Consider the following 57,671-nt stretch of genomic DNA (forward strand, 5'->3'; position numbering starts at 1 on the left):
CCGGCACTCGCGGAGCTGCTGCACGGCCCGTTCACCGCGATCGGTCTGCCCGAAGGGGCCGTCCCGAGCGTCTCGGTGATCGTCGGCATGCTGCTGGCCTCGGCCGTGCAGATGGTGATCGGCGAACTCGTGCCCAAGAACTGGGCGATCTCCAAGCCGATGCAGGTCGCCCGCTTCGTGGCCGGCCCGCAGCACGCCTTCTCCAGCCTCTTCCGCCCGGTGATCGCCGGCCTGAACGCGGTCGCTAACCGCATGGTGCGCGCCCTCGGTGTCGAACCCACCGCGGAGCTGGCCTCGGCCCGCACCCCCGGCGAACTCGTCTCCCTGGCCCGGCACTCGGCACAGGCCGGCGCGCTGGAACAGGACACCGCGGATCTCTTCGTACGGACGCTGTCGCTGGGCGAGCTGACCGCGCAGCACGTCATGACCCCGCGCGTGCGGGTCAGCGCGCTCCAGTCGTCGGCCACAGCCGAGGACGTCGTCAACCTGACCCGGGCCACGGGCCTGTCACGCTTCCCCGTCTACCGGGAACGGATCGACGAGATCGTCGGCATGGTCCACCTCAAGGACGCCCTCGCGGTGCCCGCGGCAGACCGGCTGCGCACCCCGGTCGGCCGGATCGCCCAGTCCCCCCTCCTGGTCCCCGAGACGCTCCCCGTGCAGCCGTTGCTCGAACTGCTGCGCAGCCAGCAGCCCATCGCCGTCGTCGTCGACGAGTACGGCGGCACGGCGGGCGTGGTCACCCTGGAGGACATCGTCGAGGAACTCGTCGGCGAGGTCCGCGACGAGCACGACGGCCAGGACGTCCCCGAACTCGCCGCCGCCGCGCCCGAGGACGGCCGCCCGGCCTGGGACGCCGACGGCAGCTGCCGTGTCGACATCCTCCAGCGCATAGGCCTCGACGTGCCCGAGGGCCCGTACGAGACGGTCGCCGGCCTCGTCGCCGACCTGCTGGGCCGCATCCCGGTCCCCGGCGACAAGGCCGAACTACCGGGCTGGCTCCTCTCGGTCCGCCAGGTCGGCCACTACCGGGCCGAGCGGGTACGACTGGTCAAGACAGTGAACATCGCCCTGGAGGCGGCCCGATGAGCGTGCTCCAACTCCTCTTCGCCCTCCTCCTCGTCCTCGCCAACGGCTTCTTCGTGGGCGCCGAGTTCGCCCTCGTCTCCGTCCGCCGCAGCCAGATCGAACCGCTCGGCACGGCGCGGGCCCGCCAGGTGCTGTACGGCCTGGAGCGGCTGCCGCAGATGATGGCCGCGGCCCAGTTCGGCATCACCGTCTGCTCGCTGACCCTGGGCGCGGTCGCCGAACCGACCGTGGCGCATCTGCTGGAACCCGTCTTCGAGTGGATCCATCTGCCCGAGGGCGTGATCCACCCCCTGGGGTACGTCATCGCGCTCGCGGCCGTGGTCTTCCTCCACCTGGTCGTCGGCGAGATGCTCCCGAAGAACCTGGCGATGGCGGCGCCCGAGAAGACCGCGCTGTGGCTGAGCCCCGGCCTGGTCGCCTTCGCCCGCCTGTGCAGGCCGGTCACGGTGGGCCTCGGCGCCTGCGCGCGACTCGTCCTGAAACTCTTCCGCGTCGAGCCCAGGGACGAGGTGGAGGCGGTCTTCACCAGCGAACAGCTCAACCGCCTGGTGGAGGACGCCGGCCAGGCCGGCCTGCTCGACCCCGGTGAGCAGGAACGCCTGGAGGACGCGCTGGAACTGGGCTCCCGCCCCGTCACCGATGTCCTCCTCGACCGCGAGTCCCTGGTGACGGTGGGCCCGTCGGTCACCCCGGGCCAGGTCGTCGCCCTCACCGCCCGCACCGGCTACTCCCGCTTCCCGGTGGTGGCGGACAACGGCGCCTTCATGGGCTACCTGCACGTGAAGGACGTACTGGACGCGGAGGACTCGGAACGGGCGGTGCCGCAGCACGTCTGGCGCTCCATGACGACGCTGCGGTCCGAGCTGCCGCTCGACGACGCGTTGACGGTGATGCGCCGGGCGGCGACACACCTGGCCCAGGTCGCGGACGCGTCGGGCCGGGTGATCGGCCTCGTGGCGATGGAGGACGTACTGGAGCTGCTGGTGGGCGAGGTACGGGACCCGGCCCACCGCCAGACACCCCCGGCACCGAAGGTGACGGAGCCCAGGGCGGAGGCCCAGAAGGAGGCGCTGGCAAGCTGAGCGCTCCGCGGGATCGGCGGTTCATTTTGCCGCGGCCCGGTGGGGGCTGGTCGCGCAGTTCCCCGCGCCACTGAAGGGGCGCGCCTGCTCGACGCCTGCCCCTCAGCACCAGTACCGGGCGCCCAACTCAAGGCGCCCGGTACTGGTCGGGTCAGAGGGCCGACGGGTCCTGTGGCCCCCGTCCCGACAGAACCTCCCCGTACGCCTGCATGAGATCCGGCAGCCGCAGCGTCGACAAGTCGTCCCGGGTCAGCGTCCCGGGATACACCGACAGCCGCAGATCCCGATACGCACAGCTCTTCTCGTACAACGTCCGCAGGAACCGCCCGTTGCCCAGCTCGTCGATCCACCCCTGGTCCACCACATGCCCGGCGATCGAGCGCAGCTCGTCCAGCGCCTCCTCGTCCCACACGTCACCGTTCTCCGCCGCCAGCACCTCGCCGATGGAGGTGAGTTCGAGGGGTCGGTACGAGGGAAAGTCGACGCGCGTCGTGAACCGGGACGAGAGTCCGGGGTTCGCGGCCAGAAGCCGGTCCATGCCCTCCGGATAGCCGGCCAGGATCACCACCAGGTGGTCCCGGTTGTCCTCGGCCCGCTTCAGCAGCACCTGCAACGCCTCGTCGCCGTACGCATCGCCCTTGCCGTACCCGGAGTTGGAGAGCGAGTACGCCTCGTCGACGAAGAGGACGCCGCCGATCGCGGAGTCGATCAGCTCGTTGGCCTTCACGGCTGTCTGGCCGAGATACTCGCCGACCAGGTCCGCCCGCTGCGCCTCGACCAGATGGTCGCCGCCGAGCAGCCCGAGCGCGTAGAACACCCGGCCCAGGATCCGCGCCACCGTCGTCTTGCCGGTGCCCGACGGGCCCGAGAAGACGAAGTGCCGCTTCGGCGGCTGGACCGGCAGGCCCTGCCCCGCCCGCAGTCGCGCCATGTTCAACTGGGCCGACAACGCCTTCACCTGGCGTTTCACCGGCTCCAGGCCCACCATGCGCTCCAGCTCGGACAGCGCCTCTTCCAGTAGCCCGGGGTCGGTCGGGCCGGTCGGCAGCGGCTGAACCGGAAGGGCGGCCTTCTCGCGCACGGAGTCGGTCTCGGAGGGCAACGGGACGCTGGGCGGCGGGAGTTCGGGCTCCGACAGCTTCAGGTCCCGGCCCTCGCCGCCGAACAGGGGGTCGATACCGTCCGGGCTCTCCAGCAGTTCCTGTCCGATCCCGCTGAGCGTGATCGCCGCGAGGTCGGCCGCCTCGTCGTACCCGTCGCCCTCGGAGATCGCGGCGAGCCGCGCAGAGGTGTCCATGAACGCGGGGTCCACGCGGTGCACCGCCCGGTAGAGGGGGAGCGCCGCCGCAGATCTGCCGGTGCCCTCGTGGGCCCGCGCCAGCCAGTACCGCAGCTCCTTGCGCTGCGGCTGCTCGCTGCGACAGCGCATCAGCGCGGCCGACAGCAGCGGCTCGGCCTGCCCGAACATCTCCAGGCGGACCCGGGCCATACCGCCGAACAGGCCGGCCTCGATGCCCAGCATCGCGTCGTTGATCAACGGGTCGGTGTGCCGGACCAGTTGCTCCCAGTCCTTGACGAGATAGGCGCGGCACGCGTGCAGGAAACGGACCTGCGGATCGGTGTCCACCGGCGGCAGACCGGCCAACGCCCGGTCCAGCTCCGGCACATGGCGACCGTCCAGCCAGTGCGAGGCGTGCGCGAGCAGCAGATCGCGCGGACTTTCGAGTACCGGCTGCACCCACCAGCCCAGCCAGTACCAGGAGTTGAGGGTCCGGCGATGGCGGGAGCGCTGCTCCCCGAAGCGCTCCCGGTGCCGGAACATCCGTAGCAGCGCGGTCGTCGTGTCGACGCGCAGCGCGTGCAGTCCGAGCCAGCCGTCGGCCATCCCGGGATCCATCCGCACCGCGGTGCGGAACTCCTCCTCCGCCTGCGGATAGGCGCCCATCGTGTAGGCGTCCACACCTCGCAGCCAGGCGAGGTCGGCCGGGGCCTCGGGGCCCTGCGTGCCGAAGTCCATCACGTCCCCCACAAACCGTGCCCCCGATTGCCTCTCCGACGGGCCGGTGCCCGTCGGCAGCTTGGTCGAACCACTGTGCCGCGGACGGGAGTTGCAACGGTGCGCAGAGCAGCCGTCCGAGTCGCACCGAGGGCATCGTACCTGCGCCGCACGTGCCCGCAGCAGGGTGCCGCACAGGACGTTTGACGAGGTGGGAGCAGATGGGGCGCACGCGGCGCGGTCACCCAGGGTGAACAAATCGCGCCTGTCGGCGGCCGAAAAAGGGGTGCGGGCAGAACGAAGCCCCCGATCACGGGGGAACAACCGGGGGCTTCGCGACTGCGGGCGGCCGTCGAATGGCCGCACATTCAGAACGTAAGTCCTGTACGGCCCGACGGTCAAGCCGAGTTGGGGCACTCAGACAAGTTGCGCGACAAGGGCCTTCACGAGTTCACCACACTGCGGATGGCCCGTCACGGTGAGTGAGATCCTGGTCCGATCCAACGGTCCCGGCAGGCCCCGGCAGCACCTCGTACCCCTCGTCGCACTGCCGTACCAGGAGGTCGGCGAACGGACGCGAGGGGTCCGCGGCGAAGTGCTGACGTTCCGCGCCGACCCACCCGGCCCAGAACTCGCTCTGTTCCGCCCCGTCCCGCAGCCGCCCGCGCGTCCATGCCTCCTCGTCGGCCAGCTCCATCCACAGCAGCCGCGCCAGGAACGGCCGTACCGCGCGCCGCCCGGCACCCACCCCCTCCATCAGCACCACGGGTGCGGCCGGCAGGGTCCGGGGCGGTCCGAAGTGCCGGGACGTCCAGTCGTAGGGGGCGTAGGAGGCGCTCTCGCCGTGCCGCAGCGGTTCGATCACCTGGCTGACCAGGCGCCGCGTCCACTCGAACAGCTCGTCGTGGGTGGCGATGTCGTCGAGGTGCAGCACGGGTGCCCCGCCGAGAGCCGCGGCCAGCCGTCCGGTGAACGTGGTCTTCCCGGAGCCCGCGTGTCCGTCGACCGCGATCAGCCGGACGGGGCCACAGGAGGGCTGCAGGCGGCGCAGGGTGCGTGCGAGGTCGTGGATGACGGTTCCCGGAGGGCGATGGGATTCGGACATATTGCCGGGGGTCATTCTAGGGACCGGCGGGACGGGCCGCCGTCCGCTTCCCAGGTCACGCCAATGGTCGAGACCAATATTCCCGGGCGCGGCACGCCCCGAAGTGCTGGCATGCGCCGGTCACCGGCGGCCATAGTGGGCGCACAGTCGTGCACCGTCCCGCCCGTCCGGAACACCTGGGGGTCACCCGCCCATGAGCACAGCCGAACAGCCGTCCCGCAGAACCGTCCTCGCCGCGGCTGTCGCCGCCGCCGTCGCGGGCAGCGCCGGCCCAGCCGCCGCCGACACCCCGGACGCGACCGCCCGCGAGGCCGAGGCCGACCCCGCCCGCCCCGTCGACAACCGCGCCTGGACCTCGCACGCGGACTGGTGCGCGGGCACGGCCAAGGGCACCCGTACCGTCGCCGGCGTGCGATCCGGGGTCGTGATCGGCACTCCGGCCGCCACGGTCGACTACACCGATCCGCACACCGGTACGACCGCGGCCTGGGAGTACGCGACCTGGACGTCCCCGGTGCACCGGCTCGCGGTCCCCTCCACCGAGGTCATCGCCTCCTGGAACGCGCGTACCCCGGCCGGCACCTGGCTCCAGGTGGAGCTGACCGGCACGTACTCGGACGGTACCGCCACACCCTGGTACGTGATGGGCCGCTGGGCCTCCGGCGACCAGGACATCAAGCGGACCTCCGTCGACGACCAGACCGACGACAGGAGCACGGTCTGGACCGACACCTTCGCCATCGACGACCCGGCCACAGGCCTGCGCCTGGTCTCGTACCGGCTGCGGCTGACCCTCTACCGCAAGCCCGGCACCACGGCCACGCCCACGGTCTGGCGGCTCGGCGCGATGGGCTCCGACGTACCGGACCGCTTCACCGTCCCCGCCTCGACACCCGGCCCGGCAAGAGAGCTGATCGTCCCGCGCTACTCGCAGGAGATCCATGTCGGCCAGTACCCCGAGTACGACAACGGCGGCGAGGCCTGGTGCAGCCCCACCTCCTCGCAGATGATCATCGAGTACTGGGGGCGGAGGCCCACGGCGGAGCAACTGGCCTGGGTCAACCCGGACTTCGCCGACCCGCAGGTGTGCCACGCGGCCCGTTACACCTTCGACTTCCAGTACGGCGGCTGCGGCAACTGGCCCTTCAACGCGGCCTACGCGGCGACCTACAAGGACCTCCAGGGCGTCGTCACCCGGCTCGGCTCGCTCACCGACCTGGAGACGCTGATCGCGGCGGGCATCCCGGCCATAACGTCCCAGTCGTTCCTCAAGACCGAGCTGACGGGGGCGGGTTACGGCACCTCGGGCCATCTGATGACCGTGATCGGCTTCACCGCCGCCGGCGACGTGATCGCCAACGACCCCTTCTCGGCGACCAACGAGGCCGTGCGTCGCGTCTATCCGCGGCGCGAGTGGGAGAACATCTGGCTGCGGACCAAGCGGTACAACGCCACCGGCAAGGTCGTCTCCGGAACCGGTGGCGTCTGCTACCTGTACTTCCCGGCGCGGCCGACCGCCGCCCAACTCGCGGCGCTCGCCGCGGTGGGCGTGCGCTGAGCCGAGGAGAGCGCGTGACGGTGTGAAACGGCCCCCGGGAGACCGGGGGCCGTCCGATTTCCGGCCAGATGTGACCAACATCTCCGTCACGAAAGCCCCGATGAATGGCAAGGTGGACAGAACGGTGGGGGGAGTCCATCGCACATCGAGACTTCAGCGAGATGCCATGACCGCGAGCACTGCCGCAGCCCCCGCCCGCACCCGTACCGGGGGTCCCCAGGAGGACGGCCCGAAGATCTTCGAGCACGTCATGGGCTGGACCCTCGTGGTGGTGCTCGCCATGCTCGTCGCCCAACTCGGCCTGATCTGAGCCGGTGCGATCCGCCCCGAACCGGGTGCCCGCAGCGTCGATCAGAGTCGAACGTGCAGGTGGCTCGGGTCTGCCATACTTCGGATGTCCCGCCCGCAGTTGGAGACCAGGGCCCCGAATTGAACAGTAGTCGTCAGCCTGCCGCCGAACGCCCGCGGGCACGTGGCACCGACCGCTCTCTGGCGCGTCGCGCGGAACTCATCGCCATCGGACGGAAGCTGTTCGCCGACCGGTCGTACGACGCACTGTCGATGGACGACATCGCACGTCAGGCGCAGGTCGCCAAAGGACTGATCTACTACTACTTCCAGTCCAAGCGCGGCTACTACCTCGCCATCGTCGAGGACTCGGTCGCCGACCTGGTCACTTTCGCGTCCAGCGGTCTCAGCCACGCACCCGTGGACCGCGTGCACCGCACCATCGACGGCTATCTGCGCTTCGCCGAGCACAACCAGGCCGCCTACCGCACGATCGTCAGCGGCGGCGTCGGCTTCGACGCCGAGGTGCACGCCATCAGGGACGGGGTGCGCGAGGCGATCGTGGCGACCATCGCCGAGGGTGCGTACGGCAGACAGGACATCGCCCCGCTCGCCCGCATGGGCCTCTTCGGCTGGGTGTGCGGCGTGGAGGGCGCCACCCTCGACTGGGTCGACCGCCCCGACCTCTCCCGCGACACCATGCGCGAACTGCTCGTGAAGATGCTGGGCGGCGCGCTGCGCGCCATCGAGGAACTCGACCCGACCTATGTGACGCCGGAGCCGGCCCGCCGGGACAACTGACCGGAAGGAGGGCGGCGGCTCGTGGCCCCGCCCTCCAACTGCCCTCCGGGTGCGCCTACTTGATCGCCCTGATCAGCTCACCGTTCGAGGTGTCACCGCTCAGCTCCCAGAAGAACGTGCCGCCCAGGCCCTGCTGGTTCTTGTACGCCATCTTCGTCCCGATGGTCGCCGGGGTGTCGTAACTCCACCAGTCGCTCCCGCACTTGGCGTACGCCGTCCCGCCGACGGTGCCGGTCGCGGGGCACTTGGACTTCAGCACCTTGTAGTCCTCGAAGCCCGCCTCGTACGTCCCCGTCGCCGGACCGGTCGCCGTGCCGCCGGGCGCCGACTGGGTGACACCGGTCCAGCCGCGCCCGTAGAAGCCGAGGCCGAGCAGCAGCTTGGAGGCCGGGATGCCGAGGCCCTTGAGCTTCGCGATGGTCGCCGAGGTGTGGTAACCGGCTTGCGGGATACCGGAGTACGAATTCAGTGCCGAGTGCGGCGCGGTCGGCCCGGTCGCGGCCCAGGCACCGAAGTAGTCGTACGTCATCGGGTTGTACCAGTCGACGTAGGGTGCCGCGCCCGCGTAGTCCGCCGCGTCGATCTTGCCGCCGGGGGTGGCGTCGGCCGTGATCGCCGCGGTGACCAGGTTGCGGGAACCGAACTTCGCCCGCATCGCCGCCATCACGTTCTTGAAGGCCGCCCTGCCGCTGGTGTCACAGGTGTTGCCGCAGGCGTTCGGGTACTCCCAGTCGATGTCGATGCCGTCGAAGACATCGGCCCACCGCGAGTTCTCGACCAGGTCGTAGCAGGACCGGGCGAACGCCGCAGGGTTCTGCGCGGCCTCGCCGAAACCGCTCGACCAGGTCCAACCGCCGAACGACCAGAGGACCTTGAGGTTAGGGTGCTTCCGCTTCAGCTCGCGCAGCTGGTTGAAGTTGCCGCGCAGCGGCTGGCTCGCGGTGTCGGCGACGCCGTCCACGGACTCGGCGGCGGTGTACACCCGGTCGGTCGCCGCGGTGGCGTCACCCATCGCGCACTTGCCGCCGGTGACGTTGCCGAAGGCGTAGTTGATGTGGGTCAGCCGGGCGGCCGAACCGGAGGTCTCGATGTTCTTGACGTAGTACTTGCGGTCGTACGTGCCCCAGTCGGTGAAGTAGCCGACGACCTTGGAGCCGGCGGCTTTCGGGACGGGTTTCGAGGCGGCCTTCGAAGCTGTCTGCGCGGCGGTCGCGGTGCCCGCGCCGGTCAGCAGTCCGGCGCCGAGAACGGCACAACACGCGGCGGACACAAGCGCCTTGAAGCGGACGCGGGGGAGATGAGGTCGGTGCATCGGGCAGTCTCCTCGGAAGGGAGGGGAGCGTGGGGGAGGGGTGTCGGGATCTGCGGGCACAGTAAGTGGACTAGACCACTACGGTCAATGGTTCGGACCAATTCCCGGTCGAGGTCGATGCCCTGGAGTGTGATCGAATAAACGCTCGTTAACTGATGACGCCATGCCGCCGTTCGGGCATACTCGCAGCTCCACCGCCGTTCGCCGGCCGCTTCCGCGACCCGGAAGAGCCAGCATCGGCTGTGACCAGCGAGACCGGCGAATGCCGCCCGAACCAGGCGCGTATGCCGTTGTGCCCAACAGGGAGGAGAGCGTCGACATGCCCGACCACGCCCCGCAGCCGGTGGACCGTCAACTGCCCACGGACGAGGCCCGGGACCTGATCTCGCTCGTCCGGGACATCGCCCAGCGCGAGATCGTCCCGCAGGCAGCCGAGGAGGAGGAAGCGGGACGCTTCCCGCGCGAACTCTTCGCCCTCCTCTCGGAGTCGGGGCTGCTGGGCCTCCCGTACTCCTCCGACCACGGCGGCGGCGACCAGCCGTACGAGGTCTACCTCCAGGTGCTCGAAGAGCTCGCCGCGGCCCGCCTCACCGTCGGCCTCGGCGTCAGCGTGCACACCCTCTCCTGCCACGCCCTCGCGAGCTACGGCACCAAGGAGCAGCAGGCCGAACACCTGCCCGCGATGCTCGGCGGCGGCCTCCTCGGCGCGTACTGCCTCTCCGAGCCCGCGTCCGGCTCCGACGCCGCCTCCCTGAGCACGAAGGCCGTTCGCGACGGCGACGACTGGGTGCTCACCGGCACCAAGTCCTGGATCACGCACGGCGGCATCGCCGACTTCTATACGGTCATGGCGCGCACGGGGGAGGAGGGCCCGCGCGGCATCACCGCGTTCCTGGCCCCCGGCGACGCGGCGGGGCTGAACGCCGCCGCGCCGGAACGGAAGATGGGCATGAAGGGCTCACCCACCGCGCAGATCAACTTCGACGGCGTCCGGCTCGAGGCCCGCCGGCGCATCGGAGACGAGGGGCAGGGCTTCGCGATCGCCCTGTCCGCACTCGACTCCGGGCGCCTGGGCATCGCGGCCTGCGCGATCGGCCTGGCCCAGGCGGCACTGGACGAGGCGGTGGCGTACGCGACCGGGCGCCGGCAGTTCGGGCGGCCCATCTCCGACTTCCAGGGGCTGCGCTTCCTGCTCGCCGACATGGCCACGCAGATCGAGGCGGGCCGCGCGCTGTACCTCGCGGCGGCACGGCTGCGCGACGCGGGCCGTCCGTTCGCCAAGCAGGCCGCCATGGCCAAACTCCTGTGCACCGACGCGGCGATGAAGGTCACCACGGACGCGGTCCAGGTGCTCGGCGGCTACGGCTACACCGCGGACTTCCCGGTCGAGCGCTATATGCGCGAGGCCAAGGTCCTGCAGATCGTCGAGGGCACCAACCAGATCCAGCGGATGGTCATCGCCCGTCACCTGGCGGGACCGGAGACGCGTTGAACGGGTCGACCACGATCCCGAGCCCGACCGGCGGCGCAGCGAGCCGGTCCCACTCCGGGTCGTAGCGCCCCGGCAGGGTGCGGCCGCGGTCGGACCAAGTGCGCAGCAGCGCACGGTAGATGGGCGGGTCGGGCGGGGGCGGTGGGGCCGGTGGGTTCGGCCGACTCTGCGGATGCCCCTGGGGAACCGATTCTGCCGGGCCGGATGCGGAGAACTGGCGCGGATGTGCCGACGCCGCGTACGTGGGGGTCGTCATGCCAGGGCAACGCGGTGACGGTCGATCAGGTCACCGCGCCCCGGATTCGGCCCTGCGTTCGCGACGGACCCCGCCCGTGCGTCGCACCGGTCCTGAGCGCGGCTCCAGAAGGGCATGCGCGCGCACTGGACCCGCACCACGGCAGCCTGCGAGCCATGGTGCAGGGGCAGTCAGGAGGTTCGAGCGGATGCGCTCAAGCGGCGTGGCGCCGCAGCTCGGGGACCCGCATCGGGCGTGAGCCCGGGCCGCCGACGTGCGAGAAGGGCTGGGTCCGCCAGTCGAGCCCCTGAGGGAGCGTCAACAGCAGGGCGGTGTGCTGCTCCTGGGGCTCCGCGGACTCGTCCGCGGACCGGGCCTCGGCGGCCGCGCGGCCCGTACCCGCGCAGACGGTGAGCCCGAACGGGTTCCACGGTGAGGCGCACAGCGCGTGCTCCGGCAGAACCTCCTCGTCCGCCAGCAGCGCGATGGGCTGCGCGCAGTCCGGGCAGATCACCCGGAACATCTCGAAGGTGTCGTAATCGTCGAGCTCCTCGCCGTCGAGTGCGTCGGGCTCGACGCCCTCCGGCTCGGGCTCGATGACCAACTGGGGCCGCTTGGACGCGATACGACCAGGGCGCTTGAGACTCTGCATGGATTACTCCCCCTCGGGCTGGGCCGACAAGGCGCTGCGGCCTCGACCACAGCAAGCACTTCCCGCCCCGTCTCGGCGGTAATCACGAGACCATCACAGAGCATGTTCGAGAGCTGTGGCGTTCGTCACATGCCGTTCGCAGGTGCCCGTGGCGATGCTTTTGTCCCCCGTGCGGCGCACGGGGCGCTCCTCTTCACATCACGAACAGGGCATGACCTGCACCGCTCAGGTATCCGAGGAGATCAAGCGCACTGTAGGTTCTGCGCCATGGAGGAGCTGGACCGACAGATCGTGCAGCTGCTCGTCAAGGACGGGCGGATGAGTTACACCGACCTGGGCAAGGCCACGGGCCTGTCCACGTCTGCCGTGCACCAGCGGGTACGCCGGCTGGAACAGCGTGGCGTGATCCGCGGCTACGCCGCGGTCGTCGACCCGGAGTCCGTGGGGCTGCCCCTGACGGCCTTCATCTCGGTGAAACCCTTCGACCCCAGCGCCCCCGACGACATCGCGGAACGCCTGGCGGACGTCCCGGAGATCGAGGCGTGCCACAGCGTGGCGGGCGAGGAGAACTACATCCTCAAGGTGCGCGTCGCCACTCCCCACGAACTGGAGGAGCTGCTCGCCAGGGTGCGTACCCTCGCGGGCGTCTCGACGCGCACGACGGTGGTCCTGTCGACGCCGTACGAGGCGAGGGCGCCGAAGATCTGACGCGGCCGGCGTGACGGCGGGCGGCGGGACAACACGCCCCAGGTGCGGAGCCGGTGAGGTCACGCGGGAAACTGTCCCCATGAGTGAACGCCCGGCACCGCCCGACACCGTCCTCCTTCGCGGCGGAGAAGTCCACAGCCCCGCCGACCCCTTCGCGACCGCGATGGTCGTCGAGCGCGGACACATCGCCTGGGTCGGCTCGGAAGGCGCCGCGGACGCCTTCGTGGGCGCGGCGGACGAGGTGATCGACCTCGACGGCGCCCTCGTCACCCCGGCGTTCACCGACGCACACGTGCACACCACCGCCACGGGACTCGCCCTCACCGGCCTCGACCTGTCCGACGCCCCCTCCCTGGACGCGGCCCTCACCCTCGTGCGCGCGTTCGCCGCGGCCCGCCCCGCCGACCGCGTCCTCCTCGGGCACGGGTGGGACGCCGCCCGCTGGCCCGGCGGCCGCCCGCCGACCCGCGCCGAGCTGGACGAGGCCACCGGCGGACGCCCGCTGTACCTCAGCCGCATCGACGTCCACTCGGCGGTCGTGACGACGGCGCTGCTCGACCTGGTCCGGGGCGACACCGGTCGCCCCGACGCCCCGCTGACCGGCGCCGCCCACCACACGGTCCGGGCCGCCGCCCTGGGCGCGGTCACCCCGGCCCAGCGCACCGAGGCCCAGCGAACCGCCCTCGCGCACGCCGCCTCGCTCGGTATCGGCTCCGTCCACGAGTGCGCGGGGCCGGAGATCTCCTCAGAGGACGACTTCACCGGCCTGCTGCGCCTCGCCGCCGAGGAGCCGGGACCGCGCGTCGTCGGCTACTGGGCCGAACAGGATGTCGACAAGGCCCGCGCCCTGGGCGCGATCGGCGCCGCCGGTGACCTGTTCGTCGACGGCGCCCTCGGCTCGCACACGGCCTGCCTGCACGAGCCGTACCGCGACGAGGCCGGCCACACCGGCACCGCGTATCTGGACTCCGCCGCCGTCGCCGCCCATGTCATCGCCTGCACCGAGGCGGGCCTCCAGGCGGGCTTCCACGCCATCGGGGACGCCGCGGTGACCTCCGTGGTCGAGGGAGTGCGCGCAGCCGCCGAGAAGGTCGGCCTGGCCCGTGTACGCGCCGCCCGCCACCGCGTCGAGCACGCCGAGATGCTCACCCCCGAGACCATCGCCGCCTTCGCCGAGCTGGGCCTCACCGCCTCCGTACAGCCCGCCTTCGACGCACTGTGGGGCGGCGAGGACGGCATGTACGCCCAGCGACTGGGCACCGACCGGGCCCGCGCCCTGAACCCCTTCGCGGCCCTTCTGAAGGCCGGCGTGCCGCTCGCCCTGGGCTCGGACAGCCCCGTCACTCCCCTCGACCCCTGGGGCACGGTCCGCGCCGCTGCCTTCCACCGCACCCCGGAGCACCGCATCTCGGTCCGCGCGGCCTTCACCGCCCATACCCGCGGCGGCTGGCGTGCCGTCGGACGCGACGACGCGGGCGTCCTGGTGCCGGGCGCGCCCGCGGACTACGCCCTGTGGCGCGCCGGCGCCCTCGTCGTCCAGGCCCCCGACGACCGGGTCGCCCGCTGGTCCACCGACCCCCGCTCCGGCACCCCGGGCCTGCCCGATCTCACACCCGGCAACGATCTCCCCGTCTGCCTGCGCACGGTGGTGGGCGGACGAACGGTGTTCGTACGGCCGGGCGAGTGATCTCCTGGGGTGGCGCGGTACGGATCGGTGCCCGCCACGCCGTCGCGCGACCTGCGTGTCCTCGGCGCTGACGAGGCGATTCAGGAAAGAACCGCAGGCCAAGCAGCTGTTGACAGCCAACGGCAGGTGGCCGGTAGGTTCGGCCGGGTCCACCACCGGACGGCCGACCGGGGAACCTCCGCACAGTCGCCGCAGCGCCGCTGGGTCAGGGTTGGAGTGCCGCACCGGCACCCCACCACTGGCAGCCAGGCTCAGCGCCCGCGCCACGGCGACGGAACGTTCCACCCGGTCGGCAAGGTGTGACCCGGGTGGGGCCCGGACGTCCAGTAGACAACGGCTTTCGGTCGACCCGCAGCCAGCGGGTCCCAGGTCGGCCCGAAGGGCGCCGGGCCCCGATCCGCAGTGTGGACAGGTGACGAATCGGGCTCCCTTACCCCGCTCTTGCCGAATAGACACCCCCGTAAGACCGTGCCGACACGTCAGCGCAGGCCGCGGCCACTATGGTGGACGTCTGCGTACGGACTCGAAGGGGCAGTAGTGAACGACGGCGACGGGACCCTCGCGGCGGAAGCCCAGGGGAGGCGGTTCGGCCCGCTCGGCACGGCCTTGGTGATCATTCCGACCTACAACGAGGCGGAGAACATCAAGAAGATCGTCGGCCGGGTGCGCGATGCCGTCCCCGACGCCCACGTTCTCGTGGCGGACGACAACAGCCCCGACGGCACCGGCAAGCTCGCCGACGAGCTGGCCGTCGACGACGACCAGGTCCAGGTGCTGCACCGCAAGGGCAAGGAAGGCCTCGGCGCCGCCTATCTCGCGGGCTTCCGCTGGGGCATGGAGAACGGCTACGGCGTCATCATCGAGATGGACGCCGACGGCTCCCACCAGCCCGAGGAACTGCCCCGCCTGCTGACCGCCCTCAAGGGCGCCGACCTGGTCCTGGGCTCCCGCTGGGTGCCCGGCGGCCGGGTGGTCAACTGGCCCAAGTCCCGCGAGTTCATCTCCCGCGGCGGCAGCCTCTACTCCCGCGTCCTGCTCGACGTACCCATCCGGGACGTCACCGGCGGCTATCGCGCCTTCCGGCGCGAGACCCTCGAAGGCCTCGGCCTCGACGAGGTCGCCTCGCAGGGTTACTGCTTCCAGGTCGACCTGGCCCGCCGCGCGATCAGAGCCGGCTACCACGTGGTCGAGGTCCCCATCACCTTCGTCGAGCGCGAGCACGGTGACTCGAAGATGAGCCGCGACATCCTGGTCGAGGCGCTGTGGCGGGTCACGACGTGGGGCGTGGGGGAGCGAGTGAACAAGGCCCGCGGCAAGACCAAGAAGCCGTAGCAGGTCCCTCCGCGGTATGTCTGTGCGACTTCACAGGCTCCGTTGATCATCCGCTTATCCCGTGCTGAGCCCGGCCCAGGCACACTGGTCGTATGACGACTGGCGCTCCGACCCCCACGTACCCCGCCCGGCCGCGGCGTTCCCGGCTGCGCACGTTCCTGCCGCTGGGCATCGCCGCCTGGCTGGTGCTGGAGATCTGGCTGCTGACCGTGGTCGCCGGCGCGGCGAGCGGCTTCACGGTCTTCCTGCTCCTCGTCGCCGGTTTCGTGCTCGGCTCCGTGGTCATCAAGCGGGCCGGCCGCCGGGCTTTTCGCAACCTTACGGAGACGCTGCAACAGCAGCAGGGCGGTGCACGGACGGAGCCCACGGCCCGTCCCGGCGGCAGCGAGGGCAACGGCCTGATGATGCTCGGCGGCCTGCTGCTGATGCTGCCCGGCCTGATCTCGGACGCGGTGGGCCTGCTCCTGCTGGTCCCGCCGCTCCAGAAGGCGATCAGCCGCTCCGCGGAGCGCACCTTCGAACGCAAGCTGAGGGAGGCGACCCCGGGCACCCTGGGCGACGCCTTCCAGCAGGCGAGGATGCACCGCCCGGACGGCAAGGTGGTCCAGGGCGAGGTCATCCGGGAGGACGGCACGGATGCGCGGGACGAGCAGCGTCCGCCGCTGAACAGCTGACGCCCTGTTTCCGCGATGCGAGCGACGGGCCCGCGCCTCCTCGGCGCGGGCCCGTCGCCTCTGGCTCACCGTGCCCGGAAAACGCGAAACCGCAGGCACCGTACGCAGACCTCACGTACGGCACCCGCGGTGTCACGCGTGCTTTGTATGCCGCCGAGCCCCTGAAGGGCTATGCGGACTTGCGGCTGTCCCGCGGATGTACCGCGATGTTCATCGCTCCGGAGCGGAGTACGGCCAGTCGCTCCTCGAGGACCTCTTCGAGTTCCTCGCGGGTGCGCCGCTCCATCAGCATGTCCCAATGCGTACGCGCGGGCTTGGCCTTCTTTTCCTCAGGGCCGTCGCCGTCCACGAGGAGTGCTTGGGCCCCGCAGACCTTGCACTCCCACTCGGGCGGAATCTCCGCCTCCACCGAGAAGGGCATCTCAAAACGATGTCCCTTCTCGCATGCGTACTCCACGGCCTGGCGCGGGGCCAGGTCGATGCCGCGGTCCGTCTCGTAGCTGGTCACCACGAGGCGCGTGCCGCGAAGAGCTCGCTCACTCATGAATCGTGCCTCCCGGGCTTGTCGCCCACAGGACAGGTGTCGCTGTCGTCGTCATCCGGTCAACGTCCGGTCGGCGGTAAAGATTCCCGTCCCGTGTCCCGTTTCGGGTCATGCGTCGCCGTCGTAGCCGCCCCTTGTTGTACCCACCAGTGCCCGCTTTGTCACATCTGCAAGCAGATGTCACCCAGCGTTTCGTCATCTTTGACGCGCAGTAACGGTACGCCTGGCAGGCCAACGGCGTACACTACCGCTCTTTGGCCGCGGATGCTAAATCCTTTCGGGAACGGGATTGCCCGCGTCGCGGATCGCCTGTCCCACCGGAACCCGCGCGAGCAGTGCGAACCCGAGGACGAAGAAGATCACGAGCGAGATGATCGCGTCGCGGTAACTTCCGGTCAGCTGGTAGGTGATTCCGAACAGAAGCGGGCCGAGCCAGCTCATGCCACGGTCGCTCATCTCGTACGCGGAGAAGTATTCGGCCTCTTTGCCGGGCGGCACCAGATGCGAGAACAGTGACCGGGACAGGGCCTGGCTGCCGCCGAGGACCAGACCGATCCCGGCGGCCAGCACGAAGAACCACACCGGTGCGCCGGCCGGCAGGAAGTATCCCGCCGCCAGCGTCACCGTCCACGCCACCAGCGATCCGAGAATCGTCCGCTTGGCCCCATACACCCGGGCCAGCCGGCCCATCCCCAGCGCCCCCGCCACCGCGAGCACCTGCACGAGGAGTACCGCCCCGATGAGGGTGGACTGCCCCAGCCCGAGTTCCTCGGAGCCGTACACCGACGCCTGTGAGATCACGGTCTGGATGCCGTCGTTGTAGACGAGGTAGGCGAGCAGGAAGGAGAGGGTGAGCGGGTGGCGGCGCATGTCACGGACGGTCGCAGCGAGCTGCCGCAGCCCCGGAGCACTGGCGCCTTTCGCGGCGACCTCCTCCGCGGTGGCCCGCCGGTCGCGGAGCCTGCGCAGCGGTACGAGGGTGAAGGCGCCCCACCACAGACCCGCCGAGGCCAGACAGACGCGGACGGCCATGCTCTCCGAGAGGCCGAAGGAGTCGTGGGCCGTGTACAGGACCAGGTTGACGACCAGGACCAGTGAGCCCGCCGCGTAGCCGAACGCCCAGCCGCGCGACGAGACCGCGTCGCGTTCCTCGACCGGAGCGATCTGGGGAAGGTAGGAGTTGTAGAGCATCATCGAGACGGACTGGGCCGCGTTGGCGACGATCAGCAGCAGCCCGCCCAGCAGATAGCGGTCGCCGTCGAGGAAGAACATGCACGCTGTCGCCGTGGCGCCCACATAGGCGGCTGCCGCCAGGAGCGGTTTCTTGCGGCCGGTGCGGTCGGCGGCGGCGCCCACCAGGGGCATGACCAGCACTGCCACGATGACCGACAGGGACACCGAGTACGCGAAGAACGAACCGGCGCGGACCGGTATCCCCAATGGATGCACGAACCCGTCCGCGTCGGCCGCCTCCTCGGCGACCGACGTCAGATAGGGGCCCAGGAACACGGTGAGCACGCTCGTCGAGTAGACGGAGCACGCCCAGTCGTAGAAGTACCAGCCGCGCTGCTCGCGCTTGCGCCCGGCGGCCTCGTCGGCCGCCTCGGTCCGCACGGTGTCGGTGCCCACCCGTGCCCCTCGCTTTCCCCGTGAAGGTGCCGCGCGCGGGGCGTCAGAACCAGGTGCCCCGGTCCTCCAGAACCTTGCGCAACGTGTCGATGTGATCGGTCATGATGCCATCGACTCCCAGGTCCAGGAGCCGATGCATGCGATCGGGATCATTGACCGTCCACACGTGGACGTGCAGCCCGCGCGCGTGGGCAGTGCGCACGAAGAGATGATCGACCACCGGGACGCCCGACTGGGCCTCCGGTACCTGGGCGGCGACCGCGGACCGGCGTACCCCCACGGGCATGCCCCAGGAGCGCAGTCGGAGGTTGAGAACGCCCCGGGTGCCGTACGAGGTCGCCAGACGCGGACCGGCCAGCCGCTGGGCGCGCGCCACACGCGCCTCGGAGAAGGAGCCGACGCAGATCCGGTTCCAGCAGCCGGTGCGCTCGATCAGCTCCAGGAGCGGGAGCAGCGCGGGTTCGGCCTTGACGTCGACGTTCCAGCGGGCTTCGGGGAAGGCTTCGAGCAGCTCTTCGAACAGAGGCACCGGTTCGCTGCCGGCCACGCGCGCGTGCTGTACGTCGGACCACGGGACGGCCGCGATCGGGCCGCTGCCGTCCGTCAGCCGGTCCAGCGTCGAGTCGTGGAAGGCGACGAGTTTTCCGTCCGCCGTGGAGTGCACGTCGGTCTCCAGATAGCGGTAGCCCGCCTCGACCGCCCGCCGGAACTGGAGCATCGTGTTCTCCAGCCCGTCCGCCGCCCCGCCCCGGTGGGCGAAGGGGATCGGGCCGGGATGGTCGAGGTACGGGTGGCGTATCCGCGTGGTCACGGTCGCAGTATCGCGCCTTCCGGTTGACCGGCGGCAACGACCGCGCTGCCGTCCGATGCCGCCGGGACGGCGAACACGCGCAGGAAGAGCTGCGCCAGCGGTCCGATCGCCACCGCGTACAGCACCGTGCCGATCCCCACCGTGCCGCCGAGGGCGAAGCCCGTCGCGACCACCGCCAGCTCGATCGCCGTACGAACGAGTCGGATCGAGCGGCCGGTGAGCCGGTGCAGGCCGGTCATCAGACCGTCGCGCGGTCCCGGGCCGAAGCTCGCCGCGATGTACAGGCCGGTGGCCACGCCGTTGAGGACGATGCCCGCCACCAGGAGCGGGACGCGGGCGGTGAGGGCATGCGCGTCGGGGACCAGGGCGAGAGTGCCGTCCATGGCGAGGCCGACCACGAAGACGTTCGAGACCGTGCCGAGGCCCGGGCGCTGGCGCAGCGGGATCCACAGGAGCAGTACGGCCGCGCCCACGAAGATCGACACGACACCGATCGTCAGCCCGGTCAGTTCGGCCAGCCCCTGGTGCAGCACGCCCCAGGGCTCCAGCCCGAGGCCCGACTCGACGAGCAGGGCCGAGCTGGCGCCGTACAGCGCGAGACCGGCGTACAGCTGGATCAACCGTCGTCCGACACGGTCCGGCGCTGACAACGAACTCACGAGATGCCCCCTGTGGTGGTAGTGGCCTGGCACATGACACCCTGTGGCTTGGGATCGGATCCCATCCATGGCCAATTCAGGGAAGGTGGACTGATCTGCATGGTGCAGTGGACTTCGGCAGTGGGCGCCGCGCAGCTCGCCCGGCTGCTCAACTCCCAGCAGGACCGCCCCGCGGGCCCCGGCACGCGTCGCCCGCCCGCCTACCGCTCGCTCGCCGACGGCGTCCGGCTGCTGGTCCTCGAGGGCCGGGTACCGGTCGCCGCCCGCCTCCCCGCGGAACGCGAACTGGCCCTCTCCCTCTCCGTCAGCCGCACCACGGTCGCCGCCGCCTATGAGGCGCTGCGCGCCGAGGGCTTCCTGGAGTCCCGGCGCGGCGCGGGCAGCTGGACCGCCGTACCCGCCGGTAACCCACTTCCCGCGCGCGGGCTCGAGCCCCTGCCCCCCGAGGCCCTCGGCTCGGTGATCGACCTCGGCACAGCGGCCCTGCCCGCGCCCGAGCCCTGGCTCACCCGCGCCGTCCAGGGCGCCTTGGAAGAACTGCCCCCGTACGCGCACACTCACGGCGACTACCCGGCCGGGCTGCCCGCGCTGCGCGCGATGCTCGCCGAGCGCTACACCGCGCGCGGGATCCCGACGATGCCCGAACAGATCATGGTGACGACCGGTGCGATGGGCGCCATGGACGCCATCTGTCATCTCTTCGCCGGCCGGGGCGAGCGGATCGCCGTGGAGTCGCCCTCGTACGCCAACATCCTTCAGCTCATGCGGGAGGCGGGCGCGCGGCTCGTGCCCGTCGCGATGGCCGAGGGGCTCGCCGGCTGGGATCTGGACCGCTGGCGGCAGGTGCTGCGCGAGGCCGCGCCCCGTCTCGCCTATGTTGTCGCCGACTTCCACAACCCCACGGGCGCGCTCGCCGACGAGGACCAGCGGCGCCAGCTCGTGGACGCGGCCCGGTCGGCGGGTACGGTGCTCGTCGCCGACGAGACGATGACCGAGCTGTGGCTGGAGCCGGATGTCCACATGCCCCGGCCTGTCTGCGGGTTCGATCCTGCCGGGTCCACGGTCATCACCGTGGGGTCCGCCAGCAAGGCCTTCTGGGCCGGGATGCGCATCGGCTGGGTACGGGCGGCCCCGGACATCATCCGCAGCCTCGTCGCCGCGCGTGCCTACGCCGACCTGGGCACGCCTGTGCTCGAACAGTTGGCCATCAACTGGTTGCTGAGCACGGGTGGTTGGGAACAGGCGGTCGCGATGCGGCGCGAACAGGCCCGGGACAACCGGGACGCGCTGGTCACGGCGGTCCGACGGGAGCTGCCGGACTGGGAGTTCGCGGTGCCCCGGGGCGGGCTCACGCTGTGGGTGCGTACGGGGGGTCTGTCGGGGTCGCGGATCGCCGAGGCGGGGGAGCGGGTGGGGGTGCGGGTGCCTTCGGGGCCGCGGTTCGGGGTCGACGGTGCCTTCGAGGGGTATGTGCGGCTGCCGTTCACCGTGGGGGGAGCGGTGGCGGACGAGGCGGCGGTACGGCTGGCCGCGGCGGCGCGGATCGTGGCGAGCGGAGGGTCCGGGGGCGGCGAGTCCCCGCGCACCTTCGTCGCCTGACGGCTCCCCTCGGTCAGGGGCTGTTTCTTGGATCAGGTCGGAGAACAACTGCGGAGCGGCTGATGTCACCGCGGCCCCGCGTCTCCGACCTGATCCGCCGGACAGGTCCTACGCGCCCTCGGCCACCGCGGCCTCTGCGGGGGCGGGCTCCGCGTCCGCCGGAGTCGTTCTCGGCGGCAGCAGTTCCAGGACCGCCTGCCGCTGCGTGTCGCTCGTCGCTTCGTCGTGCGGGTCCGGGGTGGCCGGGACCTGGAGGCGGTGGACCGGGCCAGTGCCCAGACGGGCGTAGCCGCGGCCCGGGGGCATGACTGCGACCGGTGTCGTGTGCGGAGGTACGCCCAGGACCCCTTCCAGTTGGGCGGGGGTCGCCGGGCCGAGTACCACACGCGCGCGCGTGTGCTGTCGTACGGCGTCGGTCAAGGTGTCCGCGCTGTCGAACTGTTCCGCCACCACGACGGTGACGTTCGCCGCCCGGCCGTGCCGCAGAGGGACCTGGAGCAGGGACTGGGGATCGCGGCGGCCGTCGGCGGCGGCCAGGTGGGCGAGGGCTCCGGGGCGGTCGAGGAGGAGCCAGAGCGGGCGCCGGGTGTCGTCGGGGAGCGGCTGACCGGCCTGGCGGGCGCGGTTGGCCGCGATCAGGCGGCGTTCCGTTTCGTGGGCGGCCCATTCGAGGCTCGCCAGCGCTCCGGTCGGGGCGCATTCGACGGCCAGGACGCCGTCCCGGCCGGTCAGGCAGGCGTACTCGCCGGTGCCGCTGCCCTCGACGATCAGGATGTCGCCGTACTGGAGGGCCTGGAGGGCGATCGAGCGCAGGAGCGTCGTGGTGCCGCTGCCCGGTTCGCCCATGACCAGGAGGTGCGGTTCGGTGGAGCGGGGGCCCGTGCGCCAGACGACCGGCGGGACGTCACGCCGCTCCTCGCCGTGGCTGAGGGGGAGCGTGCGCTGCACCTGGCTGGGGTCCGTGAAGCCGAGGACCGTCTCGCCGGGGGAGGTGACGAAGCGCTGGGCGGCGATGTCGGTGGGGAGGGGTGGCAGAACCGTGACCGTGAGCTGGTTGCCCTCCTCGTCCCACCCGAAGTGGTATTCGCGGCCCCGCCCCGACTTGGCGTGCAGCAACTGTTCGATCCGCGCGCGGGAGTCGGCCTCGCCGTCGGTGAAGTACGCCGGGTAGCGCACCACGAGGTGCGAGACGCGGCCGGTGGCATCGAACTCGTACGCGGGGAAGGTCTGCTCGAAGTCGCCGCCGTGGGTGTAGAGGGGAGCGGGGTCCTCGGGGGTCGAGAAGTAGGGAACCAGCGCCTCGTAGAGGGACTGGAGGCGCTGGGTCTGGGACTCGTCGGGGCCCTCGGGCTCCGCGGGGGCGCGGTCCCGGCCGTGCCAGGCCGCTGCCGCCATCACCGAGATGACGGCGAGCAGCGGGCCGTACGGCACGAGGGCCACGACGAGGACCATCGAGGCCACCAGGAACAGCAGCGGCCCGCGCTTGTCCTTGGGCGTGTCGGCCCACTTGCGCCGGCCGGCCGCAGCCAGCCGGCGAAGACCCCGGCTGATCGTGATCAGCGGGTGGAGGACATCGGTCGCGCTGTCGGCCGCGGTCCGGGCCAGCTCCCGGCTCCGGGCGATCTGTGCGCTGCCGTTGCTCAGGATGCGGGGAAGGGGGCGCCGGGCCACTGCTGTCTCCTGTGAGGTGCGTGCGGGAGGGGCGTCAGAACTTGATTCCGCCGAGCAGGCCCGCCAGGCTCTCGCCGCCGGCCTTGATGCTCGGCGCGATGGCGGTGCTGGCGAGGTAGAAGCCGAACAGTGCGGCCACGAAGGCGTGCGAGGCCTTGAGCCCGTCCTTCTTGAAGAAGAGGAAGACGATGATGCCGAGCAGAACGACGCCTGAGATGGAGAGGATCATGGAGATCTCCTGGTGTGGTGGGGACAGTCACCATGAGTTCTTCCAGGATCACAGCATGTATCCATACGATAAAAGGTGCATTCAGGTGAATTTCGGCAGATTTCACTCCGGTGGCGGACCTGTTCGGTGTCAGCGGAGCGGGCTGATCTTTGCCGCTGAGGTGTGCGGGTCATGTGCTTGCTAAGCCAGTACGCTGACGATTCACCCGTACGGTTGTAACGAGAGGTGGTCCGGCTGATGAGTGAAGCCCCCGACCCCGAGGTCGTGGAGCTGGCGACCAAGATCTTCGATCTGGCCCGGCAGGGGCAGACCGAGGCCCTCGTGGCGTACGTCGACGCGGGCGTTCCGGCCGACCTCACCAACGACCGCGGCGACTCCCTGGTGATGCTCGCCGCCTATCACGGCCACGCCGACGCGGTCCGGGCGCTGCTCGCGCGCGGCGCCGACGGAAACCGGGTGAACGACCGGGGTCAGACCCCGCTCGCCGGGGCCGTTTTCAAGGGTGCGCAGGACGTCATCCAGGCTCTCCTGGAGGGTGGCGCCAACCCGGCCGAGGGCATGCCCTCGGCCGTCGACACCGCCCGGATGTTCGGCAAGACGGAACTGCTGGAGCTGTTCGGCGCGCACTGAGCCGTACACACTGACCAGGTACGACAAGGAAAACGGGGGAGGCGGAACGGGGCCGCCGGAAATACGGTCGCGGCAGCTTGAACAGCCGGGTCATCATGACGTCGTGATTCATGGACGCGATGGCTGGGCAGATGTTGCCGCACCGCGCGGGCCGTGAGGCGGTCCGCATGGGCCCACCTACGAGAGGCAGAGGAAGATGGTCTACAGCAAGCAGGAAACGGCGGACGCTCCGACGTGTTGTCACGCGGCCAGGTAGAGCAAGATCCCGGTTGCGTCGACGCTTGATGTGAGGCTGTTTCCCATGTTCGATCCGGTCATAGCGCCCAGCGGTACGCTGCTCGGCCTGCTCCAGAGGGGCCGCGGCGACGGCACGCTGCACGCGCTCACCGCACCACGGGCCGAAGCGCTCGCGGCGCTGAACCACTGCGTGCTCCGCGACCCCCGCCACGACTGGCAGGTGGAGAACCGCTCCCTTTACTACGCCCGTCTCTATGTCGACCTCCATGGCGAGCTGGACGAGATCGAGGCGCACCTCTTCGACGTCGAGGACGTCCTCGACACCGACGAGTCACGCACCGGGCTCGCCCTCGCGGTCCTCGGGCACCTCGCCTCGTACGGCAGTCGGGACGCGCTCGACCTGCTGCGCAGGTACGCGGCCGTCGGTACCAGCTGGGCCTGGGCGCTGGACGAGCTGGCGCTCAGGGACGACGACGCGGGGCTGCGCGCCCTCGCCGCTCCCGTGCTGGCACGCTTCGGCACCGACGCGGAGGGCGAGGCCGAACTCGCCGCCGCCGTGCGGGACGCCTTCGAACCCCGGCCCTGGCGGCTGTGGGCCGACGATCCGCGCGAATCGATCTCCACGCGCGTGCGTGCCGCTCAGGAGACCGGCTGTTTCGACCGCTGGCAACGCCAGATGCGACCGTCCGGGCCGCGCCCGGGCTGGAGCGTGGATGCCGTGTTCGAGTGGGCCCAGCAGGGCATCGACCGCGGTGCCGCGCTCCATGTGCCCGCGGCACGTTGTCTCACGGCTGTGGCAGGCCCGGAGGACCGGCCCCAGATCGTCGAGGCGGCCCGCAGCGGCGACGACGGCGCCCGTTGCACGGCCCTGCGCTATCTCGCGGACGGCAACGATCCCGACGCCCTCGACCTGATCGAGGGCGCGATCACCGACGGCACGACGGCCGTCGTGGAGGCCGCCGTCGACGCCTTCGAACGCATGCGCAGTATCGCCGCCGTCGACCGAGCGCGCGGCTGGGTCCACCGGCCCGACCCCCTGGGCGCCGCCGCCGGACGGATGCTCGCCTGCCTGGGCGGCACCCGGGACAGCGACCTCGTCCTCGCCGCCCTGCGGGAGGCCGTACGGGGCGAAGGGCCCGACGCGTCGACCCTGTGGACCCTGGTGGACGGCACGGGACGGCTCGGCATCGTCTGCGCGGCCCCCGTACTGCGCCATATCTACCGTGAGACCGCCTCGTCCCATCTGCGCGGCAGGGCCGCCCGGGCCCTCGCCGCCACCGACCCCTCCTTCGCCGCCGGCTTCGCCGTCGAATGCCTGTGGGACTGCGAGGAGACCACCCGCGAGGTCGCCGCCCGGCACGCCGAGACCGGTGACGCCAGGGTCGTCGACCAACTGCGCCGACTCGCCGCCGACCCGGCCGAGGAGGCCGAGGTCCAGACAGCCGTACGAAGCCGGATCGGGCCAGACAGCACCGCCGTATGAACGGGGGATGACCCGGGGATCAGGAGTGCGTGGACGCGCGCCGACCCGCGAGGGAGCGGTGCGCAACGCTCATGGGACGTTCCCCGTCCGGAAAGATCGACGTTGACGCGAGCACGTCCGGTACGGCGAGAACACCCCTATGCGTGTCGTCATCGTGACCGAATCCTTTCCCCCCGATGTGAACGGCGTTGCCCACTGCGCGCTCCAGACCGCCCGGCACCTCGTCGATCGCGGTCACGTTCCCCTCGTCGTCGCCCCGGCCACCGCCGCCGGGAACGGGCCCGACGCCTCGGCGCCGTGCCCCGTCGTCCGTGTCCCCTCCCTGCCGCTCCCCGGCTACCCCCAGGTCCGCGTCGCCCTCCCCAGCCGACGCGTCGCCGCCGCGATCACCGAGCACCGCGCGGACATCGTCCACCTGGCCAGCCCCTTCGTCCTCGGCGTACGCGGCATGGCCGCCGCCGCCCGGCTCGGCATCCCCGCCGTGGCCGTCTACCAGACCGATCTGGCCGGATACGCCCGTACATACGTCCACACGGGTGAGGCGGCCGCCTGGCGGCGCATCCGCTCCGTCCACGCCGCCGCCGACCTCACCCTCGCGCCGTCCAGCGCGGCCCTGAACGACCTGGAGGCACACGGTGTGCCCCGGGTACGGCTGTGGCAGCGCGGGGTGGACACCGTCCGTTTCCGGCCCGACCTGCGCGACGAGTCGATCCGGCGGGAACTCGCCCCCAACGGCGAACTGATCGTCGGCTACGTCGGCCGGCTCGCCCCCGAGAAGCAGGTAGAACTCCTCGCCGGGGTCTGCGGACTGGACGGCGTACGGGTCGTCGTCGTGGGCGACGGGCCCAGCGAACCGGGGCTGCGCGAGCACCTGCCCGGCGCGGTCTTCCTGGGCCGCCGTACCGGCGACGAACTCGCCCGGATCTTCGCCTCGCTGGACGTCTTCGCGCACACCGGCCCGTTCGAGACCTTCTGCCAGACCGTGCAGGAGGCCATGGCGAGCGGTGTACCCGTGGTCGCCCCCGCGGCCGGCGGCCCGCTGGACCTGGTCGCCCACGGCCGCACCGGCCTGCTCGTCCCGCCGCGTGACGCCGACGCCGTACGGGACGCGGTGTGGTCCCTGGCCGCCGACCCGGCACTGCGCGCCACGTACGGAGCCGCCGGCCGGGCGACGGTCGAGGGCCGCACCTGGGCGGCCGTCGGCGACCAGCTGATCGGGCATTACGCCGACATCCTCACCGCGCGGACGGCGGTGGCCGCATGAACAGCGAGACACCGCGCCCGGCGAGCGGGCCGCTGCGCATCGTCCGGCTGGCGAACTTCGTCGCACCGGCCTCGGGCGGACTGCGCACCGCGCTGCGCGAACTGGGCGCCGGCTACCGGGCCGCCGGGCACGAGCCCGTGCTGATCGTGCCCGGTGAGCGGGCGGGCGAGCGGGACACCGAACAGGGGCGCGTGATCACCCTGCCCGGCCCGCTGCTGCCCGGCACCGGCGGCTACCGCGTCCTGACGGACAGGCGCCGCGTCGCCGCCCTGCTCGAAGAACTCGCGCCGGACCGGCTGGAGGTGTCCGACCGGACGACCCTGAGGTGGACCGGCAAATGGGCCCGGCGGGCCAGGGTCCCCGCGGTGATGGTCTCCCACGAGACCGCCGACGGTGTCCTGCGCACCTGGGGCCTGTCGGAGAACCTCTCCCGGCGGGCCGCCGACGCCCTCAACGTCCGTACGGCACACACCTACGCGCGCGTGGTGTGCACCACGGAGTTCGCCGAGCGGGAGTTCGTGCGGATCGGCGCACGCAATGTCGTACGGGCCCCACTGGGCGTCGACCTGGTACGGCGGCACCCGTCGCTGCGGGACCCGGAGCTGCGGGCCGTGCACGCGCGCGTGGACGAGGTGCTCCTGGTGATGTGCTCCCGGCTGTCCGTCGAGAAGCGGCCCGGTACGGCTCTGGACGCCCTGGAGGCGCTGTTGCGGCGCGGACGGCGGGCGCGGCTGGTGGTGGCCGGAGACGGCCCGTTGCGGGCCCGGCTGGAGCAGCGGGCGCGGGAGCGCGGCCTGCCGGTCACCTTCCTCGGGCATGTCGCCGACCGGGCACTGCTGGGCGGGCTCCAGGCGTCCGCCGACGTGTGCCTGGCGCCCGGGCCCGCGGAGACGTTCGGGCTCGCCGCACTGGAGGCGATGGCCTGCGGTACGCCCGTGGTCGTCAGCGCGTCCTCCGCGCTGCCCGAGGTGATCGGGTCCGCCGGGGCAGTCGCCGCCGACGACGGGGAGGCCTTCGCGGACGCCATATGGCTGCTGCTGGGGCGGCCCGAGCGCGATTGCCGGGAAACGGCACGCGCGCGTGCCGAGTGTTTCGGCTGGGCGGCCGCGGTCGAGGCGTTCCTCGCCGCGCACGACGCGGCGACCGTGCGGCCCGTCGTACCGGAGGGTGTCGGATGAGACCGCTGCGGTTCGTGGCGCTCGGCGACTCGCTGACCGAGGGCGTGGGCGATCCCGTGGACGGCGGGTGGCGCGGCTGGGCGGCGCTGCTCGCCGGCGGGTTCGGCGGCAGCCCGGTCGAGTTCACCAACCTCGCGGTCAGCGGGGCCCAGACACGCGACGTGCTGGAACGGCAGACGCCGGCCGGTCTCGACCTGGAGCCGGACGTCGTGTCCGTCGTCATCGGGGTCAACGACACCCTGCGCCGCGCCTTCGACATCCACGCGGTGGCCGCCCGGCTGGACGAGGTGTACGCGGCCTTCACTGGCCGGGGCGCCCTCCTGCTCACGGCGTGTCTGCCCGACCCCGGGGCGATGCTGGGGCTGCCGGGCGCGCTGGCCAACCCGCTGGCCCGGCGGCAGCGGGCGGTCAACACGGTCGTCCACGCGCTCTCCGAGCGGTACGGGGCCGTGCATCTGCACGCCGCCGAGGGGGAGTGGCTCAGCGGGCGCGAGATGTGGAGCGCGGACCGGCTGCACCCCGGTGAGCAGGGGCACCGCCAGCTCGCGGTCCGCTTCCACGCGCTGCTCACGGAGGCGGGCGTCGCGGACGGGGCGGGTCCGTCGGCCGCGCCGGAGCAACCCGCGCCCACCCGGGCGGCAAGTCTGCGCTGGCTGGCCACCGCGGGCACGGGCTGGGTGGCGAGGCGGTGCACCGACCTGCTGCCGCAACTCCTCCGGCTCGCCGCCCAGGAGGTCCGCCATCGTGCCCGGGGCACCAGCGCCCGGCTGGACCTGGGGGCGTCCCACGCGGTGGCGGCGGCCCTGGCAGCCCTGTCGGTCGCGGAGCACCGGCCCGGGCCGGACGTGGCGTGAGCGGTCACGGCTTCGACGGACCGGCAATTGGAGGGTGGGAGAAGGAGCGGGGGCGATGGGGGTCCCCCCGCGCGAGCGAAGCCGAGCGTGGGGGAGCGTGCAGCTGCAAGGCGGAGGAGGGAGTGATGGCGGAGCCATCGCGACCGACGACAACGCGGCTTAGGGTCCCCCCCCACGCCCTTAAGGCAGTGGGGGAGTGCGTGCCAGACCCCGCGACGCCGCCCTCCAATTGCCGGTCCGTCTTAGGGCCGCCCAGGCGGTTCAGCGGCGGCGTACGGGCACGAACCTGACCGGGGTGCCCGGCGTCGCCTGGGCGGCGGCCGACAGGTCGGCGGCGCGGACGACGGCGATCACCGGATAACCGCCGGTGGTCGGATGGTCGGCGAGGAAGACCACCGGTCTGCCGTCCGGGGGCACCTGGACCGCGCCCAGGACCATGCCCTCACTGGGGAGTTCGCCGGAGAACGCCCTCTGCAGGGAGGGGCCTTCCGTGCGCAGCCCGATGCGGTTGCTCGCGGAGGACACGCGGTACGCGGACGTGGTGAAGGTCCGGAGCGCCGCCGGTGTGAACCAGTCGTCGCGTGGTCCGACGCTCACGCGCAGGACGAGTTCGGCCGGGGGCGCCGGCTGCGGAACGACGTCCACGCGCGTGTGTGCGCTGACAACGTGTCCCAGGGGCAGCACCGCGCCGTCCGTCAGGGGCGGCGGGCCCAGCCCGGAGAGCAGATCGGTGGAGCGGCTGCCGAGCACCGGTTCGACGGCGACTCCGCCGGAGACGGCCACGTAACCGCGTACCCCTGAGAGGGCCGTCCCGATGTCCAGCAGTGAGCCCGCGGGCACGTGCACCGGAGCGCCCCAGGCCACCGGCCTGCCGTCCACCGTGACTGGGCAGGGGGCGCCGCCGATCGCGACGGTGACCGGGCAACGGGGGCGCAGGGAGCAGCCGTTGAGGGTGGTCTCCAGGACGGCTGCCTCGGGCGGGTTGCCGACCAGCCGGTTGACGAGCGCCGCCGCGGGCGCGTCCAGGGCGCCGGAGCGGGGCACCCCGAGATGGGCGTACCCGGGCCGCCCCAGGTCCTGCACGGTGGTCAGCGCCCCGGCCCGCACGACGGCGAGCGCGCGGTCCGTCATCGGTGCCCCACCGGGACGAAACGGACCAGGGTGCCCGGCGACAGCAGTGCGGCAGGCACGCGCGCGTGGTCCCACAAAACCGCGTCCGTCGTACCGATCAGCTGCCAGCCGCCCGGCGACGAACGCGGGTACACGCCCGTGTACGGGCCCGCCAGCGCCACCGCACCGGTCGGGACGGCCGTCCTCGGGGTCGCGCGGCGCGGTACGTCGTAGCGGGCCGGGAGGCCGGTGAGGTAGCCGAAACCGGGCGCGAAACCGCAGAAGGCGACCCGGAACTCGGTGTCCGCGTGGATGCGCGCCACCGCTTCCTCGGACACGTCCCACAGGGCGGCGACATCGGCGAGGTCCGGGCCGTCGTAGCGGACCGGCAGTTCGACGGTCTCCTGGGCGCGGGGGAGCGTCGGGGGAACTTCGGAGGCGGTCAGTTCGGATGCCAGGCGGACGGGATCGCGCAGACCGTCGAGGAGGACCGTACGGGCCGCGGGGACGATCTCGCGTACGGACAGGGAGCCCTCCGCGCGGCGGCGCAGCAACTCCGCGTGCAGGGCCTGCGCCTCCTCGCCGGAGGAGACCTCGACCAGGAGCGCGTCGTCGCCGACGGGCAGCGCCCTCATACGAAGGCCTCCACGCGGACGCCCGACGACTCCAGTCGTTCCCGGACCCGGCGGGCCAGGTCCACCGCGCCCGGCGTGTCGCCGTGCACGCACAGGGAGCGGGCTCGGACCGCGAGGGGCGCCCCGGAGCGGGACGCGACCACGCCGGTCAGGGCGAGGCCCACGGAGCGCTCCACGACGGCCTCCGGGTCGGTCATCAGGGCTCCCTCCTGGCCGCGCGGCACGAGCGTTCCCTCGTCGGTGTACGCGCGGTCCGCGAACGCCTCCGGGACGGCCCGGAGGCCCGCGCTTTCGGCCAGCTCCAGCAGGCGCGAGCCGGGCAGCCCGAGCACCGGCAGCGTTCTGTCGGCCAGGAGCACGCCCTCGATCACCGCCTCCGCCTGCTCCTTGTCGTGCACGACGCGGTTGTAGAGCGCGCCGTGCGGCTTGACGTACGACACGCGCGTGCCCGCCGCACGTGCGAACACCTCCAGGGCGCCGATCTGGTAGGCCACCTCGGCCGTCAGTTCGTCGGGTGGCACGTCCATCGCGCGCCGCCCGAACCCCGCCAGGTCGTGGTAGGAGACCTGGGCGCCGATCCGTACCCCGCGTTCGGCCGCCAGCTCGCACACGCGCCGCATGGTGGCCGCGTCGCCGGCGTGGAAGCCGCAGGCCACGTTGGCGCTGGTGACGACGGACAGCAGTCGTTCGTCGTCGGTCAGCTGCCAGCGGCCGAAGCCCTCGCCGAGGTCGGCGTTCAGATCGATCGCGGTCATGGGTCCCATTCTGATCGGTCGGGCCACGTGGTCCCGACACTCGGACAGCGCACGCGAAACGGCTGCTCGGTCAGCCCACGCGGTACTGCTCGTCGCGCGTGTCCGTGAGGAACATCTGTCCAGGTGCGTGGGTGAGGGCGAAGGGTGGGCGCGAGGCCATCACCGCTGCCTGCGGGGTGACCCCGCAGGCCCAGAACACCGGGATGTCGTCCGGCCCGGCGTCCACCGCCTCACCGAAGTCGGGTCGGCCGAGGTCCTCGATGCCGAGGCCCGACGGATCACCGCAGTGCACGGGGCTGCCGTGCACTGCCGGGAGCAGACTGCTCTCCCGGATCGCCGCCGCCAGATGCTCCGGGGGCACCGGGCGCATGGACACGACCATCGGACCGTGCAGCCGCCCCGCGGGCCGGCACTGGCGGCCGGTCACGTACATCGGGACGTTGCGGCCCTGCTCGACGTGGCGGATCGGGACGCCCGCCTCGGCCAGCGCCCACTCGAAGGTGAAGCTGCACCCGATGAGGAACGTCACGAGGTCGTCGCGCCAGTGGGCGAGCACGTCCGTCGGCTCGTCCACGAGCTCGCCGTCCCGCCACACCCGGTAGCGAGGCAGGTCGGTGCGCAGGTCCGCTCCGTTCGCGAGGACGGTGGTCCACGAGCCGGCGTCCGTGACGTCCAGGACCGGACAGGGCTTCGGATTGCGCTGGCAGAACAGCAGCATGTCGTACGCCCAGTCCGCGGGGACCGAGATCAGGTTGGCCTGGGTGTGGCCCGCCGCCACCCCGGCCGTGGCGCCGGTCAGACCCGCGCGGAACCGGGTGCGGGCGTATTCGGGGCTCCACGCGTGCGCGTGCTCGTCGGTGAGGGTCACGGGGCGGTCGTGCACGAGGGGGGCTGGCTGCTCGTCCACGAAGGTCGGGGCGAGGCGGTCTTCCGTACGGGTCACTGCAGTTCCTTCCCGCGGGTCTCCGGCAGCCCGAGCAGTGCCAGGGCTGCGATGCCGTATCCGATCGCGCCGAAGACCAGTGCGCCGCCCACACCCCAGCTGTCGGCCAGGAAGCCGACGGTGGTGGGGAAGATGGCGCCGACGGCCCGGCCGGTGTTGTAGGTGAAGCCCTGCCCCGTGCCTCGTACCGCCGTCGGGTACAGCTCGCTCAGATAGGAGCCGAAGCCGCTGAAGATCGCCGACATGCAGAACCCGAGGGGGAAACCGAGTATCAGGAGAAGGGTGTTGGCGCCGTTCGGGATGTTCGCGTAGGCGAGGATGCACAGCGCCGAGAGGACCGCGAACAGCCAGATGTTGCGTTTGCGGCCGAGCCGGTCGGTGAGGTAACCGCCGGTCAGATAGCCGATGAAGGCTCCGGAGATCAGGAACGTGAGGTACGAACCGGTGCCGACGACCGACAGTCCGCGTTCCGTCTTCAGATAGGTGGGCACCCAGGTCGCGAGGGTGTAGTACCCGCCCTGGACACCGGTGGACAGCAGCCCCGCGAAGATCGTGATGCGCAGCAGTCCGGGCGCCTCGGCGGTGCCGGGCCTGAAGATCTCCGCGAACGAACCCTTCTTGGGGTTCTTCTCACGCTCGGCGACCGCCTGGGGCGCGTCCTGCACCGAGCGACGCACCCAGACGACGAGCAGCGCGGGCAGGGCGCCGGTCCAGAACATCACGCGCCAGGCGAGGTCGTCCTCGAGGAACGTGAAGACCGCGGTGTAGACGATCACGGCCAGTCCCCAGCCGACGGCCCAGGAACTCTGGATCGCGCCGAGCGTACGTCCGCGGTGCTTCGGGCTCGCGTACTCGGCCACCAGGATCGCGCCGACGGCCCACTCGCCGCCGAAACCGAGGCCCTGGAGGGCGCGGAACACCAGCAGCGTCTCGTAGTTGGGCGCGAAGCCGCAGGCCACGGTGAACACCGCGTAGGTGATCACCGTGATCATCAGCGCCTTGACCCGGCCGATCCGGTCCGCGAGCACGCCCGCACCGGCGCCGCCGATCGCGGAGACGACCAGGGTGACGGTGGTGAACAGCCCGGTCTGGCCGCTGTTCAGGCCGAAGTACGCGGACAGCGCCACCATGCTCAGCGGCAGCGTGAAGTAGTCGTACGAGTCCAGGGCATAGCCGCCGAACGCGCCGCCGAAGGCGCGGCGACCGCGCGGGCCCAGCGCCCGCAGCCAGGCGAACGCGCCTTCGTCGACGGCGGGTTCAGTCGTTCCGGGGAGGGTTTCGGCGGGCAGTGCCTGCGGTGGAGGGGTCGTGCTCATGGGCACCTCGCAGTTGAGGGACGGAGGGTGCTTCGGGGATGAGCCGTGCCGTGCGGAAGCGGTCGGCACCGCGTGGATCCGGCGGCGCCTGTTCAGCAAGGTAGAGGATCGTTGAACGATCCCTCAATACCCATGTTGTTTCGTTCTTGTATCTACGATTGAATTCCGGGCATGGCAGAGCAGCTGACGGGACTGGCCGACGACCGCGCGCTCCTCGGGCGCACCAGCACCGCCGAGCGGGTGGCCGACATCCTCAGGAGCCGTATCGCCGAGGGGTACTTCCCGCCCGGGACCCGGCTCTCCGAGGACAGCATCGGCGGGGCCCTCGGCGTCTCCCGCAACACCCTGCGCGAGGCGTTCCGGCTGCTCACGCACGAACGCCTGCTGATCCACGAGCTCAACAGGGGTGTTTTCGTACGGGTCCTCACGATCGAGGACGTCGAGGACATCTACCGCACCCGCGCCCTGGTCGAGTGCGCCGTGGTCCGCGGGCTCGGCGAGCCGCCGTACGCCCTGGAGAACCTCGCCGCGGCCGTCGCACAGGGGCAGCAGGCGGTGCGAGACGATGACTGGAAAGGGCTGGGGACGGCCAACATCCACTTCCACCGCGAACTCGTCGCCCTGGCCGGCAGCGCCCGCACCGACGAGCTGATGCGCAGCGTCTTCGCCGAACTGCGCCTCGCCTTCCACCTCGTGGACGACCCGCGACGCCTGCACGAGCCCTATCTCGCGCGCAACGAGCAGATTCTCCAGGCGCTCCAGGCAGGCCACGCCGGCGAGGCCGAGCAGTTGCTGGCCGTCTACCTCGACGATTCGCTGGGGCGCGTGGTCGACGTGTACCGGGGAAGAGTGGGGGAGGCTGAAGCTTTTCAGGGGCGCGAGGAACTGCGCGACAAGCCCCCACCGGCCCGCAGCTGACGCACGACCCCAGTGGCCCGCGCTACCGCCGGAGGCGATCCGCGTCGTTTGGGGAGTTGTCAGACCGAGGACCTAGTCTGTGCACCGTGACTTCGCCTGCATCGACGGACAGCGTTCCGCCCCAGCTCAGCGCGGGGCCGCGCCCCGCTCCGGGCCCGGCCGCCGACGAGGGACTGGCGCGCCGCCTGCGTGCGCTCGCCTGCACCGCCCCGCTCCACGACCTGGACGCGCGCAAGGCGAATCTCGCAGGTGAGTACTCGGTGTACGGCATGGCGGAGGTGGCCCTCTCCGCCATCGACCTGGTCACCCTGAACATGGACTTCGACACGGGCGCCGACCACGACCAGATCGTCGCCCGCCTCATCCCGCGCATCGCCGCCCAGGCCCCGCAGCGACCCGTCACCGAGCACGAGCGCGTGGCCCGCTGGGTCATGGAGAACCTGATCAACGTCGGCAGCGTCGACCGCGGCTTCCGGGCCGTATACGGCACGTTCTCGCCGGACGGCACATATGTACGCCGTGACTACGACTTCAAGCTGATCGAAGAGGTCCCGGGCTACGGCGGAAGCGTCTATCTCCGTACGACGGATGAGGCGGTCAACGTACTCGTCGGCGCCCTCGACACCGACGTCACGAGCGCCCAGATCGCCGCCGAGGTCAAGCTGGAGGTGCTCATCCGCCGGGGCCGGCTGGCCGACGCCCAGCTCGCCGCGGAACAGGCCCGGTACCGGACCGTGCAGTACTCGGAGACCCTGCGCCGGGCACTCGACGCGACCCGGCGGAACGTGCGCGCGGTGGACTGGCTCCAGACCGTCCCGGACATGATCGCCGAGGCGCTCGACCATGTCGCCGACCGGTATCGCCACGAGAACGCGATTCTGACCAACATCCGCAAAGCCCGCGACGAGTCCGAGGACCCGGAGCAGAAGCGCCGTGCCGCCGAGCTCGTCGACATCGTCAAGGACTGCATCCGGCGGCATACGCAGCTCCAGTCCCGGCTGCTGGAGGCGGGGCCGCTGTTCCGCGCGGAACAGGACCGGCAGGCCTTCGCGACGCCGATGACGTCGTCGGGGATTGACCTGTACGGGCATCTGGTCGCCCCTGTGCTGCCGCTGCCCCTTGAGCAGGCGGTGCGGGTCACGGACGCGTTCTTCGCGCGCGGGACCGGGCTTCGTACGCCGGTGTCGGTCCGGGTCGGCGACCTTGTCGACATACTGCTGACGCCGCCGGTGGAGCGGGAGCACCTCGGTGCGGAGATGCCGGAGCCGGACCTCGTCGCCACGCCGGACGACAGCCGGTTCAGCGAGGAGCAGCTGGCGGCGGCGATGGAGTTGCTGGATCTGCCCGCGGACGCGCCACGGCGGCTGTCGGGGCTGTTGGCCGAGGCGCGGCTGCGGGATGCGGAACTTCCGTATCTGGTGGCTCTGTTGGCGGTTCATGCGGCCAGTCCGCCGGTGGGGACGGCATATCGGCAGGGCGAGGAGAAGTTGCTGTTCGCTGTCGATGACGGGACGGAGCTGGACGATCCGGAGTTCGGGGGCGCCGATCTGATCGTGGGGATGGCGTTGCTGGACACGGTGGGGATGGCTGCAGGCAGGTCGGAGGCGGCGTGATGGGGCTGAGGTTGTCGCCTTGCTGCGGGCCCGCTGTGGCTGGTCGCGCAGTTCCCCGCGCCCCTGTAGGGGCGCTTGTCCGCCCGTCCGATTATCAGAACCCCGAGGAGTTTCAGCTGTGAATGAGCACGTCGACTGGAGTGAGCCGGAGGCGGTTGCCGCACCGGCTGCTGCCGCTGCCGTGACTCCTGCCGATGTCGCCGATGCCGCGCGGCTGGTGGCCTTCGGGCTTCAGCCCAAGCTTCAGGCCGCCCGGGACCAGGAGTACGCCGAGTTGCTGCGGCGGTATCGCGAGAACCCGGCCTTCGCCCGGCTCGCCGATGCCGTGGCCGCCGGGCTGGGGCTGGTCGTGCTGGAGGTGTCCCCGCGCGCGGGGATGGCTGTCACCGCCGCCGAGGACTCCGTCTTCGCCGTGCGGATGGGGGACTACGCCCGCCGTACGTCCGCCGACGGGTCGGACCGGTTCCTGCACGGGCTCGCCCACCTCGCCGTTGCCGCCATGGCGTTCCCGCGACCAGAGGACCTCGCCGACGACGGGTACATCGGGCGCGTCACCGTCAACGGGGTCGAGGCCTTCGTACGGCAGGCCTGCCGACGGCTGGAGGAGCGGGCCGAGGCACAGGGCGAGAACACCGACCCGGTCAGCGACGCCCCGGGACTCGAGGCCGCCTGGCGGATCTGGATGAGGCGCAGCGCGACGGGGGCCACCAAGGACGCGCGGAGACCGGCCGGTTCGACGACCGGCATCGTCGGCAAGGCCGTCGCGTTCCTCACCGACTCCGGCTTCCTCCAGCGGACGGGTGACGACAACGGCGGTACGTACCGGACGACGGCCCGTTACCAGCTCCAGGTGCGGGACATGGCCGGAAACGCCGCCATGGCCGAGCTGCTGGAGCTGGGCGTCGTACCGGTCACCGACGGGACACCGACGCTGCTGCCAGCCGAGGACACCGACGACCTGGAGCTGGTGGCCGACGCGGGGCTGCCCTTCCACCACTCCTGACGGCCGCCCTACGCCCTTCACGCCTCACCCGGTCTCACCCAACCCGACTACTTCCTTACGACTACGAGAGTCCGCCATGTACGAGCTGTCCAGGGTCCGCCTCTACTCCATCGGTCCTGCCGGCGCGCGCTATGCCGACACCGTGCTTGACCTGCGGGGTGTCGGCGAGCCGGTGCCCGATCCCGCGCCCACCCAGGCGGAGTTCTTCGCGGACGAGCCCGTCGGACCGCCTCGCCGGCCCGCGCCCGCGGGCGTGCTCTTCCTGGAGAACGGCGGCGGCAAGTCCGTACTCCTGAAGCTGATCTTCTCCGTGATGCTGCCGGGGCACCGCAACACACTCGGGGGCGCCAGCTCCGGTGTGCTGCGGAAGTTCCTGCTCGCCGACGACTGCGGGCACGTGGTCCTTGAGTGGCAGCACGTACTCACCGGCGAGCTGGTGGTGGTCGGCAAGGCGAGCGAGTGGCGGGGGCGGCAGGTCTCCAACGATCCGCGGAAGTTCGCCGAGGCCTGGTACTCGTTCCGGCCCGGCCCGGGGCTGAGCCTCGACAACCTTCCCGTCGCCGAGTCCACCGCCGTACGGCCGTCCGTCGAGGGCGTCTCCGGTGCCCAGGGGCGTCGGCGGACGATGAAGGGCTTCCGGGACGCGATCACCGAGGCGGGCAAGGCGTATCCGCACCTCGAAGTGCACTGGGAGGAGATCCACGACCGCTGGATCGAGCATCTGGGCGAACTGGGCCTCGACCCCGAACTCTTCCGCTACCAGCGGGAGATGAACGCCGACGAGGGTGAGGCCGCGGGCCTCTTCGCGGTCAAGAAGGACTCCGACTTCACCGACCTGCTGCTGCGCGCGGTGACCGACACCCGGGACACGGACGGGCTCGCCGACCTGGTCGGCGGCTTCGGCAACAAGCTGGGGCGACGGTCCGAGCTGATCGCCGAACGGGACTTCACCGCCGGGTCCGTGGACCTGCTCGGGCGGATCGTCGAGGCGGCGGAAGCGCGTTCCCGCGCGCGGGACATCCACTCGGGCGCCGAACGCCGGACGCGCACGCTCGCCCGGCGGCTGTCCGCACGGGGCGTCCGGGAGCGCGTCCGGGCCGGGGACCTCGCCCAGCGGGTCACCGCCGCGGCGTACGCCGTCACCCACTCCGAGGGCGGGCGGGAGCGCAGCGCGCTGATCGCCGCCGAACTCGCCTTCCGGCACGCCTCGCTGGCACTCGCGGCGGCGGAGAAGACGGCAGCCGCGCAGAAGCGCGAACTCGCCGACGCGCGCACCATGCACTCCGCCTGGCAGGCCGCCGAAGTCGTCCTGCGCCACCGCGCGGCCGCCGACCGCTCCGCGCGCGTGGCCGTCGCGATCCGCGAGGCCGAACGCGACGCGGCCCCGGCCCTCGCCGCCCGCGCCAAGGCCGCCGTCGATCTCGTACGGGCCCTGCACTCGGCGGCGGAAGGCGCCGAGGCGCTCGCCAACGAGGAGGAGGAGCGGTCCGCCGCTCTCCAGGAGGTCGGCGAGGCCGCACACCGGGACTCGACAGCCGCCGCCACCGAGGCACAGCGCGCCCGCAGCGAGGTCGGGCATTTGCGGCAGCGGCTCAGCGAGGTCGAGCAGGAGACCACGGAGGCGGTGCGCGCGGGCTGGCTCGACGACACCGCGCCCGACGCGGATCCGGCGCGGGCCGCGCTCGCCGCCAGCGACGCCGAGAAGACGGCCGTGGAGGCCTGGGACACCACCCGTGAGGCGTCCCGGCGGGCTTCCGAGCACGCCAGGGAAGCGGCGTCCGCCGAGTCCCGCGCGGAACTCACGGCGGCTCGCGCGGCGGATGCCGCCACAGCGGCCGAGCGCGCCTACGACGCCGAGCGGCGCACCGCCGAGGCGCTGGCGGAAGAGGAACGGCTCGCCGAGCTGCTGAGCCTGCCGCCCGCCGACGGCGCGCGCCCGCGGGGCCGGGCCGCGCTACCGCACCAGCACGGTGCTGGTGACGGCGAGGGCGACGGCAGGGGGAGCGGTAACGGGGTGGCGGGAGAGCGTGCCGGAGCGGGCGTTTCCCGGCGCTCCGGCGACAAGGGCGCCTCCCGTGCCCTCGCCGACGGCTCCCTCACCCCCGAGGAGCTCGACCGCTTCGCCGACGAGCTCCGAGAGCTGCTCGACGACGGTGTCTCCTCCGCCGAGCGGCAGCTCTTCGAGCTGCGTACCGCTGCCGCCGACGACGCCCGGATCCTCGGCGCGCTCGGTGACGGCGGGCTGCTGCCGCCCGGCCCCGATGTGCTGGCCGCCGTCGAGTTCCTCGGCGAGCACGGCATCCCCGCGCTGCCCGGCTGGCGCTATCTCGCCCAGGCCGTCGACCCCGTCGACCACGCGCGCGTACTGGCCGCCCGGCCCGAGCTGGTCGACGGCGTGATCATCACGGACCCCGACACGCACGCGCGTGCCCGCGAGGCCCTCACCGACGCGGCCCTGCTGCCCCGGTCGGCCGTCGCGGTCGGTACCGCGGCCGCCCTGCTGGCGCCCACCCCGGCTCCCGGACCGGCCGACGGCGACGTGTTCCTCGTACCGCCGAACCCGGCCATGCACGACGAGCATGCCGCCGACGAGGAACGGCAGGCGCTGCGGGGCCGGGCGGGTGAGCGGGAGGAGGAGATCCGTACGCTCGCGGCGCGGCTCGGGAAGGACCGGGAGCTGGCCGCGCGGCTCGCCTCCTGGCGCACCGGCTGTCCGGCCGGACGGCTCGTCGAGCTCGCCGGGGCCGCGCGCGACGCGCGTGCCTTCGCCGAGGAGGCCGAGGCGGAGCTGGCCGAGGCCCGGACCGTACGGGCCGAAGCCGATGAGGTGGCGAGCGAGGCGTCCCGCGTTCGGGACGAACGCCAGGAGGCCGCCCAGCGGGCCCGGCGCGCCGCCGACGCGCTCGCCGGACTCGCCTACCGGCTGCGCGAACGCGCCGGCTGGCAGGTCAAGGTGCGAGAACTCGCCGACGACGCCGTCGAGTCGGAGGCCCGCGCCCAGGTCTGCCTGGAACGCGCCCGGTCCGCCGACGAGGACCGGCGCGCCATCCAGCGCGCCGCCGACGACGCGCGCCGCACGGCCCGCGCCCTGCGCGCCGAGCGCGCGGAGATCGCGGGCGCCCCCGACGACGTACCGGAAGCTGACGAGGACGCCGCGAAGTCGTCGCTGCCCGCCCTCCGCGAGGCCTACCGGGCTGCTTCCCAGCTCTACGAGAAGGTTGGCGTCGGCGCCGACCTGCGGGCCGAGCAGGCGCGCTCCGAGAGCGAGGAGAGCGCCAGTCGCGCGGAACTGGACCGGCTGAGCAACAAGGTGCGTACGCGCGCCGAGCACATGCTCCAGTCGACCGACGGGTCCGACGGACCGTCCCGGCAGGCCGCCTCCGCGCGAGCCGACGAGCTGGTACAGCTCCTGGAGACCCGGGTGTCCACGGCGAGCGAGCAGCTCGGGCGCCTGCGTGGCGAGGCCGAGCGGCACGCTCCCGAGGACGGCGAGGCGCACACCGAACTGGCCGAGGAACTCGTACCGCGCGACGCCGAGCACGCCCAGGCCCTGCTGCGCACCGCCACCACCGAACTCGCCTCCCGCACCGAGGCGTTGACCCAGGCCCGGCAGGCGCACGCCGAACTGCTCGACGCCCACCGGGCCGCCGAGGACGCGGCCTCCGGGTTCGACGAGATCGCCGCGATGCTCCGCGACCTGTTGCGCGAGCACACCTCCGACGAGGAGCAGGACGCTCCCGATCCCTTCCCGGGCAGCCCTGAGGAGGCGCGGCAGTCGGCCGCCGAGGCCCGCCGCTCCCTGCGTGGCTGCGCCGCCGACCTGTCCGCCGCCGAGGGCGCCGTGCGCGAGGCGAGCGACATCCTCGTACGGCACGCCAACTCCACACGGTACGAGGCGGTGCGCACCCCCGCCCGTCAGCAGATCCGCGAGCTGCCCGCGTCGGCGCTGCCCGAGAACGCGCAGAAGTGGGCGGACGCCTTCGCACCCCGACTCCGGGTCCTGACCGACGAGTTGGCGCAGCTGGAGCGGAACCGGGACTCGATCGTGGATCGGCTGCGCGGGCTGGTGGAGTCGGCGCTGGCCACCCTGCGGTCCGCGCAGCGGCTGTCCCGGCTGCCCGAGGGGCTCGGCGAGTGGTCCGGGCAGGAGTTCCTGCGCATCCGGTTCGAGGAGCCCGACCAGGCCACGCTCAGCGAACGACTCGGCGAGGTCATCGACGAGGCGACCCGGGCGGCCGTGAAGAAGAACTCCGACCTGCGCCGGGACGGAATGTCCCTGCTCCTGCGGGGAGTCGGCGCCGCACTGCAGCCCAAGGGCATCGCCGTCGAGATCCTCAAGCCCGACGCCGTACTGCGCGCCGAGCGCGTGCCCGTCGGGCAGATGGGCGACGTGTTCTCGGGCGGTCAGCTGCTCACCGCGGCCATCGCCCTGTACTGCACGATGGCCGCGCTGCGCAGCAACGACCGGGGCCGCGACAAGCACCGGCACGCCGGCACCCTGTTCCTCGACAACCCCATCGGCCGCGCCAACGCGACCTACCTCCTGGAACTCCAGCGCGCCGTGTCTGACGCGCTAGGCGTCCAACTCCTGTACACCACCGGCCTGTTCGACACGACCGCCCTCGCCGAGTTCCCCCTTGTCATCCGCCTCCGCAACGACGCCGACCTGCGCGCGGGTCTGAAGTACATCAGGGTGGAGGAACACCTCCGACCGGGACTGCCGCAGCAGGCGCCGGCCGGAGAGGGGGATTCGGTGCACAGCGAGATCACGGCGACCAGGATGTTCAAGCGCCCGACACAGCCAACTCCCTCAGGGGCAACGCCCTAGGGGCGCGGGGCTGTGACATTTGCGGCTCCGCCGCGGGGCGCGACCAGCCACGACGGCGCCGCAGTTCCCCCACGACCTGTACCCCCTACGCGTCCCCTTTGAGAAGGTCAGCGCACTTCTCCCCGATCATCATCGTCGTAATACACGGATTCACCGTCACCAGCTCCGGCATCACCGACCCGTCGGCAACCCGCAACCCCCCGACCCCCTTCACCCGCAGCCGTGCGTCCAACGGAGCCGACGCGTCGTCGTCCGCGCCCATCTTCACCGTGCAGGCCGGGTGGTAGACGGTGTTGTGGGTCTTGTGGATGTAGTCCAGCAGCTCGTCGTCCGTCCGGACGTCCGGCCCGGGGGCCAGTTCCGCTCCCGCCCAGCCGCTCAGCGCCGGCTGGGCGGCAATGCGACGCGCCAGCTTCAGCCCGTACGTCATCACGCGCGCGTCGTGCTCGTGCGTGAAGTACCGCGGATCGACCATCGGCTTGTCCCGGTAGTCGCGGGTCCGCAGCCGCACCGTGCCGCGCGACTTCGCCCGCGTCACGTTGGGTGTGAGGCAGAACGCGTTCTCCGAGGTCGGATAGCCCCATCGCGCCGTGTTCATGTCGAACGGCACCGAGCCGTAGTGGAACATCAGGTCGGGCCGGTCCAGGCCCGGTTCGGTGTCGTAGAAGATGCCCGCCTCCCACCACTGACTGGACGTCGTGGTCATCGGCTGTTTGGCGTCCCACATGATGACGCCTTCGGGGTGGTCCTGGAGGTTCTCGCCGACGCCCGCCGAGTCCACGACCACCTCGACACCGACCTCGCGCAGCTGCTCGGCCGGACCGATGCCGGACAGCATCAGCAGTTTCGGGGTGTCGATCGCGCCGCACGACACGATGACCTCGCGCCGTGCCCGTACGGTCCTCGTGTGGATGAGATCCGGGTCGAGGTACTCGGCGCCCACGCACCGCCGCCCCTCCAGTACGAGCTGCTTCGCCCGCACCCCCGTCCGTACCTCCAGGTTCGGCCGCGTACCCATGACCGGGTGGAGATAGGCGACCGAGGACGACTGACGGATGTTGTTCTCGTCGGAGTTGATCTGGAACCAGTTGGCCCCGCGGACCACGGTGTTGCCGGTGTTGAAGGGCGTGGTCGGGATGCCCGCCTGTTCGCAGGCCTCCAACAGGGCGGTGCCGCACGGGTCTTCGCTCTTCAGCGTACGGAGCTCCACCGGGCCGGTGCGGCCATGGTGTTCGCCGGGAGCGTCGTTGTTCTCCAGGCGCTGGTAGAGCGGGAAGAGATCGGCCGCGCTCCAGCCCCTGCAGCCCGCCGCCGCCCAGTCGTCGAGATCCTCGGCCGGGGCCCAGAAGGCGATACAGGAGTTGTGGGACGAACAGCCGCCGAGCACCTTCGCGCGGGCGTGCCGCATGAAACTGTTGCCGCTGGACTGCGGCTCGACCGGGTAGTCCCAGTCGTAGCCTGAATCCAACAGGCCCATCCATCGCTCCAGTTTGAGGACGTCGTCGTCGCCGACGTCGCTCGGACCCGCCTCCAGTACGCACACCGTGACGGACGGGTCCTCGGAGAGTCGAGCCGCCACCACGTTGCCCGCGGTGCCACCGCCCACCACCACATAGTCGAACTCATCGGTGCTCAAGAGTGGTTGGTCCATGAGTGGTTGACCTCCTTCAGTCGGCTGCCGGGGCAGCGAGGGGAGCCGCCGGCGCGGCCGAAGCCTCCTCGAAACGGTGTCCGGCGAGCACACCCGTCCGGTGCCGCTGGATGAACCAGTAGTAGGCGAAGCCACCGCCCGCGATGACCGCGACGAACAGGACCGCGCCCCACTGGAGGTACCAGTGGAAGGGGGCGCTCGCGTTGTAGACCGAGGCGCGCGGCCAGATCAGGTTGGTCGTCATGGCGGCGCCCCAGATCACCGCCCCGATGTTGACGAGCAGGCCCCAGCGGCCCAGCGAGAACTTGCCGTCGCCTGCAGGCTTCCACTTCCCGCGCAGCCGCGCCACCAGCATGGGCCCGGTGACGCCCAGATAGGCGAGGTAGATCATGATGATGCCGATGCTGGTGACGACGGTGAAGATCTGCGGCTGGCGGATGTTGACCACCAGGATCGCCAGCGCCAGGACACCGACGATCACCGCCGGCAGCACCGGCGTCTGGAAGCGCGGGCTGACCTTCGCGAGCAGGGAGGACGCGGGGAGGTTGTTGTCGCGAGCCATCGCGAACGCCAGCCGGATCGCCGCCGTGTGGACGGCCAGGGCGCACACGGTGACCGCGATGAGCACGCACCACAGCATCGCCTTGCCGGCCGTCGGTCCGAGCACGTCGAGCACGATGTACTGGAGGCCGTCCGTGGACAGCTGTTCGCCCTTCAGGCTGGAGACGCTCATCAGCGCGAGCAGAAGGATCAGTCCGCCGAGGACGAAGGAGGCGACGATCGCCCGGATGATGGCGCGCGGTGCGTTCCGGGACGGGTCGAGGGACTCCTCACCGAGCGAGGCGGCCGTGTCGAAGCCGTACATGACGTACGCGGACGCCAGCGAAGCCACCAGGAACGCGCCGAGGTAGCCGGCACCGTGGCCCGTGCCCGTGCCGTTCGTCTCCAGGACCACCTGCGGGCCGCGTGTGATGTGCACGGCGAACAGGGCGATCAGGACGACTGTGGCGACGAGTTCGATGAAGACCCCCGCCGTGTTGATCGTGGCCATCAGCTTGACGCCGAAGGCGTTCACCACGGTGGTGAACAGGATCAACACCGTGGCCAGGATCACCGCGTTCGTCGCCACGTCGTACTTGCCGGTACCGTCCCCGACGATCTGGAACACGTCGGAGATCTGCGGCAGCGTGAGCTGGTAGGCGAGCGCCACCGCCGCGATCGACACGATCGAGGCGATCAGCATCATCCAGCCCGCGAGCCAGCCGAGATGCGGATTGCCGATCTTCTTCGACCAGTTGTAGACCGAGCCCGCCACGGGATAGCGGGCGGCCAGCTCGGCGAAACAGAGCGCGACCATGAACTGGCCGACGAACACCATCGGCCACGACCACCAGTAGGCGGGGCCGCCGCTGCCGTAGCCGAAGTAGAACAGCTGGAAGGTACCGGTCAGGATCGAGATGTAGCTGATCCCGGCTGCGAACGTGTGGAAGTTGCCGAGGGTGCGCTTGAGCTCGGGCTTGTAACCGAACTCGGCGAGTTCGGCGTCGTCCGTGTGCCCTGGGTCTTTTGGCTGTTCGGTTGTTGCCATGAGCGGACTCCTGGTGGGCCTGGGGGAGAGGAGGGGAGTGGCTCGTTGCGGGTGCCGGGATCCATGAGGGCGCGCACACTCAAGATGCACAAGAGGGCTCACATACAAGGGGGTTACGAGAACCAGCCCTGCGGCGAAGGATCGGTGTTCCGCCAGATGTGCTTCGCCTCGCGGTACTCGGCGAGCCCCGCGGGCCCCAGTTCGCGGCCGAAGCCGGACTGCTTGAAGCCGCCCCACTCCGCCTGCGGGACGTACGGGTGGTAGTCGTTGATCCACACCGTTCCGATCCGCAGCCGCGCCGCGACCCGCTGCGCCTTGGCCTCGTCCGTAGTGAAGACGCCCCCGGCGAGCCCGTACACGGTGTCGTTGGCGAGCCGTACTGCCTGCGCCTCGTCCGTGAACCGTTCCACGGTGAGGACGGGACCGAACGACTCCTCCTGTACGACGGTCATGGCGGCGGTGCACTCGTCGAGCACCGTCGGCGGATAGTAGAAGCCGTCGTCGAGGCCCTCGGGGCGCGCCCCGCCGCAGCGCAGCACCGCGCCCTCGGCCAGGCCCTGGGCGACATACGCCTCGACCTTGGCGCGATGTGCCTCGGAGATCAGCGGGCCGGTCTGCGCCTGTTCGTCGAACGGGCCGCCGAGTCGGATCAGTTGGGCCCGCCGGACGACCTCGTCGACGAACCGGTCGTGCAGGGAGTCCTCCACCAGGAGTCGGGCCCCGGCCGAACAGACCTGGCCGGAGTGCAGGAACACGGCCGTCAGCGCCATGTCGACGGCGGTATCGAAGTCGGCGTCCGCGAACACGATGTTGGGGTTCTTGCCGCCGAGTTCGAGCGCCACCTTCTTCACGGTCCCGGCCGCCGCGGCCATGAGCCGACGGCCTGTCTGGAGTCCGCCCGTGAAGGAGAGGAGGTCGACGTCCGGGTGGTCGCCGAGCGGTGCGCCCGCCTCCGGACCGGCGCCGAGGACGAGGTTGGCCACCCCCGCCGGCAGTCCGGCCTCAGCCAGGAGCCGCATCAGGTGGATCGCGGTGTGCGGGGTCAGCTCGCTCGGCTTGAGGATGAAGGTGTTGCCGGCCGCGAGTGCCGGGGCGACCTTCCACGCCGTCTGGAGAAGCGGGTAGTTCCACGGGGTGATCAGTGCGCAGACGCCGACCGGCTCGTACACGACCCGGCTGTCCACGCTCGGCGAGCCGGTGTCGATGACCCGCCCGGTCTCGCTCGTCACGAGCCGCCCGAAGTAGCGGAAGCAGTTGACGATGTCGTCGATGTCGTACGCGCTCTCCACCAGTCGTTTTCCGGTGTCGAGGGACTCGGCGCGGGCCAGCTTGTCCTTGTCGCGGGCCATGAGGTCGGCGACGCGCAGCAGGAGGTCACCGCGCTCGCCCGCCGTCGTATGAGGCCAGGGGCCCTCGTCGAAGGCCCGGCGGGCGGCGCCGATCGCCTCCACCGTGTCCTTGCCGCCCGCCTCGTCGACGATTCCGACCAGGGAGCCGTCGGCGGGACAGCGGATCTCGCGGGTGCGCTCGTCGAGCGCGGATCTCCACGTGCCGCCGATGAAGAGTTCGGGCATGTTCTCGTTCCTCCTGGTCAGCGCCGTACCTGCGGCGCCCTTGCGGCTGAGCGCCTCCCCGGCCGACGGCGGATCATGCCGAATGTGATCTTCGACACGCTTGGCGTTACGTCTGCGTGGCCCACCGGAGGAGGTGGCTCCGTCCGGCACCAGCACATCACCCTTCCGGTACGGCCGCGATGCCATCGAGGACCGTGTCCGTCCGCAGGCTCCGAAGTCCTGCTCGTTCAACGAGGGGAACAGTTCCGTGGATTCACCGTGGTGGCGTAGTGCCGGCGCGCATGTTCCCAGGAGACGGAGGGTCAGCTTCCCGAAGCCGACGCTGCCGTCGGCAATCGACTCCCCGGGCGCCCTCGCCGAACTCGGGGTTGATGGCCACGGACGGTCGGGCCGTACGCCCGCCTGCGAACCCCGGTCGCCTGGGGGATCTGGGAGCGGGCTCGGAGGGCGACCGGTCTGCCGTCGATCTCGTACACGTTCTCGCGGCTGATCGGTGCCGTCCGGGACAGGCCGGCGTCTACGCGTGACGGTGCTGCGGACCGCGCAGAACCGCACCGCCTCGAAGACGGGTTCTGCCCTGCGAAAGGTCTCCGGGTCGACGCAGTGGCCTCGCCCCGCGTGAACGCGACGGCCCCCGTGGCCGCGGTTCGCCCTGTCGGTCGGCCGCGGCCCTCGATGCCGGCCCCCGACCCCTCGGGGGCGAGTGAGGGCAGGTGCAGCCCGCGGGTCCGTTGGCTGCCCCCGGACTGCCCCTCTACCCGAACGCGTCCCGTTGTCAGGGGCGCGTGGCCTCAGGGATGCGACAACTGCCCGGTCCCGCCGCCCTGTCCGCGTATCTGCTCCGGCGTCCGGGCGGCGGTGCGGGCCTGTCGTCGGGCCTTGCGGCGCTCCCGTCGCAGGGCCCGTGCAGTGCTGCTCGGAATCGACACCACGCCGTTGCGCTGGTTCCAGACCTGGCGTGTCACCCACACGTCGAGCGCGGCCCAGGTGGCCACCACGGTGCTCCCGACGCTGCTGAGCACCATCGGGAAGGCCAGCCAGGAACCGGCCAGCGTGGACAGGAAAGCCACCATCGCCTGGATCAACGTGACGGCGATGACAAGCACCGCCCGCACGGCCGCCGTACGCACCGGATCGGGCAGCCTGCGTCGACGCGCGGGCTCCTCCACCCACAGCTGCCGGTAGGAGGGCTGTGGCTCCGCCCTCGCTGAGTCGGGGAGTTGGGCGGCCGAGGCGGAGGCGGAGGACGGCTCGCTACCGCCCACGCTCTTGCCACTGCCTATGTCCTGACCGGTGCTGATGCCCTTGGCGCCCCCGTGCACCGCGGCCCCTTCCCTCTTCCCCGGACCCACCGGAACGCCGCACTCGTCCGGAAAGCCGTCCTCCGGCGCACCGAAACCGTGTACCGCCGCCAAGGGTGCCGCAACGTCGTTCTCGAGCGCTTCGTGTCGCTCCGCCGTGCCCATCAACGTGTCACTCCCCACCGCCCAGCAGACCGCTCGTCCCGGTGTCGTTGGACACCGACTCCCCAGTGGTTGCCCGGCTTACGCTGTTTTACGCCGCCTGGACGCGGGATGCGGACCCTGCTCACGATTCCGCCGCCCATTTCCTATGTACAAAGACGAACGACGTGTCTCGAAGATTCCCATCAAACGAAAGAATCAAGCCAAACGGCCAAGTTGGCCGACGGGTGCCGTCCCGAGGTCGATGCCGGATTCGAGGAGGCAATCTCCCGTAATGATCGGACAACTCGCCATGTCTTGCCCGGGGCACGGCAGTTCAGCCTCCGGACAGGTCTTCGAGTTATCTGCGGGTCAGTAGTAGGCTCACGCCGATTATTGACGCACATGTGTACCCCTGCGCAGGCGGGGGCGAGCTGGGGGAGGCCATGCGCTTTCGCGGGAAGTCCATCCGCCGGAAGATCGTGGCGCTGCTTCTCGTGCCGCTGGTGTCCCTGACCGCGATCTGGGGCTTCGCCACGGTCCTCACGGGTCGCGAGGCGGCCGAGCTCTTCAACGTGTCGTCCATCGTGGAGAAGGTCAGCTACCCCACCGAGGACGCTGTGCGCGTGCTCCAGCAGGAGCGTCGCCAGACTCTCGTCTATCTCGCCGACCCTCGTGCGTCCGACGCGCTCGCAGCCCTTCGGCGCAGCCGCACCGCCACCGACGACGTCGTCGACAAGATTCGTACCAACGCCGACAAATCCGATGTGCGCAACTCGATCAGCGAGAGCGACGGCGAGCGCCTCACCGCCGTCCTGGAGGCCTTCGACGGCATCGACCCGCTGCGCCGAAGCGTTGAGGAGGGCACCGTCACCCGGTCCCAGGCCCTCAACCTCTACAACAACCTGGTCGACCCCTGTTACGTCCTGCTCGCCAACCTCCACATCATCGACAACCTGGAGATGGACAAGCAGGCCCGCGCTCTCGTCAACATCGCTCGCGCCCGTGAACTGCTCTCCCGCGAGGACGCACTGCTCGGCTCGGCCCTGGTCGTCGGCACGCTCTCCCGTGACGAATCCCGTGACATCTCCGACCTCGTGGCGCAGCGCACCGTCATGTACGACGTCAGCCTGCCGCTGCTGCCGCTCGCGGACCGCGTACGGTATGAGCGATTCTGGAAGAACGCCTCGACCGCGCCGCTCCGGGTGGCCGAACAGGCCGCCATCGGCGCCGAGTCGGGCCGACCGCGAGGGGTCACGGCGAAGAGCTGGGACACCACCGCCGGCGACGTTCTCGATGAACTCCGCAAGCTCAATGACCAGTCGGGCGACCGCTATCAGGACCGGGTCCGTCCGGTCGTGATGGGCGTCATCGTCAAGGCCGTCGTCGCCGGCGTCCTCGGACTGGTCGCCCTGCTGTTCTCGCTCTTCCTGTCCGTACGCATCGGCCGAGCCCTCATCCGAGACCTGCGCCAACTCCGACTGGAGGCCCACGAGGCATCCGGCGTGCGGCTGCCCAGCGTGATGCGCCGTCTGTCGGCCGGCGAACAGGTCGATGTGGAGACCGAGGTTCCGCGACTGGAGTACGACAAGAACGAGATCGGCGAGGTCGGCCAGGCCCTCAACTCCCTGCAACGCGCCGCCGTCGAGGCCGCCGTCAAACAGGCCGAACTCCGCTCCGGAGTCTCGGAGGTCTTCGTCAACCTCGCCCGGCGCAGCCAGGTCCTGCTGCACAAGCAGCTCACCCTGCTCGACACCATGGAGCGCAGGACCGAGGACACCGACGAACTCGCCGACCTGTTCCGCCTCGACCACCTGACCACCCGTATGCGCCGGCACGCCGAAGGTCTGGTGATCCTCTCCGGAGCCGCCCCCTCCCGGCAGTGGCGCAAGCCCGTCCAGCTGATGGACGTCGTACGCGCCGCTGTCGCCGAGGTCGAGGACTACGAGCGCATCGAGGTACGCAGGCTGCCGCGGATGGCCGTCACCGGCCCCGCCGTCGCCGACCTCACCCACCTGGTGGCCGAACTCCTGGAGAACGCCACGGTGTTCTCGCCCCCGCACACAGCCGTCCAGGTTCTGGGGGAACGTGTCGCCAACGGGTTCACCCTCGAGATTCACGACCGGGGGCTGGGCATGGCGGCCGAGGCGCTTCTCGACGCCAACCTGCGACTCGCCGAGACACCCGAGTTCGAACTGTCCGACACGGACCGGCTCGGCCTGTTCGTCGTCAGCCGACTCGCCCAGCGGCAGAACGTCCGTGTCTCCCTCCAGCCGTCCCCGTACGGCGGCACCACGGCCGTCGTCTTCGTCCCCGACGCGCTCCTCACGGACGACGTCCCGGACACGAACGGCATCGGCTTCCGCCTCGACCGCGCCCGGCCCTCCAAGGAGGCCGAGTTCGAGGACAGCCGCAGGGCCGCGCTCTCTCCGTCGGCCGTGCGTCTCCCCGGCCTGCCCTCCTCGCTCCTCGACGGGCCCGTCGAACTGGAGGCGCCGGTCGACCTGGACGCCATCAGCGGCCTCCCCGGTGCCCTCAGCGACGCGGACAGCGAACACAGCCGCCTCTTCCGGCCTCACCGCTCGATCACCGGAGCGGCGGACGATGAGAGCGATCTCCCCCGGGAGCAGCACCAGCAGCTTTCGGGTGGCCGGGGCGAACCCACCCCCGACGAGGTGGACGGCCGGCCGGGTGACCCGGTGGCGCTGCCGCGCCGCCGTACCCCCAAACTGGTCAGCTCCCACGGCCGTCCGGTCACGGAACAGTCGCCCCGGCGCATCCCCGCCCCGGCGGACGAACAGCCGGTGGAGAACATGGGCTCGACGGACCCGGACCCGCTGGCCACCCTCCCGGCCCGCCGCCGCGGTGAGACACCGAACCGCCGCGGAACAGGCCAGGGCGACGGCTTCGGCGACCGCCCGGAGGCCCCGCTGCGCGGCTGGGACGGCCGAGGCGAAACCGTCGGCCGGGGCCTCGACGACCGCGCGGATTCAGCGGGCTCAAGGGGCTTCACCGACCGTACGGAGCCGTCTGCCTCGCGCTTCGGCGACCGATCCGTCGGTGACCGTTCCGACGGGCTCGCCCGTGGCATCGGCGGGCGGGCGGAGACCGGCCGCAACGGCCTCGGCGGCCTGCCGCCGGAAATCCCCGCCCTCCCGCAACGCGACCGGCGCAGCGGCTCGGGCGGTACCGCCCCCCGGCCCGGCGCCGCGTCCGAACCTGCCGAGTCCGGTACGGCAGGACTGCCTCGCCGGGTACGGCAGGCCAACCTGGCCCCACAACTGAGGGACGGCCCCGAGCGGCGCGCCGAACGGATGAAGCCTCGTACCCAGGACGGGGCCGACCTCTTCGACCGGGACGCCGACGAGGTGCGCAGCCGCATGGCCTCGCTGCAGCGCGGCTGGCAGCGTGGTCGTGAGGAGAACGCCGTGGGCGACGACGTCCAGGACGGCACAGCACAAGGAACGACTAGGGGGGACGGTCGATGACCGCACCGAAGGCGACCGGCCACAGCGCGAGCGACAAGGCGTCGGGCGAGCTGAACTGGCTCCTCGACGACCTTGTGGACCGGGTCGCCAGCATCCGCAGAGCACTCGTGCTCTCCGGCGACGGACTGCCCACCGGGGTCTCCAAGGACCTCAGCCGGGAGGACAGTGAGCACCTGGCTGCCGTCGCCTCCGGATTCCACAGCCTGGCCAAGGGTGTGGGACGGCACTTCGACGCGGGCAACGTCCGCCAGACGGTCGTCGAACTCGACGACGCTTTTCTGTTCGTGACGGCCGCCGGGGACGGCAGCTGCCTTGCCGTGCTCTCGGACGCCGACTCCGACGTGGGCCAGGTCGCTTACGAGATGACGCTCCTGGTGAAGCGTGTCGGTGTGCATCTGGCCGCCGCTCCGCGCACCGATCTGCCCGCAGGCGGGTAGTGGGATGACATGAGCGGAGACGGTCAGCCCAGAAGCCACTGGTTCGACGACGAGGCCGGACCGGTCGTCCGTCCGTACGCCATGACGCGAGGCCGCACCAGCCATTCGGCCCAGCACCGCCTGGACCTGATCGCGGTGGTCGTCACGGAGGCGCACGCGGACGATCCGGAAGCCGACCACACGCTGTCCCCGGAACATGTGGACATCGTCGAACTCTGCCGTGGCGCCCCGCAGTCGGTCGCCGAACTCGCTGCCGAACTCAATCTCCCCATCGGTGTGGTGCGGGTCCTCATCGGCGACCTCGTGGACGAGGAAATGGTCCATGTGACGCGTCCCGTACCCCCCGCCGAGCTGGTGGACGAGAGTATTCTGCGCGACGTGATCAGCGGCCTCCGGGCGCTCTGAACAGCGCGGAAGCGGGGTAGAGACGTGGCAGGCTGGCAGTTCTGGGTCGACCGAGGCGGCACTTTCACCGACATCGTCGCGCGGCGCCCGGACGGTGGTCTGCTCACCCACAAACTGCTGTCCGACAACCCCGCCCGGTACGCCGACGCGGCCGTCGCCGGTGTACGCGAACTCCTGGGCGACTCCCGGGAGCCTATCGAGGCCGTCCGCATGGGAACGACCGTCGCCACCAACGCCCTCCTGGAACGCAAGGGCGAGCGCACCCTCCTTGTCGTCACCCGCGGTTTCCGCGACGCGCTGCGCATCGCCTACCAGAACCGCCCCAGCATCTTCGCCCGCCGGATCGAACTGCCCACGCTGCTCCACGAACGCGTCGTCGAGGCCGACGAGCGCATCACGGCCGACGGCACCGTCCTGCGCGCCCCCGACCTCGACGCTCTCGCCGGGCAGCTCCAGGAGGCGTACGACGACGGGATCCGGGCCGTGGCCGTGGTCTGCATGCACAGTCACCTCCACCCCGCCCACGAACAGGCCATCGGCGCGCTGGCCGCCCGCATCGGCTTCCCGCAGATCTCGCTGTCCAGCGAGGTCAGCCCCCTCATGAAACTGGTCCCACGGGGGGACACGGCCGTCGTCGACGCCTACCTGTCGCCCGTCCTGCGCCGGTACGTCCAGCACGTCGCCGACGAACTCCACGACGTGCGGCTGATGTTCATGCAGTCCAACGGAGGCCTTGCCGACGCCGCTCAGTTCCGTGGCAAGGACGCCATCCTGTCCGGCCCGGCCGGCGGCATCGTCGGCATGGCCCGCATGTCCCAGCTCGCCGGCTTCGACCGCGTCATCGGCTTCGACATGGGCGGTACCTCCACCGACGTCTCGCACTTCGCCGGTGAGTACGAACGTGTCTTCACCACCCAGATCGCCGGTGTGCGCCTGCGCGCGCCCATGCTGGACATCCACACCGTCGCTGCCGGAGGCGGCTCCGTCCTCCACTTCGACGGCTCCCGCTACCGCGTCGGACCCGACTCCGCGGGCGCGGCTCCCGGCCCCGCCTGCTACCGCGGCGGCGGCCCGCTCACCGTCACCGACGCCAACGTCGCCCTCGGGCGCATCCAACCCGCCCGTTTCCCCGAGGTGTTCGGCCCCGGCGGCGACCAGCCTCTCGACGACACCCTCGTCCGCGACCGCTTTGCCGCCCTCGCCCGCGAGATCCGCGAGCGGACCGGCGACGACCGCACCCCCGAGCAAGTGGCCGAGGGCTACCTGCAGATCGCCGTGGCCGGCATCGCCAACGCCGTGAAGCGCATCTCCGTACAGAAGGGCCACGACGTGACCCGGTACGCCCTCACCACCTTCGGTGGTGCGGGTGGGCAGCACGCCTGCATGGTCGCCGACTCGCTCGGCATCCGGACCGTCCTGGTGCCGCCCATGGCCGGTGTCCTGTCCGCACTCGGCATCGGACTCGCCGACACCACGGCCATGCGCGAACAGTCCGTCGAGGCCTCCTTGGAACCCGCCTCCATGCCCGGCGTCCTGAAGACCGCCGACGATCTGGAGGGCGCCGTACGCGCCGAACTCCTCTCGGAGGACATCCCCGAGGACCGCATCCAGGTCACCCGCCGCGCGCAACTCCGTTACGACGGCACGGACACTGCCCTGACCGTCGGGCTCAGCGAACCCGACACGATGAAACACGCCTTCGAAGAACGTCATCGCGCCACGTACTCCTTCACCCTCGACCGCCCCGTAGTCGTCGAAGCCCTCTCCGTGGAAGCCACTGGCATCACCGAACCCCCCGATCTCTCCACCCTCACCGTGTTCCGACCCCGCACCACCGCCCCGGAGACGGCCAGCCTTCACACAGGCGGTGCCTGGCACGACGTACCCCTGCACCGCCGTGAGGAACTGCCCCCCGGCGAGACGGTCACCGGCCCGGCGATCATCACCGAGGCCAGTGCCACGACCGTCGTCGATGACGGCTGGCAGGCCTCTACGACCGACGACGGGCATCTGGTCATGGAACGCGTGGCGGTTACGCAGAGTTCCGATCTCGGCACGGAAGTGGATCCGGTTCTGCTGGAGGTCTTCAACAACCTCTTCATGGCGATCGCCGAACAGATGGGCGCCCGACTGGAGTCCACCGCCCAGTCCGTGAACATCAAGGAGCGCCTGGACTTCTCCTGTGCCCTCTTCGATCCGGACGGAAACCTGGTCGCCAACGCTCCCCATATCCCCGTTCACCTGGGGTCCATGGGTACGAGCGTGAAAGAGGTCATCGAACGCCGAGGCGACGGCATGCGCCCCGGTGACACCTACGCGGTCAACGACCCGTACCACGGTGGCACCCACCTCCCCGACGTCACCGTGATCACTCCGGTCTTCGGAACTGCGGGGGCGGCAACGGGCAACGGCGACACGGAGAGTGACCAAATCCTCTTCTATGTCGCCTCACGCGGCCACCACGCCGAGATCGGCGGCATCGCCCCCGGCTCCATGCCGGCAGACAGTCGCACCATCGATGAGGAGGGCATCCTCTTCGACAACTGGCTGCTCGCCGAGAACGGCCGCTTCCGCGAGGAGGAAACCCTCCGCCTGCTCACCGAGGCGCCCTACCCCTCCCGCAACCCCAGGACCAACCTCGCTGATCTGCGCGCCCAGATCGCCGCCAACCAGAAGGGCGTCGACGAAGTCGCCCGGATGATCGACAACTTCGGTCTCGACGTCGTCCAGGCATACATGAAGCACGTCCAGGACAACGCGGAGGACTCGGTACGACGGGTGATCGACACCCTGGAAGAGGGCCAGTTCGCCTACGAGACCGACTCGGGAGCCGTCATCCGCGTACACATCTCCGTGGACCGCGAAAAACGTTCCGCGACGGTCGACTTCACCGGCACTTCCGCGCAGCTGACCAGCAACTTCAACGCGCCGTTCGCTGTGGTCAACGCGGCTGTCCTGTATGTCTTCCGCACTCTGGTGGACGACGACATCCCGCTCAACGACGGCTGTCTGCGTCCGCTCGACATCGTCGTACCGCCCGCCTCGATGCTCGCTCCCGAGCCGCCGGCGGCTGTTGTCGCGGGCAACGTCGAGACCTCACAGGCCATCACCGGAGCGCTGTACGGGGCGCTCGGGGTCCAGGCCGAGGGCTCCGGCACGATGAACAACGTCACCTTCGGCAACGAGCGGTACCAGTACTACGAAACCGTTGCCTCCGGGTCGGGCGCGGGCGACGGCTTCCCCGGTGCCCCCGTCGTCCAGACCCATATGACCAACTCGCGGCTCACCGACCCCGAGGTCCTGGAGTGGCGACTGCCTGTCCGGCTGGACGAGTTCGCGGTTCGGCGCGGCAGCGGCGGTGCGGGACAATGGCGTGGCGGAGACGGGGCGGTGCGCCGCCTCCGGTTCCTCGAGCCGATGACCGTCTCCACGCTGTCGCAGCACCGCAGGGTTCCGCCGTACGGTATGGCGGGCGGCGAGCCGGGCGCGCTGGGGGCCAACCGCGTGGAGCGCGCGGACGGCACGGTCACCGTGCTCGGCGGCAGCGACTCGACGGACGTCGGCCCCGGCGACGTACTCGTCATCGAAACCCCAGGCGGCGGGGGCTACGGCCCACCACCGACCCATTCCGAGCAAGCAGGAGAAGAGATCGATGATCTTCGGGCGTTCTGAGCGCGGCAAGCCCCCGGTCGAGCCCGTCACGCTCAAGATCCTCGTGGCCGGCGGTTTCGGGGTGGGCAAGACGACCCTTGTCGGCGCGGTCAGCGAGATCAGGCCGCTGCGCACCGAGGAGTTGCTCACCGAGGCGGGCCGCCCGGTCGACGACACCAGAGGCGTGGAGGGCAAGCACACCACCACCGTGGCCATGGACTTCGGCCGCATCACGCTCCGCGAGGACCTGGTGCTGTACCTCTTCGGGACGCCCGGTCAGGACCGCTTCTGGTTCCTGTGGGACGAGCTCGCCACCGGCGCGTTGGGCGCGGTCGTCCTCGCCGACACCCGGCGCCTGGAGGACAGCTTCGCCGCCGTTGACTACTTCGAACGGCGTTCCATACCTTTCCTGGTCAGCGTCAACTGCTTCGACGGGGCCGCCCGTTACCCGTCTCAGGACGTGCGGGCGGCACTGGACCTCGATGCCAGCGTGCCGCTCGTGTTGTGTGACGCACGTGACCGGGAGTCGGTCAAGGAGGTCCTCATCGGAGTCGTCCAGCACGCGATGGCGTACGCGGCCGACCGCCGCGCGACCGTCAGTACCTGACAGCCCACCTCCGCCCCGAACGCGCACGGCCCGTACCCCCGCCGACCGGGGTACGGGCCGCGGTCCGAAGGCACGCGCGCGTGGACCACGTTTTCGCGGTTTTCGCGCGCGGGCGACCGGGCGCAGTTGCTGCTCTAACCCCGCCCGTCGTCCTCCCAGCCGAAGCTCTTCTCCACGGCCTTGTGCCAGTTGTGGTACTCACGGTCGCGGACCGACGCCTCCATGGCGGGCGTCCACTCGACGTCCTTCTGCCAGTGCGACTTCAGCTCGTCGAGGTCGTTCCACACGCCGGTCGCGAGGCCCGCCGCGTACGCCGCTCCCAGGCATGTCGTCTCGGAGACCTTCGGGCGGATGACCGGCACCCCGAGGACATCCGCCTGGTGCTGCATCAGAAGGTTGTTCTTCGTCATGCCGCCGTCCACCTTCAGGGTCGTGATGTTGACCCCGGAGTCCTGGAACATGGCGTCCACGACCTCCCGCGTCTGCCAGCTCGTCGCTTCCAGCACCGCGCGTGCCAGATGCCCTTTGGTGACGTACCGCGTGAGGCCGGTGACCACCCCGCGCGCGTCGGATCGCCAGTAGGGCGCGAACAGGCCGGAGAACGCGGGCACGATGTACGCGCCGCCGTTGTCGTCGACGCTCGCCGCGAGCGTCTCGATCTCGTCGGCGGTCCGGATGATGCCGAGCTGGTCGCGGAACCACTGCACCAGCGCCCCGGTGATCGCGATGGACCCTTCGAGGCAGTAGACGGGAGCCTCGCCACCGATCTTGTAGCCCATCGTGGTCAGCAGGCCGTTCTTCGAGGGCACGGGCCGGTTGCCGGTGTTGAGCAGCAGGAAACTGCCGGTGCCGTACGTGTTCTTCGCCGTCCCCACGTCGTAGCAGGCCTGGCCGAACACCGCGGCCTG

At 71.1% G+C, this 57,671-nt stretch carries 46 protein-coding genes (2 of these 46 only partly in view); 25 read left to right on the forward strand and 21 right to left on the reverse strand.

The window, feature by feature from the left end; translation table 11 throughout:
- Together ACH4TV_RS19690 and ACH4TV_RS19695 are read left to right on the forward strand one after the other, a co-directional pair.
- Positions 1 to 1,089, forward strand: partial view of a hemolysin family protein gene (locus tag ACH4TV_RS19690; protein ID WP_398399644.1) — the 3' portion only. It extends 240 nt beyond the left edge of the window; 1,089 of the gene's 1,329 nt are visible here — the last part of the coding sequence; the start codon falls outside the window, past its left edge; its stop codon occupies positions 1,087 to 1,089.
- The gene (locus ACH4TV_RS19695; protein ID WP_398399646.1) at positions 1,086 to 2,171 is read left to right on the forward strand and encodes a hemolysin family protein; all 1,086 of its coding nucleotides are present in this window, start codon (positions 1,086 to 1,088) and stop codon (positions 2,169 to 2,171) included. Before ACH4TV_RS19690 ends, ACH4TV_RS19695 begins: the two co-directional genes overlap by 4 nt.
- Before the next feature lie 151 nt (positions 2,172 to 2,322).
- On the opposite strand, the gene ACH4TV_RS19700 is transcribed toward ACH4TV_RS19695, so the two are convergent.
- Together ACH4TV_RS19700 and ACH4TV_RS19705 are read right to left on the reverse strand one after the other, a co-directional pair.
- Complete coding sequence (locus ACH4TV_RS19700) at positions 2,323 to 4,188, reverse strand: AAA family ATPase (protein ID WP_398399648.1); 1,866 nt, start codon at positions 4,186 to 4,188, stop codon at positions 2,323 to 2,325.
- A gap of 430 nt (positions 4,189 to 4,618) precedes the next feature.
- A complete protein-coding gene (locus ACH4TV_RS19705) occupies positions 4,619 to 5,272 on the reverse strand; it encodes a uridine kinase (protein ID WP_398399650.1) in 654 nt (217 codons plus the stop codon).
- 193 nt (positions 5,273 to 5,465) lie between these two features.
- On the opposite strand from ACH4TV_RS19705, the gene ACH4TV_RS19710 reads away from it, so the two are divergent.
- The 3 genes from ACH4TV_RS19710 (at position 5,466) to ACH4TV_RS19720 (ending at position 7,919) form a co-directional block, all read left to right on the forward strand.
- Positions 5,466 to 6,830 (forward strand): peptidase C39 family protein, encoded by a 1,365-nt coding sequence (locus tag ACH4TV_RS19710; protein WP_398399652.1) that lies wholly within the window; start codon positions 5,466 to 5,468, stop codon positions 6,828 to 6,830.
- Between the two features lie 166 nt (positions 6,831 to 6,996).
- A complete protein-coding gene (locus tag ACH4TV_RS19715) occupies positions 6,997 to 7,140 on the forward strand; it encodes an SCO1431 family membrane protein (RefSeq protein WP_398399654.1) in 144 nt (47 codons plus the stop codon).
- Positions 7,141 to 7,259: 119 nt separating this feature from the next.
- Positions 7,260 to 7,919 carry a TetR/AcrR family transcriptional regulator gene (locus ACH4TV_RS19720; protein WP_398399656.1) on the forward strand — a complete coding sequence of 220 codons (660 nt, stop codon included), beginning with the start codon at positions 7,260 to 7,262 and terminating at the stop codon, positions 7,917 to 7,919.
- A gap of 55 nt (positions 7,920 to 7,974) precedes the next feature.
- Here the strand turns inward: ACH4TV_RS19720 and ACH4TV_RS19725 are convergent, their stop codons facing one another.
- The gene (locus ACH4TV_RS19725) at positions 7,975 to 9,231 is read right to left on the reverse strand and encodes a glycoside hydrolase family 18 protein (RefSeq protein ID WP_398399658.1); all 1,257 of its coding nucleotides are present in this window, start codon (positions 9,229 to 9,231) and stop codon (positions 7,975 to 7,977) included.
- Between the two features lie 319 nt (positions 9,232 to 9,550).
- On the opposite strand from ACH4TV_RS19725, the gene ACH4TV_RS19730 reads away from it, so the two are divergent.
- A complete protein-coding gene (locus tag ACH4TV_RS19730) occupies positions 9,551 to 10,723 on the forward strand; it encodes an acyl-CoA dehydrogenase family protein (RefSeq protein WP_398399660.1) in 1,173 nt (390 codons plus the stop codon).
- On the opposite strand, the gene ACH4TV_RS19735 is transcribed toward ACH4TV_RS19730, so the two are convergent.
- Both ACH4TV_RS19735 and ACH4TV_RS19740 read right to left on the reverse strand, forming a co-directional pair.
- Positions 10,686 to 10,979 (reverse strand): hypothetical protein, encoded by a 294-nt coding sequence (locus tag ACH4TV_RS19735; protein WP_398399662.1) that lies wholly within the window; start codon positions 10,977 to 10,979, stop codon positions 10,686 to 10,688. The two genes, ACH4TV_RS19730 and ACH4TV_RS19735, sit on opposite strands and share 38 nt — an antisense overlap.
- Before the next feature lie 193 nt (positions 10,980 to 11,172).
- Positions 11,173 to 11,610 (reverse strand): hypothetical protein, encoded by a 438-nt coding sequence (locus ACH4TV_RS19740; RefSeq protein WP_398399664.1) that lies wholly within the window; start codon positions 11,608 to 11,610, stop codon positions 11,173 to 11,175.
- A gap of 267 nt (positions 11,611 to 11,877) precedes the next feature.
- Between ACH4TV_RS19740 and ACH4TV_RS19745 the strand changes: the two genes are divergently transcribed.
- From ACH4TV_RS19745 to fxsA, 4 genes are all read left to right on the forward strand, one after another.
- Positions 11,878 to 12,318, forward strand: coding sequence for an Lrp/AsnC family transcriptional regulator (locus ACH4TV_RS19745; RefSeq protein WP_398399666.1), 441 nt, complete (start codon positions 11,878 to 11,880; stop codon positions 12,316 to 12,318).
- 79 nt (positions 12,319 to 12,397) lie between these two features.
- Complete coding sequence (locus ACH4TV_RS19750; RefSeq protein ID WP_398399668.1) at positions 12,398 to 14,005, forward strand: amidohydrolase; 1,608 nt, start codon at positions 12,398 to 12,400, stop codon at positions 14,003 to 14,005.
- 537 nt (positions 14,006 to 14,542) lie between these two features.
- Positions 14,543 to 15,337: a polyprenol monophosphomannose synthase gene (locus ACH4TV_RS19755; RefSeq protein ID WP_398399670.1), complete on the forward strand. Its 795-nt coding sequence runs from the start codon at positions 14,543 to 14,545 to the stop codon at positions 15,335 to 15,337.
- Positions 15,338 to 15,429: 92 nt separating this feature from the next.
- On the forward strand, positions 15,430 to 16,011 hold the full coding sequence (gene fxsA / locus ACH4TV_RS19760; protein ID WP_398399672.1) for an FxsA family membrane protein: 582 nt from the start codon (positions 15,430 to 15,432) through the stop codon (positions 16,009 to 16,011).
- 169 nt (positions 16,012 to 16,180) lie between these two features.
- Here fxsA and ACH4TV_RS19765 read toward each other — a convergent pair whose 3' ends face one another.
- From ACH4TV_RS19765 to ACH4TV_RS19780, 4 genes are all read right to left on the reverse strand, one after another.
- Complete coding sequence (locus ACH4TV_RS19765; RefSeq protein WP_003977404.1) at positions 16,181 to 16,555, reverse strand: RNA polymerase-binding protein RbpA; 375 nt, start codon at positions 16,553 to 16,555, stop codon at positions 16,181 to 16,183.
- Positions 16,556 to 16,822: 267 nt separating this feature from the next.
- Positions 16,823 to 18,184: an MFS transporter gene (locus ACH4TV_RS19770; protein WP_398399674.1), complete on the reverse strand. Its 1,362-nt coding sequence runs from the start codon at positions 18,182 to 18,184 to the stop codon at positions 16,823 to 16,825.
- 43 nt (positions 18,185 to 18,227) lie between these two features.
- Entirely contained in the window at positions 18,228 to 18,995 is a 768-nt protein-coding gene (locus ACH4TV_RS19775; protein ID WP_398399676.1) for a glycerophosphodiester phosphodiesterase, read from the reverse strand.
- Entirely contained in the window at positions 18,992 to 19,645 is a 654-nt protein-coding gene (locus ACH4TV_RS19780) for a YitT family protein (RefSeq protein WP_398399790.1), read from the reverse strand. The genes ACH4TV_RS19775 and ACH4TV_RS19780 overlap by 4 nt, the downstream gene beginning before the upstream one ends.
- Positions 19,646 to 19,753: 108 nt before the next feature.
- Here ACH4TV_RS19780 and ACH4TV_RS19785 point away from each other — a divergent pair, with 108 nt between their 5' ends.
- Entirely contained in the window at positions 19,754 to 21,253 is a 1,500-nt protein-coding gene (locus ACH4TV_RS19785; protein ID WP_398399678.1) for a PLP-dependent aminotransferase family protein, read from the forward strand.
- 108 nt (positions 21,254 to 21,361) lie between these two features.
- Here ACH4TV_RS19785 and ACH4TV_RS19790 read toward each other — a convergent pair whose 3' ends face one another.
- Both ACH4TV_RS19790 and ACH4TV_RS19795 read right to left on the reverse strand, forming a co-directional pair.
- Positions 21,362 to 22,924, reverse strand: coding sequence for an ATP-binding protein (locus ACH4TV_RS19790; RefSeq protein ID WP_398399679.1), 1,563 nt, complete (start codon positions 22,922 to 22,924; stop codon positions 21,362 to 21,364).
- A gap of 34 nt (positions 22,925 to 22,958) precedes the next feature.
- Positions 22,959 to 23,153, reverse strand: a complete 195-nt coding sequence (locus tag ACH4TV_RS19795) for a hypothetical protein (protein ID WP_318318678.1) — start codon at positions 23,151 to 23,153, stop codon at positions 22,959 to 22,961.
- Positions 23,154 to 23,390: 237 nt separating this feature from the next.
- On the opposite strand from ACH4TV_RS19795, the gene ACH4TV_RS19800 reads away from it, so the two are divergent.
- The 5 genes from ACH4TV_RS19800 to ACH4TV_RS19820 all read left to right on the forward strand — a co-directional run bounded on the left by ACH4TV_RS19800 (position 23,391) and on the right by ACH4TV_RS19820 (position 28,799).
- The gene (locus tag ACH4TV_RS19800; protein ID WP_398399682.1) at positions 23,391 to 23,783 is read left to right on the forward strand and encodes an ankyrin repeat domain-containing protein; all 393 of its coding nucleotides are present in this window, start codon (positions 23,391 to 23,393) and stop codon (positions 23,781 to 23,783) included.
- A gap of 301 nt (positions 23,784 to 24,084) precedes the next feature.
- Entirely contained in the window at positions 24,085 to 25,503 is a 1,419-nt protein-coding gene (locus tag ACH4TV_RS19805) for a HEAT repeat domain-containing protein (RefSeq protein WP_398399684.1), read from the forward strand.
- A gap of 139 nt (positions 25,504 to 25,642) precedes the next feature.
- The gene (locus ACH4TV_RS19810; protein ID WP_398399686.1) at positions 25,643 to 26,767 is read left to right on the forward strand and encodes a glycosyltransferase family 4 protein; all 1,125 of its coding nucleotides are present in this window, start codon (positions 25,643 to 25,645) and stop codon (positions 26,765 to 26,767) included.
- Complete coding sequence (locus tag ACH4TV_RS19815) at positions 26,764 to 27,945, forward strand: glycosyltransferase (protein WP_398399688.1); 1,182 nt, start codon at positions 26,764 to 26,766, stop codon at positions 27,943 to 27,945. Before ACH4TV_RS19810 ends, ACH4TV_RS19815 begins: the two co-directional genes overlap by 4 nt.
- Complete coding sequence (locus ACH4TV_RS19820; RefSeq protein ID WP_398399691.1) at positions 27,942 to 28,799, forward strand: SGNH/GDSL hydrolase family protein; 858 nt, start codon at positions 27,942 to 27,944, stop codon at positions 28,797 to 28,799. The genes ACH4TV_RS19815 and ACH4TV_RS19820 overlap by 4 nt, the downstream gene beginning before the upstream one ends.
- A 261-nt stretch (positions 28,800 to 29,060) precedes the next feature.
- Here ACH4TV_RS19820 and ACH4TV_RS19825 read toward each other — a convergent pair whose 3' ends face one another.
- The 5 genes from ACH4TV_RS19825 to ACH4TV_RS19845 all read right to left on the reverse strand — a co-directional run bounded on the left by ACH4TV_RS19825 (position 29,061) and on the right by ACH4TV_RS19845 (position 33,558).
- Positions 29,061 to 29,930, reverse strand: coding sequence for a biotin-dependent carboxyltransferase family protein (locus ACH4TV_RS19825; RefSeq protein ID WP_398399693.1), 870 nt, complete (start codon positions 29,928 to 29,930; stop codon positions 29,061 to 29,063).
- Complete coding sequence (locus tag ACH4TV_RS19830; protein WP_398399694.1) at positions 29,927 to 30,544, reverse strand: allophanate hydrolase subunit 1; 618 nt, start codon at positions 30,542 to 30,544, stop codon at positions 29,927 to 29,929. The genes ACH4TV_RS19825 and ACH4TV_RS19830 overlap by 4 nt, the downstream gene beginning before the upstream one ends.
- On the reverse strand, positions 30,541 to 31,299 hold the full coding sequence (locus ACH4TV_RS19835; RefSeq protein ID WP_398399696.1) for a LamB/YcsF family protein: 759 nt from the start codon (positions 31,297 to 31,299) through the stop codon (positions 30,541 to 30,543). The genes ACH4TV_RS19830 and ACH4TV_RS19835 overlap by 4 nt, the downstream gene beginning before the upstream one ends.
- Positions 31,300 to 31,369: 70 nt before the next feature.
- Entirely contained in the window at positions 31,370 to 32,206 is an 837-nt protein-coding gene (locus ACH4TV_RS19840; RefSeq protein ID WP_398399792.1) for a putative hydro-lyase, read from the reverse strand.
- A 32-nt stretch (positions 32,207 to 32,238) separates the two neighbouring features.
- Complete coding sequence (locus ACH4TV_RS19845) at positions 32,239 to 33,558, reverse strand: MFS transporter (protein WP_398399698.1); 1,320 nt, start codon at positions 33,556 to 33,558, stop codon at positions 32,239 to 32,241.
- A gap of 171 nt (positions 33,559 to 33,729) precedes the next feature.
- Between ACH4TV_RS19845 and ACH4TV_RS19850 the strand changes: the two genes are divergently transcribed.
- From ACH4TV_RS19850 to ACH4TV_RS19865, 4 genes are all read left to right on the forward strand, one after another.
- Complete coding sequence (locus tag ACH4TV_RS19850; RefSeq protein WP_398399700.1) at positions 33,730 to 34,476, forward strand: GntR family transcriptional regulator; 747 nt, start codon at positions 33,730 to 33,732, stop codon at positions 34,474 to 34,476.
- A gap of 86 nt (positions 34,477 to 34,562) precedes the next feature.
- Positions 34,563 to 36,089, forward strand: a complete 1,527-nt coding sequence (locus ACH4TV_RS19855) for a hypothetical protein (protein ID WP_398399702.1) — start codon at positions 34,563 to 34,565, stop codon at positions 36,087 to 36,089.
- Positions 36,090 to 36,207: 118 nt separating this feature from the next.
- Entirely contained in the window at positions 36,208 to 37,092 is an 885-nt protein-coding gene (locus ACH4TV_RS19860) for a hypothetical protein (protein ID WP_398399703.1), read from the forward strand.
- A gap of 76 nt (positions 37,093 to 37,168) precedes the next feature.
- Positions 37,169 to 41,920, forward strand: a complete 4,752-nt coding sequence (locus tag ACH4TV_RS19865) for a hypothetical protein (RefSeq protein WP_398399705.1) — start codon at positions 37,169 to 37,171, stop codon at positions 41,918 to 41,920.
- Positions 41,921 to 42,005: 85 nt separating this feature from the next.
- On the opposite strand, the gene ACH4TV_RS19870 is transcribed toward ACH4TV_RS19865, so the two are convergent.
- The 4 genes from ACH4TV_RS19870 to ACH4TV_RS19885 form a co-directional block, all read right to left on the reverse strand.
- Positions 42,006 to 43,571 carry a GMC family oxidoreductase gene (locus tag ACH4TV_RS19870; protein WP_398399707.1) on the reverse strand — a complete coding sequence of 522 codons (1,566 nt, stop codon included), beginning with the start codon at positions 43,569 to 43,571 and terminating at the stop codon, positions 42,006 to 42,008.
- 16 nt (positions 43,572 to 43,587) lie between these two features.
- Positions 43,588 to 45,159 carry an APC family permease gene (locus tag ACH4TV_RS19875; RefSeq protein WP_398399708.1) on the reverse strand — a complete coding sequence of 524 codons (1,572 nt, stop codon included), beginning with the start codon at positions 45,157 to 45,159 and terminating at the stop codon, positions 43,588 to 43,590.
- Positions 45,160 to 45,272: 113 nt separating this feature from the next.
- Positions 45,273 to 46,733: an aldehyde dehydrogenase family protein gene (locus ACH4TV_RS19880; protein ID WP_398399710.1), complete on the reverse strand. Its 1,461-nt coding sequence runs from the start codon at positions 46,731 to 46,733 to the stop codon at positions 45,273 to 45,275.
- A 791-nt stretch (positions 46,734 to 47,524) separates the two neighbouring features.
- Complete coding sequence (locus ACH4TV_RS19885; RefSeq protein ID WP_398399712.1) at positions 47,525 to 48,055, reverse strand: hypothetical protein; 531 nt, start codon at positions 48,053 to 48,055, stop codon at positions 47,525 to 47,527.
- A 566-nt stretch (positions 48,056 to 48,621) separates the two neighbouring features.
- On the opposite strand from ACH4TV_RS19885, the gene ACH4TV_RS19890 reads away from it, so the two are divergent.
- The 5 genes from ACH4TV_RS19890 to ACH4TV_RS19910 are packed head-to-tail and all read left to right on the forward strand — an operon-like array spanning position 48,622 to position 56,763.
- A complete protein-coding gene (locus ACH4TV_RS19890; RefSeq protein WP_398399714.1) occupies positions 48,622 to 51,663 on the forward strand; it encodes a nitrate- and nitrite sensing domain-containing protein in 3,042 nt (1,013 codons plus the stop codon).
- Positions 51,660 to 52,100, forward strand: a complete 441-nt coding sequence (locus ACH4TV_RS19895; RefSeq protein ID WP_398399716.1) for a roadblock/LC7 domain-containing protein — start codon at positions 51,660 to 51,662, stop codon at positions 52,098 to 52,100. The genes ACH4TV_RS19890 and ACH4TV_RS19895 overlap by 4 nt, the downstream gene beginning before the upstream one ends.
- A gap of 9 nt (positions 52,101 to 52,109) precedes the next feature.
- On the forward strand, positions 52,110 to 52,505 hold the full coding sequence (locus ACH4TV_RS19900; protein ID WP_398399718.1) for a DUF742 domain-containing protein: 396 nt from the start codon (positions 52,110 to 52,112) through the stop codon (positions 52,503 to 52,505).
- A gap of 24 nt (positions 52,506 to 52,529) precedes the next feature.
- Complete coding sequence (locus tag ACH4TV_RS19905) at positions 52,530 to 56,177, forward strand: hydantoinase B/oxoprolinase family protein (RefSeq protein ID WP_398399720.1); 3,648 nt, start codon at positions 52,530 to 52,532, stop codon at positions 56,175 to 56,177.
- Positions 56,158 to 56,763 (forward strand): GTP-binding protein, encoded by a 606-nt coding sequence (locus tag ACH4TV_RS19910; RefSeq protein WP_398399722.1) that lies wholly within the window; start codon positions 56,158 to 56,160, stop codon positions 56,761 to 56,763. Before ACH4TV_RS19905 ends, ACH4TV_RS19910 begins: the two co-directional genes overlap by 20 nt.
- Before the next feature lie 134 nt (positions 56,764 to 56,897).
- Here the strand turns inward: ACH4TV_RS19910 and glpK are convergent, their stop codons facing one another.
- On the reverse strand, positions 56,898 to 57,671 hold the 3' portion of the coding sequence (glpK, locus tag ACH4TV_RS19915; protein ID WP_398399724.1) for a glycerol kinase GlpK. The gene runs 738 nt beyond the window's last position; the window shows 774 of its 1,512 coding nt (coding positions 739–1,512); its start codon lies off the right edge, out of view — the gene reads right to left on this strand; the stop codon is at positions 56,898 to 56,900.

Source organism: Streptomyces sp. NPDC020898, assembly GCF_044333925.1.
In the GTDB taxonomy this organism is placed as follows: domain Bacteria; phylum Actinomycetota; class Actinomycetes; order Streptomycetales; family Streptomycetaceae; genus Streptomyces.

Bases quoted from the DNA above. Each gene is read 5' to 3' on its own strand.
- ACH4TV_RS19695 (WP_398399646.1), top strand. From the start codon at position 1,086: ATGAGCGTGCTCCAACTCCTCTTCGCCCTCCTCCTCGTCCTCGCCAAC.
- ACH4TV_RS19700 (WP_398399648.1), bottom strand. From the start codon at position 4,188: ATGGACTTCGGCACGCAGGGCCCCGAGGCCCCGGCCGACCTCGCCTGG.
- ACH4TV_RS19705 (WP_398399650.1), bottom strand. From the start codon at position 5,272: ATGTCCGAATCCCATCGCCCTCCGGGAACCGTCATCCACGACCTCGCA.
- ACH4TV_RS19710 (WP_398399652.1), top strand. From the start codon at position 5,466: ATGAGCACAGCCGAACAGCCGTCCCGCAGAACCGTCCTCGCCGCGGCT.
- ACH4TV_RS19715 (WP_398399654.1), top strand. From the start codon at position 6,997: ATGACCGCGAGCACTGCCGCAGCCCCCGCCCGCACCCGTACCGGGGGT.
- ACH4TV_RS19725 (WP_398399658.1), bottom strand. From the start codon at position 9,231: ATGCACCGACCTCATCTCCCCCGCGTCCGCTTCAAGGCGCTTGTGTCC.
- ACH4TV_RS19730 (WP_398399660.1), top strand. From the start codon at position 9,551: ATGCCCGACCACGCCCCGCAGCCGGTGGACCGTCAACTGCCCACGGAC.
- ACH4TV_RS19735 (WP_398399662.1), bottom strand. From the start codon at position 10,979: ATGACGACCCCCACGTACGCGGCGTCGGCACATCCGCGCCAGTTCTCC.
- ACH4TV_RS19740 (WP_398399664.1), bottom strand. From the start codon at position 11,610: ATGCAGAGTCTCAAGCGCCCTGGTCGTATCGCGTCCAAGCGGCCCCAG.
- ACH4TV_RS19745 (WP_398399666.1), top strand. From the start codon at position 11,878: ATGGAGGAGCTGGACCGACAGATCGTGCAGCTGCTCGTCAAGGACGGG.
- ACH4TV_RS19750 (WP_398399668.1), top strand. From the start codon at position 12,398: ATGAGTGAACGCCCGGCACCGCCCGACACCGTCCTCCTTCGCGGCGGA.
- fxsA (WP_398399672.1), top strand. From the start codon at position 15,430: ATGACGACTGGCGCTCCGACCCCCACGTACCCCGCCCGGCCGCGGCGT.
- ACH4TV_RS19765 (WP_003977404.1), bottom strand. From the start codon at position 16,555: ATGAGTGAGCGAGCTCTTCGCGGCACGCGCCTCGTGGTGACCAGCTAC.
- ACH4TV_RS19785 (WP_398399678.1), top strand. From the start codon at position 19,754: ATGGTGCAGTGGACTTCGGCAGTGGGCGCCGCGCAGCTCGCCCGGCTG.
- ACH4TV_RS19795 (WP_318318678.1), bottom strand. From the start codon at position 23,153: ATGATCCTCTCCATCTCAGGCGTCGTTCTGCTCGGCATCATCGTCTTC.
- ACH4TV_RS19800 (WP_398399682.1), top strand. From the start codon at position 23,391: ATGAGTGAAGCCCCCGACCCCGAGGTCGTGGAGCTGGCGACCAAGATC.
- ACH4TV_RS19805 (WP_398399684.1), top strand. From the start codon at position 24,085: ATGTTCGATCCGGTCATAGCGCCCAGCGGTACGCTGCTCGGCCTGCTC.
- ACH4TV_RS19810 (WP_398399686.1), top strand. From the start codon at position 25,643: ATGCGTGTCGTCATCGTGACCGAATCCTTTCCCCCCGATGTGAACGGC.
- ACH4TV_RS19815 (WP_398399688.1), top strand. From the start codon at position 26,764: ATGAACAGCGAGACACCGCGCCCGGCGAGCGGGCCGCTGCGCATCGTC.
- ACH4TV_RS19820 (WP_398399691.1), top strand. From the start codon at position 27,942: ATGAGACCGCTGCGGTTCGTGGCGCTCGGCGACTCGCTGACCGAGGGC.
- ACH4TV_RS19825 (WP_398399693.1), bottom strand. From the start codon at position 29,930: ATGACGGACCGCGCGCTCGCCGTCGTGCGGGCCGGGGCGCTGACCACC.
- ACH4TV_RS19830 (WP_398399694.1), bottom strand. From the start codon at position 30,544: ATGAGGGCGCTGCCCGTCGGCGACGACGCGCTCCTGGTCGAGGTCTCC.
- ACH4TV_RS19835 (WP_398399696.1), bottom strand. From the start codon at position 31,299: ATGACCGCGATCGATCTGAACGCCGACCTCGGCGAGGGCTTCGGCCGC.
- ACH4TV_RS19845 (WP_398399698.1), bottom strand. From the start codon at position 33,558: ATGAGCACGACCCCTCCACCGCAGGCACTGCCCGCCGAAACCCTCCCC.
- ACH4TV_RS19850 (WP_398399700.1), top strand. From the start codon at position 33,730: ATGGCAGAGCAGCTGACGGGACTGGCCGACGACCGCGCGCTCCTCGGG.
- ACH4TV_RS19865 (WP_398399705.1), top strand. From the start codon at position 37,169: ATGTACGAGCTGTCCAGGGTCCGCCTCTACTCCATCGGTCCTGCCGGC.
- ACH4TV_RS19870 (WP_398399707.1), bottom strand. From the start codon at position 43,571: ATGGACCAACCACTCTTGAGCACCGATGAGTTCGACTATGTGGTGGTG.
- ACH4TV_RS19875 (WP_398399708.1), bottom strand. From the start codon at position 45,159: ATGGCAACAACCGAACAGCCAAAAGACCCAGGGCACACGGACGACGCC.
- ACH4TV_RS19880 (WP_398399710.1), bottom strand. From the start codon at position 46,733: ATGCCCGAACTCTTCATCGGCGGCACGTGGAGATCCGCGCTCGACGAG.
- ACH4TV_RS19890 (WP_398399714.1), top strand. From the start codon at position 48,622: ATGCGCTTTCGCGGGAAGTCCATCCGCCGGAAGATCGTGGCGCTGCTT.
- ACH4TV_RS19895 (WP_398399716.1), top strand. From the start codon at position 51,660: ATGACCGCACCGAAGGCGACCGGCCACAGCGCGAGCGACAAGGCGTCG.
- ACH4TV_RS19900 (WP_398399718.1), top strand. From the start codon at position 52,110: ATGAGCGGAGACGGTCAGCCCAGAAGCCACTGGTTCGACGACGAGGCC.
- ACH4TV_RS19910 (WP_398399722.1), top strand. From the start codon at position 56,158: ATGATCTTCGGGCGTTCTGAGCGCGGCAAGCCCCCGGTCGAGCCCGTC.